Origin of the sequence: Roseovarius arcticus (assembly GCF_006125015.1) — a bacterium.
GTDB lineage: Bacteria > Pseudomonadota > Alphaproteobacteria > Rhodobacterales > Rhodobacteraceae > Roseovarius > Roseovarius arcticus.
Map to the genome: position 1 here is coordinate 56,962 of NZ_SZZN01000002.1, position 57,134 is coordinate 114,095.

52 protein-coding genes and 3 pseudogenes (1 of these 55 running past the window's edge) are annotated in these 57,134 nt (G+C 56.5%); 24 read left to right on the forward strand and 31 right to left on the reverse strand.

Annotation, left to right across the window (positions count from 1 at the left end):
- Positions 1–283: 283 nt before the first annotated feature.
- From MK6180000_RS19895 to MK6180000_RS19910, 4 genes and pseudogenes are all read left to right on the forward strand, one after another.
- On the forward strand, positions 284–1,228 hold the full coding sequence (locus tag MK6180000_RS19895; RefSeq protein WP_138936644.1) for a YihY/virulence factor BrkB family protein: 945 nt from the start codon (positions 284–286) through the stop codon (positions 1,226–1,228).
- 330 nt (positions 1,229–1,558) lie between these two features.
- Positions 1,559–2,542 (forward strand): annotated as a pseudogene (istA, locus tag MK6180000_RS19900) (IS21 family transposase); the annotation flags it as partial.
- Positions 2,543–3,322: 780 nt separating this feature from the next.
- On the forward strand, positions 3,323–4,882 hold the full coding sequence (locus MK6180000_RS19905; protein WP_138936645.1) for an ABC transporter substrate-binding protein: 1,560 nt from the start codon (positions 3,323–3,325) through the stop codon (positions 4,880–4,882).
- Between the two features lie 404 nt (positions 4,883–5,286).
- Positions 5,287–5,706 carry an MbcA/ParS/Xre antitoxin family protein gene (locus MK6180000_RS19910; protein ID WP_138936646.1) on the forward strand — a complete coding sequence of 140 codons (420 nt, stop codon included), beginning with the start codon at positions 5,287–5,289 and terminating at the stop codon, positions 5,704–5,706.
- A gap of 115 nt (positions 5,707–5,821) precedes the next feature.
- Here the strand turns inward: MK6180000_RS19910 and MK6180000_RS19915 are convergent, their stop codons facing one another.
- The 3 genes from MK6180000_RS19915 to MK6180000_RS19925 form a co-directional block, all read right to left on the reverse strand.
- On the reverse strand, positions 5,822–6,373 hold the full coding sequence (locus MK6180000_RS19915) for a LysR substrate-binding domain-containing protein (RefSeq protein WP_138936647.1): 552 nt from the start codon (positions 6,371–6,373) through the stop codon (positions 5,822–5,824).
- Positions 6,374–6,797: 424 nt separating this feature from the next.
- Positions 6,798–7,145 (reverse strand): hypothetical protein, encoded by a 348-nt coding sequence (locus MK6180000_RS19920; protein ID WP_138936648.1) that lies wholly within the window; start codon positions 7,143–7,145, stop codon positions 6,798–6,800.
- Between the two features lie 380 nt (positions 7,146–7,525).
- The gene (locus MK6180000_RS19925) at positions 7,526–8,212 is read right to left on the reverse strand and encodes an IS6 family transposase (protein ID WP_138936649.1); all 687 of its coding nucleotides are present in this window, start codon (positions 8,210–8,212) and stop codon (positions 7,526–7,528) included.
- Between the two features lie 299 nt (positions 8,213–8,511).
- Here MK6180000_RS19925 and MK6180000_RS19930 point away from each other — a divergent pair, with 299 nt between their 5' ends.
- From MK6180000_RS19930 to MK6180000_RS19935, 3 genes are all read left to right on the forward strand, one after another.
- Positions 8,512–8,904 carry a cupredoxin domain-containing protein gene (locus MK6180000_RS19930; protein ID WP_138936650.1) on the forward strand — a complete coding sequence of 131 codons (393 nt, stop codon included), beginning with the start codon at positions 8,512–8,514 and terminating at the stop codon, positions 8,902–8,904.
- 17 nt (positions 8,905–8,921) lie between these two features.
- Positions 8,922–9,188, forward strand: a complete 267-nt coding sequence (locus MK6180000_RS21110) for a sll1863 family stress response protein (protein WP_484335614.1) — start codon at positions 8,922–8,924, stop codon at positions 9,186–9,188.
- Positions 9,189–9,321: 133 nt separating this feature from the next.
- The gene (locus MK6180000_RS19935; protein ID WP_138936651.1) at positions 9,322–10,530 is read left to right on the forward strand and encodes an SAM-dependent methyltransferase; all 1,209 of its coding nucleotides are present in this window, start codon (positions 9,322–9,324) and stop codon (positions 10,528–10,530) included.
- A gap of 202 nt (positions 10,531–10,732) precedes the next feature.
- Here the strand turns inward: MK6180000_RS19935 and MK6180000_RS19940 are convergent, their stop codons facing one another.
- Positions 10,733–11,005 carry a hypothetical protein gene (locus MK6180000_RS19940; RefSeq protein WP_212751956.1) on the reverse strand — a complete coding sequence of 91 codons (273 nt, stop codon included), beginning with the start codon at positions 11,003–11,005 and terminating at the stop codon, positions 10,733–10,735.
- Positions 11,006–11,501: 496 nt separating this feature from the next.
- On the opposite strand from MK6180000_RS19940, the gene MK6180000_RS19945 reads away from it, so the two are divergent.
- Complete coding sequence (locus MK6180000_RS19945) at positions 11,502–11,894, forward strand: DUF3775 domain-containing protein (protein WP_138936652.1); 393 nt, start codon at positions 11,502–11,504, stop codon at positions 11,892–11,894.
- A gap of 306 nt (positions 11,895–12,200) precedes the next feature.
- Here the strand turns inward: MK6180000_RS19945 and MK6180000_RS19950 are convergent, their stop codons facing one another.
- The 9 genes from MK6180000_RS19950 to MK6180000_RS19990 all read right to left on the reverse strand — a co-directional run bounded on the left by MK6180000_RS19950 (position 12,201) and on the right by MK6180000_RS19990 (position 21,238).
- The gene (locus tag MK6180000_RS19950; protein ID WP_138936653.1) at positions 12,201–12,641 is read right to left on the reverse strand and encodes a CBS domain-containing protein; all 441 of its coding nucleotides are present in this window, start codon (positions 12,639–12,641) and stop codon (positions 12,201–12,203) included.
- A 114-nt stretch (positions 12,642–12,755) separates the two neighbouring features.
- Positions 12,756–13,532, reverse strand: a complete 777-nt coding sequence (locus MK6180000_RS19955) for a PRC-barrel domain-containing protein (protein WP_138936654.1) — start codon at positions 13,530–13,532, stop codon at positions 12,756–12,758.
- 141 nt (positions 13,533–13,673) lie between these two features.
- Positions 13,674–14,108 carry a bacterioferritin gene (locus MK6180000_RS19960; protein WP_246040635.1) on the reverse strand — a complete coding sequence of 145 codons (435 nt, stop codon included), beginning with the start codon at positions 14,106–14,108 and terminating at the stop codon, positions 13,674–13,676.
- A 102-nt stretch (positions 14,109–14,210) separates the two neighbouring features.
- On the reverse strand, positions 14,211–14,498 hold the full coding sequence (locus MK6180000_RS19965; protein ID WP_138936656.1) for a sll1863 family stress response protein: 288 nt from the start codon (positions 14,496–14,498) through the stop codon (positions 14,211–14,213).
- Between the two features lie 177 nt (positions 14,499–14,675).
- Positions 14,676–15,455, reverse strand: coding sequence for an acetoin reductase (locus MK6180000_RS19970; protein WP_138936657.1), 780 nt, complete (start codon positions 15,453–15,455; stop codon positions 14,676–14,678).
- A gap of 146 nt (positions 15,456–15,601) precedes the next feature.
- The gene (gene nhaA, locus MK6180000_RS19975; RefSeq protein ID WP_212751957.1) at positions 15,602–17,404 is read right to left on the reverse strand and encodes a Na+/H+ antiporter NhaA; all 1,803 of its coding nucleotides are present in this window, start codon (positions 17,402–17,404) and stop codon (positions 15,602–15,604) included.
- Between the two features lie 55 nt (positions 17,405–17,459).
- The gene (locus MK6180000_RS19980) at positions 17,460–18,806 is read right to left on the reverse strand and encodes a cytochrome c (RefSeq protein WP_246040636.1); all 1,347 of its coding nucleotides are present in this window, start codon (positions 18,804–18,806) and stop codon (positions 17,460–17,462) included.
- Positions 18,803–20,572: a GMC family oxidoreductase gene (locus MK6180000_RS19985; RefSeq protein WP_138936659.1), complete on the reverse strand. Its 1,770-nt coding sequence runs from the start codon at positions 20,570–20,572 to the stop codon at positions 18,803–18,805. Before MK6180000_RS19985 ends, MK6180000_RS19980 begins: the two co-directional genes overlap by 4 nt.
- 3 nt (positions 20,573–20,575) lie before the next feature.
- The gene (locus MK6180000_RS19990; RefSeq protein WP_246040637.1) at positions 20,576–21,238 is read right to left on the reverse strand and encodes a gluconate 2-dehydrogenase subunit 3 family protein; all 663 of its coding nucleotides are present in this window, start codon (positions 21,236–21,238) and stop codon (positions 20,576–20,578) included.
- Between the two features lie 417 nt (positions 21,239–21,655).
- On the opposite strand from MK6180000_RS19990, the gene MK6180000_RS19995 reads away from it, so the two are divergent.
- The gene (locus tag MK6180000_RS19995; protein WP_138936661.1) at positions 21,656–22,096 is read left to right on the forward strand and encodes a DUF6789 family protein; all 441 of its coding nucleotides are present in this window, start codon (positions 21,656–21,658) and stop codon (positions 22,094–22,096) included.
- Between the two features lie 82 nt (positions 22,097–22,178).
- On the opposite strand, the gene MK6180000_RS20480 is transcribed toward MK6180000_RS19995, so the two are convergent.
- Complete coding sequence (locus MK6180000_RS20480; RefSeq protein ID WP_171054740.1) at positions 22,179–22,349, reverse strand: hypothetical protein; 171 nt, start codon at positions 22,347–22,349, stop codon at positions 22,179–22,181.
- 12 nt (positions 22,350–22,361) lie between these two features.
- Between MK6180000_RS20480 and MK6180000_RS20000 the strand changes: the two genes are divergently transcribed.
- From MK6180000_RS20000 to MK6180000_RS20010, 3 genes are all read left to right on the forward strand, one after another.
- Complete coding sequence (locus tag MK6180000_RS20000; protein ID WP_138936662.1) at positions 22,362–22,751, forward strand: hypothetical protein; 390 nt, start codon at positions 22,362–22,364, stop codon at positions 22,749–22,751.
- Positions 22,752–23,271: 520 nt separating this feature from the next.
- Positions 23,272–24,336: an NADP-dependent oxidoreductase gene (locus MK6180000_RS20005; RefSeq protein ID WP_138936663.1), complete on the forward strand. Its 1,065-nt coding sequence runs from the start codon at positions 23,272–23,274 to the stop codon at positions 24,334–24,336.
- Positions 24,337–24,469: 133 nt separating this feature from the next.
- Positions 24,470–25,027 carry a methyltransferase family protein gene (locus MK6180000_RS20010; protein ID WP_138936664.1) on the forward strand — a complete coding sequence of 186 codons (558 nt, stop codon included), beginning with the start codon at positions 24,470–24,472 and terminating at the stop codon, positions 25,025–25,027.
- 73 nt (positions 25,028–25,100) lie between these two features.
- On the opposite strand, the gene MK6180000_RS20015 is transcribed toward MK6180000_RS20010, so the two are convergent.
- The 4 genes from MK6180000_RS20015 to MK6180000_RS20030 all read right to left on the reverse strand — a co-directional run bounded on the left by MK6180000_RS20015 (position 25,101) and on the right by MK6180000_RS20030 (position 28,712).
- Positions 25,101–25,742: a PEBP family protein gene (locus tag MK6180000_RS20015; RefSeq protein WP_212751958.1), complete on the reverse strand. Its 642-nt coding sequence runs from the start codon at positions 25,740–25,742 to the stop codon at positions 25,101–25,103.
- A gap of 35 nt (positions 25,743–25,777) precedes the next feature.
- Positions 25,778–26,377: a YbhB/YbcL family Raf kinase inhibitor-like protein gene (locus MK6180000_RS20020; RefSeq protein WP_138936665.1), complete on the reverse strand. Its 600-nt coding sequence runs from the start codon at positions 26,375–26,377 to the stop codon at positions 25,778–25,780.
- A complete protein-coding gene (locus MK6180000_RS20025; RefSeq protein WP_138936666.1) occupies positions 26,374–27,354 on the reverse strand; it encodes a YHYH protein in 981 nt (326 codons plus the stop codon). The genes MK6180000_RS20020 and MK6180000_RS20025 overlap by 4 nt, the downstream gene beginning before the upstream one ends.
- A 236-nt stretch (positions 27,355–27,590) precedes the next feature.
- On the reverse strand, positions 27,591–28,712 hold the full coding sequence (locus MK6180000_RS20030) for a zinc-dependent alcohol dehydrogenase family protein (protein WP_246040638.1): 1,122 nt from the start codon (positions 28,710–28,712) through the stop codon (positions 27,591–27,593).
- Positions 28,713–29,021: 309 nt separating this feature from the next.
- Between MK6180000_RS20030 and MK6180000_RS20035 the strand changes: the two genes are divergently transcribed.
- Positions 29,022–30,644, forward strand: coding sequence for a Na+/H+ antiporter (locus MK6180000_RS20035; protein ID WP_138936667.1), 1,623 nt, complete (start codon positions 29,022–29,024; stop codon positions 30,642–30,644).
- Positions 30,645–30,775: 131 nt separating this feature from the next.
- Here the strand turns inward: MK6180000_RS20035 and MK6180000_RS20040 are convergent, their stop codons facing one another.
- From MK6180000_RS20040 to MK6180000_RS20065, 6 genes are read right to left on the reverse strand one after another with little or no spacing between them, the layout of a single operon-like run.
- Positions 30,776–32,194 (reverse strand): NAD(P)H-hydrate dehydratase, encoded by a 1,419-nt coding sequence (locus MK6180000_RS20040; protein WP_138936668.1) that lies wholly within the window; start codon positions 32,192–32,194, stop codon positions 30,776–30,778.
- A 32-nt stretch (positions 32,195–32,226) separates the two neighbouring features.
- Entirely contained in the window at positions 32,227–33,312 is a 1,086-nt protein-coding gene (locus MK6180000_RS20045) for a zinc-dependent alcohol dehydrogenase (RefSeq protein WP_138936669.1), read from the reverse strand.
- A gap of 35 nt (positions 33,313–33,347) precedes the next feature.
- Positions 33,348–34,793 carry an NAD(P)(+) transhydrogenase (Re/Si-specific) subunit beta gene (locus MK6180000_RS20050; RefSeq protein ID WP_138936670.1) on the reverse strand — a complete coding sequence of 482 codons (1,446 nt, stop codon included), beginning with the start codon at positions 34,791–34,793 and terminating at the stop codon, positions 33,348–33,350.
- 4 nt (positions 34,794–34,797) lie between these two features.
- Positions 34,798–35,124: an NAD(P) transhydrogenase subunit alpha part 2 gene (locus MK6180000_RS20055; RefSeq protein WP_138936671.1), complete on the reverse strand. Its 327-nt coding sequence runs from the start codon at positions 35,122–35,124 to the stop codon at positions 34,798–34,800.
- A gap of 10 nt (positions 35,125–35,134) precedes the next feature.
- On the reverse strand, positions 35,135–36,277 hold the full coding sequence (locus tag MK6180000_RS20060; RefSeq protein WP_138936672.1) for an NAD(P) transhydrogenase subunit alpha: 1,143 nt from the start codon (positions 36,275–36,277) through the stop codon (positions 35,135–35,137).
- Between the two features lie 60 nt (positions 36,278–36,337).
- The gene (locus tag MK6180000_RS20065; RefSeq protein WP_342777741.1) at positions 36,338–37,735 is read right to left on the reverse strand and encodes an NAD-dependent succinate-semialdehyde dehydrogenase; all 1,398 of its coding nucleotides are present in this window, start codon (positions 37,733–37,735) and stop codon (positions 36,338–36,340) included.
- 388 nt (positions 37,736–38,123) lie between these two features.
- Between MK6180000_RS20065 and MK6180000_RS20070 the strand changes: the two genes are divergently transcribed.
- From MK6180000_RS20070 to MK6180000_RS21090, 3 genes and pseudogenes are all read left to right on the forward strand, one after another.
- Positions 38,124–38,381 carry a 3-ketoacyl-ACP reductase gene (locus MK6180000_RS20070; protein WP_138936674.1) on the forward strand — a complete coding sequence of 86 codons (258 nt, stop codon included), beginning with the start codon at positions 38,124–38,126 and terminating at the stop codon, positions 38,379–38,381.
- Positions 38,382–38,439: 58 nt separating this feature from the next.
- Entirely contained in the window at positions 38,440–39,078 is a 639-nt protein-coding gene (locus tag MK6180000_RS20075) for a SpoIIAA family protein (protein WP_138936675.1), read from the forward strand.
- A gap of 19 nt (positions 39,079–39,097) precedes the next feature.
- A pseudogene (locus MK6180000_RS21090) lies at positions 39,098–39,184 on the forward strand (SpoIIAA family protein); the annotation flags it as partial.
- Positions 39,185–39,225: 41 nt separating this feature from the next.
- Here MK6180000_RS21090 and MK6180000_RS20085 read toward each other — a convergent pair.
- The 3 genes from MK6180000_RS20085 to MK6180000_RS20095 are packed head-to-tail and all read right to left on the reverse strand — an operon-like array spanning position 39,226 to position 43,805.
- Positions 39,226–40,773, reverse strand: a complete 1,548-nt coding sequence (locus MK6180000_RS20085; RefSeq protein WP_138936676.1) for a phospholipase D-like domain-containing protein — start codon at positions 40,771–40,773, stop codon at positions 39,226–39,228.
- Positions 40,770–41,498, reverse strand: a complete 729-nt coding sequence (locus tag MK6180000_RS20090) for an endonuclease/exonuclease/phosphatase family protein (RefSeq protein ID WP_138936677.1) — start codon at positions 41,496–41,498, stop codon at positions 40,770–40,772. Before MK6180000_RS20090 ends, MK6180000_RS20085 begins: the two co-directional genes overlap by 4 nt.
- Positions 41,499–41,507: 9 nt before the next feature.
- Positions 41,508–43,805, reverse strand: a complete 2,298-nt coding sequence (locus MK6180000_RS20095; protein WP_246040639.1) for a heavy metal translocating P-type ATPase — start codon at positions 43,803–43,805, stop codon at positions 41,508–41,510.
- 841 nt (positions 43,806–44,646) lie between these two features.
- Here MK6180000_RS20095 and gad point away from each other — a divergent pair.
- From gad to MK6180000_RS20110, 3 genes are all read left to right on the forward strand, one after another.
- Positions 44,647–46,029, forward strand: coding sequence for a glutamate decarboxylase (gad, locus tag MK6180000_RS20100; protein WP_138936679.1), 1,383 nt, complete (start codon positions 44,647–44,649; stop codon positions 46,027–46,029).
- Positions 46,022–47,914 carry an aspartate:alanine exchanger family transporter gene (locus MK6180000_RS20105; RefSeq protein WP_138936680.1) on the forward strand — a complete coding sequence of 631 codons (1,893 nt, stop codon included), beginning with the start codon at positions 46,022–46,024 and terminating at the stop codon, positions 47,912–47,914. Before gad ends, MK6180000_RS20105 begins: the two co-directional genes overlap by 8 nt.
- A 76-nt stretch (positions 47,915–47,990) precedes the next feature.
- Positions 47,991–48,191, forward strand: a complete 201-nt coding sequence (locus tag MK6180000_RS20110; protein ID WP_138936681.1) for a hypothetical protein — start codon at positions 47,991–47,993, stop codon at positions 48,189–48,191.
- Positions 48,192–48,597: 406 nt separating this feature from the next.
- Here MK6180000_RS20110 and MK6180000_RS20935 read toward each other — a convergent pair whose 3' ends face one another.
- The gene (locus MK6180000_RS20935) at positions 48,598–48,729 is read right to left on the reverse strand and encodes a hypothetical protein (RefSeq protein ID WP_281284978.1); all 132 of its coding nucleotides are present in this window, start codon (positions 48,727–48,729) and stop codon (positions 48,598–48,600) included.
- A 161-nt stretch (positions 48,730–48,890) separates the two neighbouring features.
- Between MK6180000_RS20935 and MK6180000_RS20115 the strand changes: the two genes are divergently transcribed.
- Positions 48,891–50,765, forward strand: coding sequence for an SLC13 family permease (locus tag MK6180000_RS20115; RefSeq protein WP_138936682.1), 1,875 nt, complete (start codon positions 48,891–48,893; stop codon positions 50,763–50,765).
- An 84-nt stretch (positions 50,766–50,849) separates the two neighbouring features.
- Here the strand turns inward: MK6180000_RS20115 and MK6180000_RS20120 are convergent, their stop codons facing one another.
- On the reverse strand, positions 50,850–52,871 hold the full coding sequence (locus MK6180000_RS20120) for an oleate hydratase (protein ID WP_212751959.1): 2,022 nt from the start codon (positions 52,869–52,871) through the stop codon (positions 50,850–50,852).
- 20 nt (positions 52,872–52,891) lie between these two features.
- On the opposite strand from MK6180000_RS20120, the gene MK6180000_RS21095 reads away from it, so the two are divergent.
- Positions 52,892–53,185 carry a SpoIIAA family protein gene (locus MK6180000_RS21095; RefSeq protein ID WP_171054741.1) on the forward strand — a complete coding sequence of 98 codons (294 nt, stop codon included), beginning with the start codon at positions 52,892–52,894 and terminating at the stop codon, positions 53,183–53,185.
- A gap of 149 nt (positions 53,186–53,334) precedes the next feature.
- Here MK6180000_RS21095 and MK6180000_RS20130 read toward each other — a convergent pair whose 3' ends face one another.
- Entirely contained in the window at positions 53,335–54,063 is a 729-nt protein-coding gene (locus MK6180000_RS20130; protein ID WP_138936684.1) for a Crp/Fnr family transcriptional regulator, read from the reverse strand.
- 156 nt (positions 54,064–54,219) lie between these two features.
- Here MK6180000_RS20130 and MK6180000_RS20820 point away from each other — a divergent pair, with 156 nt between their 5' ends.
- Positions 54,220–54,456: a hypothetical protein gene (locus MK6180000_RS20820; protein ID WP_138936685.1), complete on the forward strand. Its 237-nt coding sequence runs from the start codon at positions 54,220–54,222 to the stop codon at positions 54,454–54,456.
- A 155-nt stretch (positions 54,457–54,611) separates the two neighbouring features.
- The gene (locus MK6180000_RS20140; protein WP_138936686.1) at positions 54,612–55,130 is read left to right on the forward strand and encodes a DUF1269 domain-containing protein; all 519 of its coding nucleotides are present in this window, start codon (positions 54,612–54,614) and stop codon (positions 55,128–55,130) included.
- Between the two features lie 524 nt (positions 55,131–55,654).
- On the opposite strand, the pseudogene MK6180000_RS20145 reads toward MK6180000_RS20140, so the two are convergent.
- Positions 55,655–56,502: pseudogene (locus MK6180000_RS20145) on the reverse strand (class I SAM-dependent methyltransferase); the annotation flags it as partial.
- Between MK6180000_RS20145 and MK6180000_RS20150 the strand changes: the two are divergent.
- A protein-coding gene (locus tag MK6180000_RS20150; protein WP_246040642.1) for an acetate/propionate family kinase crosses the window boundary here: on the forward strand, positions 56,489–57,134 show its 5' portion. Its footprint extends 50 nt past the window's final position; only the first 646 of its 696 coding nucleotides appear in the window; the start codon lies at positions 56,489–56,491; the stop codon falls past the right edge of the window. The pseudogene MK6180000_RS20145 and the gene MK6180000_RS20150 overlap by 14 nt on opposite strands.

Genomic DNA, 57,134 nt, shown 5'->3' on the forward strand with positions numbered 1-57,134 from the left:
GGGACATTAGCAATGAAGCGAAACTGCCGAGAGAGCGCGAGAACAGGCAGACGCTGACTGCGACATATGGCCGAAAAATTAACGAAAGGCGGCGCTTCAGATGGCCCTGGCAAAGCTGAGCATGGCCCCGGTACGAATCACTCACAGTTGAGTGCAGTTGGTGGTAAAACGCTCGACCAAAGACGTCAGACAATCGGCGGCGAGAAGAAATACAGCTAAGATATTGGGCGGCGCTGATAGTGGCTCCGCCCCAGCCCACCCAATCCGCCTTAGGAATGACCGTATGTCCCGTGGCCGCAACGCCGAAAAGCCAACCGATATTCCGGCAAAAGGCTGGCTGGATATCGCCCTGCGCGTCAAAAATGAAATGGCGAGCGATCATGTCGGCCTAATCGCGGCCGGTGTCGCGTTTTACACGCTTCTGGCGATCTTTCCCGCGCTTACCGCGCTTCTGGCAATTGGTGGCCTGCTGGTCGACCCGACGCAGATCGTGGACGAACTGCAGACCCTGACCAACATCATGCCCCAAGAGGTCGCAACCATCATTCTATCGCAGGCGCAGGATGTCGCAGGCTCGCGTCAAGGTGGCCTTGGTCTAGCGGCGGTTCTGGGTATCGTGCTGGCGCTTTACTCGGCGTCCAAGGGCGTCGGCAGCCTGATCGAAGGGCTAAACGTCGCCTATGACGAAGACGAAACGCGCGGTTTTATCTGGCTCAAAATCATCACCTTTGGGCTAACCGTCGCGCTGATCGCCGGCGCCGTTCTGGTGATGATACTGCTCATGGCCGTCCCCGCCGCGATGGCCTTTGTGAACCTCGGACCCGCGGTCGAAATCGCTGTGGCTGGCGCAAGCTGGCTGTTGATGCTGGCCCTGTTGGCGGTCGCGCTGTCCGCTCTCTACCGGTTTGGCCCAGACCGTGATCAGGCCGAATGGCGCTGGGTGTCTATCGGATCGATCGCCGCTTGCGTCGTCTGGCTGCTGGCCTCGGTCGGCTTTGCCCTCTACGCTTCGAACTTCGGCTCCTACAACGAAAGCTTTGGCTCCCTTGGCGGTGCAATCGTACTGCTGATGTGGCTTTGGATTTCGGCCTACATCGTACTAATGGGCGCCGAACTGAACGCCGAGATGGAAGCCCAGACCCGCTATGACACCACCGTCGGACATGATGAGCCGATGGGCGAGCGGGGTGCAGAAAAGGCGGATCGACTGGGTGAAAGCATGGAGTAATTGGCGCATTGTTTTCGATCTAGCGGTCACTGCTTAGCACAAAACTAGGACCAGATGTCAGTTTTTGGGAACTGGCCTTAGATTTGATGGTTTTCTAGGCAGTCAGCTTGGCAGAAACTGTCGAACGATGTCTTGAGCGATCCGTTGCGGCCGCCGGGTAACCGCATCGACGCAGCACCACGAACTAGGCACTTCGACTGCTATATCTTCACTGAGAACGGCGGTGACAAACTCGGCCGCGGGAGAGGCGGGATGAGCCTGCTGCGGTCGGCGTAAAAGTCGGCCACTCTTGTCCTTTCGGGTGACAGGGAGGGTTGGGGTATTTTCACCGTGGAACTTTACAGGAAGGTCCGTCTTGCTTGTCGAGACGGCATGAGCGCGCGGGCAGCGGCGCGGCATTTCGGGATTTCGCGCGATAGCGTCAGAAAGATGCTGAGTTTTTCGGTGCCACCGGGATACCGGCGCAAAGCTGAGATAAAACGGCCCAAGCTGGATGGGTTCACCGAGATCATTGATGCTTGGCTTGTGCAGTATCAGGGCCGGAACCGCAAGCAACGTCACACGGCGAAGCGGGTGCCGGAACGGCTTCGTGATGAGCACGGCTTCACCGGCGGCTACACCATCGTGAAGGATTACATCCGAGAGCGCGACCGGCGCGGTCGTGAGATGTTCGTGCCGCTGATCCACCCGCCGGGCCATGCACAGGCCGACTTTGGCGAAGCGATGGTCATCATCGACGGGGTCGAACAGAAGGCCCATTTCTTTGCCTTCGACCTGCCGCACAGCGATGCCTGTTACATCAGGGCGTATCCGGCTGCGATCTCCGGGGCCTGGGTCGATGGTCACGTTCATGCCTTTGAGTTCTTCGGCAGGGTGCCGGTATCGGTTATTTACGACAACGACCGCTGTCTGGTGGCGAGCATCCTGCCGGACGGCACACGCAAACGGGCAAAACTGTCCAGCGGCTTTCTGTCCCATTATCTGATCCGTGATCGCTACGGACGCCCGGGCAAGGGCAACGACAAGGGCGGCGTCGAAGGGCTGGTCGGTTATGCGCGTCGCAACTTCATGGTGCCGGTGCCGCACTTTGCATCCTGGGATGAGTTCAATATCTGGCTCGAAGAGCAATGCTGCAAGCGACCGGCGGATACTTTGCGCGGCCATACCGAGACGATCGGGCAGCGGCTGGAACGGGATCTGGAGGCAATGGCCGATCTGCCGGCGGCACCCTTTGACGCCTGTGACCAGACAAGTGGGCGGGTCAGTTCGCAGGCACTGGTGCGCTACAAGACCAGCAATTATTCGGTGCAGGTTGAAACTTTATGCCACCGACAGGACGAAAACATTCATGTTGGTAGGGTCGGTTTGGGTTAGAAAGCAGATCTTTGGCTCAAGCCTAGAGCGCGGTGCGCGCGCCCAGGCGGGGCACCGACCTTGGTGGCCTTGGCAGTCAGTCCTGTTGCCACGGGTTAATCACCTCGACACCCATATCCCGAAAAGGCCGGACGTCCCGCGTGGCGACAGCGAAGCCTTTGGAAAGCGCAATGGCCGCGAGGGCCGCAAAGAGCCGTGTGCTGGAAAGATCGAAGGCGGCAATGCTACCCGCGAACAACCCATCGACAAAGGCGTCGATCAGCTTTTCTAGAGCCGCGCGTTTCTTGCCGGTATCGAGCAGCGCCGCGCCATATAGCAGTTTGGCCGTAGAGCTGAGGCAACAGTGAACTAACGCATGACGGCGTCAGAGGTGAAGCCTTAACGAAAGCGGGTCGGTAGGTTTGCCCTTTCCGGTGTCGATCAGGCCTAAAATTAGATTCGTGGCGTTCGCGCTCTCGGTTGTATTGGCTCATAAATCAACCTATACAAAGCCCACCTTCACAGAACTAAGGCGCAAGCCCTTGGCCGTTGCAATCTGGCATTACGGCATAATAACCTCTGGGGCGCATCTCAGCCCGGCGGCTATTCTAGGCCGACGCAGAGGGCAGACCTTGACACCGCATTGCGCCCGGCTAACCGGGACAAAGGCGCCTCCGCCGAGACGCGTGCAGCGGGACGAGATCCAAGACCTTGAGAAAAATAATAAAAGGGAAGATACACATGTCGCTCATCACGAATGGTCGCCTCGACCGGCGCGGATTTCTGAAGACCACGGCTGCAAGCGGCATCGCCGCATCGCTGCCGCTGGGCGGCGCCATGGCCGCCACACCCAAACGCGGCGGGCATCTGCGCATCGGCAAAGGCCACGGCGCAACCACCGATACGCTGAACCCCGGCATGTTCGAAAACGGCTATACTATCGCGCTGACCTTCGCCAAAGATGGCCACCTGACCGAAGTGCTGGCCGACGGTTCGATCGGCCCCGAAATCGCCGAAAGCTGGGAGGCGTCCGAGGATGCCAAAATCTGGCGGTTCAAGATCCGCAAGGGCGTCACTTACCATTCGGGCAAGGCTGTAACTGTCCAAGACGTCGTCGCGTCGATCAACTTCCACCGCGCCGAAGGCACAACCTCGGCCGCCGGTCCGCTCATTGCCGCGATCCAAGATATCACCATCGAGGGCGACGATACCGTCATCTTTACGCTGGATGGTGGCGATGCAGACTTCCCATTTATCGTCAGCGATTACCACCTGTCCATCCTGCCTGCCACGGATGACGGCATCGACTGGAAATCCGGCGACGGCTGCGGCAGCTACAAGATCAAATCGTTCGACCCCGGCATATCGACATCGCTGGAGCGCAACGAAAACCATTGGCGCGACGACGTCGCATGGTTCGAAAGCATTGAACTGCTGGTCTTGACCGATCAGAACGCGCGCACCACGGCGCTGGTGTCGGGCGACGTCGACACTGTCGACAAGCTGGACCTCAAGACCATCGACCTGCTGTCGCGCTATCCCGACCTCGTCATCAGTTCGATCGCAGGGACGCAGCATTTTACCTTCGCCATGGATTCGCGACAGGATCCCTATGCCGACAACAACGTGCGCCTCGCGATGAAATACGCGATCAACCGCGAGGAACTGGTCGAAAAGATCCTGTTCGGCTACGGCTCGGTCGGGAATGACATTCCAGTTGGCCAGAATCAGCAATTTTACAACACCGAACTGGAGCAGAAGACATACGACCCCGATAAGGCCAAGTTCTACCTGAAGGAGGCGGGCCTGGAGTCGCTTGACGTCAGCCTGTCAGCCGCGGACGCCGCCTTCGCCGGTGCGGTCAACGCTGCAACGCTTTACCAAAACTCAGCTAAGGATGCGGGCATCAACATCAATGTCGTGCGCGAGCCGAACGATGGCTATTGGTCCGACGTCTGGATGAAAAAGCCATTCACAGCGGTCTATTGGGGCGGTCGCCCAGTTCAGGATCAGGCGTTTTCCATCGCCTTCACTTGCGGGGCGGAATGGAATGACGGCTTCTGGTGCAACGAGACGTTCGACGCATTGCTCAAAGAGGCCCGCGCCGAGCTGGATGAGGACAAGCGTCGTCAGCAGTATTTCGAGCTGCAGGAGATCGTCAGCACCCAAGGGTCCGTCGTCATCCCGATGTTCGCCAATTACGTCTATGCCACGACCAAAAAGATCGGGATGCCCAAAAAGGCTGCGTCGAACTGGGACATGGACGGCGAGCGTTGGGCCGAGCGCTGGTGGTTCGCTTGAGAAAAAACCGCTGAGCGCGCGGCTTACCGGCCGTGCGCCCGGTGCTTAAATGGAATGCTGCCGAATCCCAAGTTTGGCATCATTTTTTGGTACTTTACCCCTGAAGAATACCAAGAGGCTTGCGGCGGGCGCGATCTTTCTGGTGAAATTTGCAGACAGCACCTTGTCGAAGCGCATACGAGGGCCAGCCTCGCCAGAGGCACGTTTGCTCGACGGCCAAAAAAGGATCGCTCCACGACATCGCTCGACGGTTTCTGCCAAACTAAAACTAGTTCGTCCGTTTCGCGATTGAAGGAGCCATGCTGCAGGGATCAAAAACGCACGGGCCTTTCGTTTCAAATTAATCCAATCAGTTGTGACCCTTTGACATTGCTGTTAGCCGCTCAATCAAAAGGGAATTAACAATGGATGGCAAGCTCACACGAGCAACCGAGGTCGAACGAGTATCAGAACTCTTAGGACTACCTGAAGAAATCAATGATACAGATTCTCTGATCGCCCAGGTTACAACGGGTCTTCCCACCAAGTCCGTAGAGAAGATTTTAGAGGTAATGAACTCACAGCCAGTACTAAACCTCATTCCTGAACGGGCCTTCCGGCGAGCGAAGGCCGGAAAAATCCCCCTAAGTCCCGACAGGAGTAAGGTCCTATATGATTTTGCGCGCGCATACGTGGCCGCAGACAAAACTCACAGTGGCAACGGTGCCCTGGTGATGCGGTTTCTTGAGAAGCCTAATCCAGATCTTGGAGGCGCGGCTCCAATGGCACTAGCAATTTCGAGCCCTGCCGGTGCTGACGCAGTGATTGAACTACTTAGTAGATAAGCTAACCAGCCTCACGTCGACGCACGTCCTTAAGTGTATTTGTTGTTCTGAGCGGCAATCAGATTGCGGACATTATTTAAAGATGGGCTGATCCTGCGCTCACTTTACTGAACGCTCAGGCGGTGCCGGCCTGGTTCGCCTGCGTCCACAACCACTTGGCGAAGGCGCGCGAGGCGGCCGTCTGGCCCGTCTTTTCGGGAGGGATTAGGTAACATCCCTCCGCCAGCGGCGGCGCGTGATCAAACGGGCGCACTAATCGTCCCCCGGCGATCATGTCAACCACCAGTGTATCATGCACCATGGCGATCCCGGCCCCCTCCAGCGCCACGTTGACGGCAATGCCAAAGGTCGAGCCGCGATTGACCTCGGCCCAGCGATCAAAAGGGCGCGCCTGCGACTTGAACCATGCGTCCCAAGTGCCCGTGAGCCCGGAGCACTCGAATAGCGTCGCCGTCTCCAGATCGAACGCGCCGTCCTGATAATTGGGTCGGCAGACCGGATAGAAGCGATCCTGCGTTAGACGTTCTGCCCCATGAGGTACGTCGCCGTCGCGGGCGAAACGTATCTCGAGCGACGAGGACTCGGTATTGCGCTCCGGGTCCCAGATCGGCGTGACGATGTTCAGCGTGATGCCGGGGTGCGCCGCAGTGCCAAAATTGGCAGCCATGGCTCACCCTCACGAACACGATAGTTAGATACCATCCGGCGGGAAAGCTTTCAGTGCTCCGATAACGCAAGCGGGATGACACACACTGGACAGGTGCTGTAGCACTGACGTCTGTTCAAAAGCGCGAAGCCAGATCGCGTCGACAAGCAGGGACGCAGCTCAACGCCTAGCTTTACCCCGGTCGCCTCGCAGCCATTGAGGGAGCTTGCAGCGGATGTCCGCAGCACATGGGTGACAAGCTATCCGAAAAAACGGCGCTTCAGATAGCAATTGAAAAGCTGAACTAAGCGCGGCACAGGCCCACATCACCCGCAGCTAAGTGCATCTGGTGATAGGCTCTATCAAAGACGTCAAGCAGGCAGCTGTTCGCCACCTGCCTCTAAATGTATCCGAATTTATCCGTGCGGGTGAACCTGTTTCCAGCTCAATCTGTCGTCATGCCTTCCACCACTATCGATGCGCACGCCTTTGCGACCTCGTCACGGTATTTTTCGCTCACGTTATTGACCCAGCCGGCTTCAATGACAAAATCGTCGCGCTTATAGCGGCTCTCCTCCTTCAGGGCCGGAAGCTGTTCTGGCTGTTGCTCGGCCTTGGTAACACAGAGTGGCGTAAAGGCTTGGACGATAGCCGTCTCTGCGCTTGCCGTCTCCATCTTTCCAGCCGTTCCGCCCGTCACCCAGCCGCCCCAAACGAAACCGATGATCATTGCAGCGACCGCACCGCCGATAGCACCCCATACTCCGGGCTTTACCCATTCTGGTATAGTCATTGTAAGATCTCTCCTTTTTGCCTGCTCAGATGGAAGGGGTAGCACGCTATCCGCCGTCGTGACACCCCGCGCCAGGGCGCAGTGGAGTAAGAACGCTTTGAAGTGGATTGTTTTTTCACATTTTTTCATACTTAATAGGTGTTTAAACGGCATTTTCTGAGGCAAAGCGCGCGAGGTGTCGGCCGCCCTCAGCCACTCTCAACTGGAAAGGCCGTGGCAAAGACGGGCCGATCAGAAATCTTGTTGGACAAGACCAGCATTGTCCGCGATGCGGGCAATGGACATAATAGTTTCAGCGTGGCAGAAACCGTCGAACGATGTCGTGAGGGTTCTGTCGCAAGTATTTCTTCGGTCTGAATGGCAGTCATCGGTGGACGCAATTATATTGCGAGGGTTGCAAACTGACTGAATGGAGAGAGGCCTGTTTGGCCGAATTGGCCCTTGCGCATCATATGTGCAGTTTCAATTCCGGCCAGCGTTGCCGCAGCTGAATGGAAGGCCTTGAAGCCGAGCATAGGCCGCGTGATACGTTTAATGAAACGGTGGTCTTGCTCAACGATATTGTTGAGGTAATTCGACTGAAAAATCTTGATGGTTTTGGCTGCATTCGTAAACTTGAGAATGAGGTTTAGGCTCTGCAGCCCGGCTAAATTGGCACCGCTTTTGTCGATGGCAATCCGATCTGGAACGCCGTTGGTACCAACGGCACGCTTGAAGAAGCGTCTAGCCGCTGCGGTATCCCGCCTCTCAGACAGCATGAAATCAAGTGTTTGCCCATCACGATCGACGGTGCGGTAGTGATACACCCATTTCCCACGAACCTTGATATAGGTTTCGTCCATCCGCCAAGAAATCGCTATCAGTTGTTTTCTCGCTTGGGCGTTTGCTGAAATCAGCGGCGAGAATTTTACAACCCAGCGGTTCAATGTCGCATGGTCGACATCGACGCCACGTTCTGCCATGATTTCCTCAAGGTCGCGGTATGACACGCCGTAACGGACATAGAAAAACACGGCGTACAGGATGACGCTCTTGGGGTAGTGGCTTCCCTTGAAATCAATCGTCACGGTTAGTAGCTCGCCTTCAATTTCAAAGACTCGTTGCTAACACAGCTCTGCACAATACCCAAAACTTTGCGACAGAACCCCCATCTGTCTCCAGCGTCGATTGGCCGGAAACTGCCTTACTTGGAAACCTGGCGCTGTTGGGTTCGAACGGATTTCCCCCTACCCAAACTTCAGAAGTAACTTGGTATACGGCACTTTCAGTGTCCCAATTGCCGCCTAATGGGCCCCGGCATCGCTGGAGTGAACAGTGCGTATGTGGCTCCTTTACAGGACCGACACATTGTCCTGAATGTCCCGACATGTTTCGCGAACATGCCTATCAAGAATTTCAACCTTGGAAGATAATTTTGGCCAAGCAATTAAATCTCAACGGCCTGATGCAGATCAACGCAACATTGCAAAAAGACTGTCAAGATTACAACGGCACTCAGAATGAGTGCCTACTTTTTCTGAAAGGAAGCGTTATGAAAATAATGGCCACTAATTTTGGAGATCTTGCACTGGTTTCCACAAGTCCCGCCCTCGCCGAGGGCGACCTTAGCCGCGCCAATGTGATTGATGTTGTTATTGAAATGGGCAGTAACGATGGTGGGATGTACTTAAGCCCCAACAATTACGAGTTCGTGACGGGCCAAGCATACAAGCTGGTTTTAACCAACGTCGATGGGATCAAGCATGAGATTGCACCATGACTGAGAGAGAACAATAGATCGAGAAGGCCAAGGCGAAGCTGGATCAGTGGGACGCCGACATCGACAAGTTTAAGGCGAAAGTCGCCGAGTCCGACGCCGATGCGAAAATCAAATTTAGCAAGCAACTCGACGAGATGCGGGCACAGCGTGATGAAGCTGCGATGAAGCTGAAAGAACTGCGTGACGCGAGTAACGAGGCATGGGACGACATGAAGTCTGGCTTCGACACGGCCTGGATCAGCATTTCGGGCGCTTTCGACAGCGCCATGTCACGGTTCAAATGAGGAGCGTGCCGATGTCCATCTTAATGAACCTGCGGGTTGGCAGTGAAAGCCTGCTCCCCCCGACGCCGTGGAAAAACACCCTGCTGCGACACAGGTTTGTCCGGAAAGTCAGGCTCTTCTTGAGGAGGATATTATGACAGCTCTAACGAGTACTACAGATCAGATTGATTTGCCGAAATACTTCCCCCAGATTTTTAAGAAGTTTCAAAAAATCGAACGAGGAAAGATTATTATCACTCTGCCTGATGACCGTCAGTTTTGCATTAAGAGCAGCCAATCTGGCCCAATCGGACATCTCAACGTACGGCATGATCATTTGTTCACCCGTGTGGTGCGCAATGGTAATCTTGGCTTTGCGGAGGCCTATCTCGATGGCTGGTGGGATACGCCCGATTTGCAGGCATTCATGGATGTTCTTGTGGCCAATTTGGCACTGATCAGCCAGCCTGTTCCTGGCTCTAATCTCGTGCGCTGGTATGAGGTTTTTCGGCACCGGTTATTGCTGAACACTCAGAAACAAGCTCCAAAAAATCTGGCCAAACATTATGAGTTAGGCAATTCGTTTTATGGCGCATGGCTGGATAAAACCATGTCCTACTCGTCTGGAATTTTCGAAACCCCACACGAAGAATTAGAAACGGCTCAACGCCGCAAGATAAAACGCATGTGCGATACTATAAACCTCAAGGAAGATGACAGGTTTATGGATATCGGGTGCGGTTGGGGTGCGCTGGCCATTTATGCGGCCAAAGAACGGGGCGCCAAAGTCACCGCTTTGACCCTGTCAAAAGCACATTTTGAACATACGTCCGCACTTGTTCAAAAAGAGGGACTGTCGGAACGGGTTGAAGTGACCCTGCGGGACTATCGCGACGAAACCGGATCCTATGAGGGTATAGGATCCATTGAAATGATCGAACATGTCGGGGAAAAATACTGGCCGGTATATTTTAAGTCCATCCATGACCGGCTGAGTGACAATGGAATAGCAACCGTGCAGGCAATTACAATCGCCGACGACTTATATCCCACATATCGCACAACCCAGGATTTCATTCGCAAACATGTTTTTCCAGGTGGTATGCTGCCTTATGATAGAGGCATCCGCGACACAGCCAATGCATCAGGATTGAAAATCGTGGACTGCCTGTCTTTCCCAGACAGCTATTCCATCACCCTGCGCCGCTGGAACCAAGCTTTTGGTGACGCATGGAGCGAGATTGAGTCCATGTCTTTTGATCAAAGGTTTAAGCGTTTGTGGAACTATTACCTTACAATGTGTGCCGCTGGCCACGAATATGGGGCGACTTCAGTCACACAATACACCTTGGCTCGAGCCTGATCTCATAGGAGATGCAGTTTTGACGGATTAGCCTGGTTAGGTATCGGGGAGCTGATTTCAGATCAGCGGCGATCCACCAGACTTGAATTGAGACAAAGCCAGCGATGCAGATCTTAGCGATTACCAATGGGCTCGAAAGGGTGCGTAGCGGTCGTACGCACCTCCAAGTTCAGTCGGATCGTCGCAGGCGTGCATCGCACATTCAAGTTCGACAGTTGGATCCCTGCTCCATTCCTCCGATCGATTGCCAGACATTTTGTCCGGTCTCGATATCGTCGCGGGTGAACAGAACTTCGCCCGTCGTGGAAACCACGGCCGTCGGAATAGGAGGGGCCATCTGGTAAATCTGACGCCCCATGAACAGCAAAACACCAAAACTGAGGATCATCCCGACCGTCTGGATGATCCAAAGCCGTTTGATGCTAAAAAAAGAATGATATGGGTTCATTGTCCAACCTGTATAAGTGTCCGTCATTTACCCATGCGCAGCTGCTCGACGCTTCGCCGCAGTCTCGATCCAGATCATCTTTCTTGCGGATTTGTTCGGACATCGTACAATTATCTCGGTCGGGAGAATTGAGAGGTACAACTGACTGCGGAACAGACCCTCTGTCGTTTTTAACATCGAAGAAACGGACGCTCGCTAACTTGGATCAACCTTAGGATACAAACGGCATTGCATGTCGCGCTATTAAGATTGATTTCGGAGCACATTCTAAACTCGGTCGCACAAATCCAGCATGATCCCCTAATCACGGGGCACCCGCTTCACCCTTTCCACGGGTCCTCGCAGAGCCAATGCGAACAGTGGTCGGCGTCTGCACCGCCCCGTGTCCAATCGCCTCCCGAGATCCCGTGCCGATTTTTGCCTGAACACCACGCACACAGATAAGGGCATAGCATCATGATCGATATCAGTTAGGAACGCAGCTGACCTGTTAACATATTGATCAAATGAACAGGAGATTTCGATGGTTGCGCTTCCCTTTAACACTACTCGTATTGAGGAACTGGTTTTGCGGCTTAACGCTGTGATGGCGAAGGAAGGGGCGGTCATTTCCGACCTTGGCGGCAATGCTACGGACGACGAATTGGCAGTTACCATGCAGGAAACCAAGGGCGATCTAATCCGCGATGAAATCACGCAAGAGATCGAGAGCATGAATGACGAACAAAAGGACGGGTTGGTCGCCCTGTTCTGGATCGGCCGAGGGGACGTCGAACCTGCGGAATGGGAGCAGACAAAAGCCCTCGCGCGACAGCAGCATAAGGGGCTGGTAAGCCGCTATCTGCTGGGACAGCCGGAAATCGGAGAGTTTCTGACGGAAGGTCTGGAGAAGATGCTGGAGTTTGGCGTGGACTGAAGTGGAACTTAAGCGCGGTGATCAAATGTCTGTCGAGCGATCCCGCCCCGCAAGGGTGCATGAGTCCGGCAGGTTTGACCGGTGAACGGGACATCGGTGACACTTCAATCGAAGTGCTGATCTCGCTGGCGCCGGTAGTCGGAACCTAAGCGAAAGCCGCCAGACTTAGGCTAAGTGGCCCGCCTTGCTGCCGTCAGCGGAGAAATCCGAAATCCTTACCGCAATACATGCTGTCGTCATCTTTACCCTGATCGTTCAGAGGTTGAGCCTGCGTGCGTTGATCAAACGGATGGTCTTCTAATAAGATCAGCGATAGCCGACGTTCATCACATAGTTGAACAGCAGGTCCTCTTCCTGCTGGACCTCCTGCCATAGATTTTGAAGAATGTCGCGGGCGTTCAGCACCCCCAGCGGCTTGCGATCGGCATCAACGACCGGGATGTTTTTAAGCCCATGCTTTTTCATCGTCTCCCAGGCATCTTTTAGCAAACCCTCTGGTGTCAACGTAATGAGGTCCCGGGTCATCGCCTCATTCACCGGCACCATGCAACTGCTGCCGGTGCAGTTCCCTATTTGACGCACCGCATCGGTTTTGGTCAGGGCGCCGACCAAGCGGCCCTTTGCGTCGCGAACCAACAGCATGTCGTGGGCACGCTCCAGAAGCCGCGCGGCCTGTAGCAGAGCTGAATCCGCTTCGATGCAACACATCCGCTTTCGGGCCGTTGGTAGGAATTTTTCGATGAACATGTGGCGCTCCGTTCTACCTAGTCAACCCGGCAGTGGCTTTCGATTCTCTTGGCATCATTACTGAAATCAACCTCAGGGCGACGATGAAGTCGAAGCCGGATGTCGTGCTGTTCTTCAAAGCCTCGGCGCCAACTGATAGTAGGCCCGCAGCTTGTCCAGCCAGGCGCGATTGAGCATGTCGAAGTACTCGAGCGGCGGCGCTTCACTCAGAAGCTTCTCAGTCACGTCCATCACCACATGACTACCGCCCTTGGCCAGATGAAGCAGACGATCATATGGCACGACCATCTGCTGCGCAGCAATCACCCCTCCAGTGTCGATCACCAGATGCTGCAAGGACCCGGTCTTAGGTTCGAATAAGATATCAATCAGGGTACCGACTTCGCTGTCATGACCGAAGACCGGCAAGCCCAACCAGTCACTAAGGCGAGCAAATCCATCCACTCTCAAATTTCCGAGGGCCTCCGGATCATCATGTGCCTCATGTCGATCAAGATCGGCGAAACCAGCGAAGCCCCTGCCTAATCGACCAACCAAAATCTGTGGCATCGTCACTTTTTCGTTTTGTCTCAATATCTTAGGATCGGACCATTCCGGCGCGGCCATGATTGTTTCGGGACTTATTTCAACTGGCCATTCACGGTTGCTTTTGTCGGGATCGCTCATCAAATGCGTTGAAACAACCACCTCGATATCGTCGAACCATCCGCCTACGTCGAGAGCAACAAATCGCAAAATGCCCTGCCGGGGATCAAAGAAAATTTCCTTAAGTGGAAAACGCACGTCCTTGGCGGCAGCATGGTAACGCAGCATGTCGGTTAATGCGAATAGCACCGCAGACCCCGAGGCATCTGCAGCATTGTTTGCGGTTTTCGATACGAATTCAGCCATTTTTCTATTTCCTTCCTGCAGCAAACAAAGCGCACGTCCAAACCACTCACTGAAAAGATGGGACGTTTGGGTAATCTAGGTGAGGTCTTGGCCTCATATTACTCGTTTGTATTCCGCGCGGCATTGAAACGGATGTATTGCTCAAGACGCCTGCGGAGCTTCCATCTGGGAAAGCATGTAGGTCGGCGCGCCCATTTTCTCCAGCAAACTCATCTGGCGGGTCAGCCAATCAACGTGACCTTCTTCTTCGATCGCTATGTCCTCAAACAATCGATTTGTGCCTATGTCATTGTCTTTAGCCGCGTCCTGCGCTGCCTGCGTATAAAACTGCACTGAACCGCGCTCATCAACGAGGTCAGATTGAAACATCGCGTCGAGATCCTGTGCCTGAACCGGAGCTTTAGCGGCTTGCATCTTTGGCATTCCTTCAAGAAAAAGGATGCGATCAATAAATCGACCGGCATGGCCCAGTTCCTCGCCCATTTCGTCGCGCATCCGTCCGGCCAACAGATCAAGCCCCCAGTCGTCCAGAACATGGGTGTGCAGCAGATATTGCTGTATCGCTGTCAGTTCCATCGACAGCGCGGTTTGTAGGTTCTCGATGCTCTTGCTTGTATTGCTCGTAGTCATGGAATTCAGTCCTTTTTAGATTGATTGGTTTGGGCGGCTGGTGCCCGATCAGCCAAAACGACCCATCGCCTTGCCAACCGCAACCCCAAGATCTTGCCAAGTAGATTTCAGCCCATCCATCACATCGGGTGAGGTGTCCTTTTGCGCTTTGCGGGCCTCGTCATATTGTTTCTCGGATTTTGCAAATTTTTCCTTCAGTTCTTCAACATCGCGCAAATAGGCGGGTTTTGCTTCAACAGCAGCGCCGGCGGCTTTGGCTTCAAGCTTTGCGACTTGGGCCCTCCATTCGGCGAGTTGGCTTTCATACTTCTCAAATTGAACATCTGATGTAGTCATGTGCTTGTCTCCTTGGTGATATCGACCTAAGTGCCAATGCGGCCCATCCGAGCCTCCTAAGAGTAGGGATTTCTGAAAGTAACACGCCGATCAGACCCCGCACTGATGTCGATCAGGCCGCCAAAACCCTGACTTGGGTCTCACCACAAGGGTCATTGGAGACCATCCGCAGCGATGCTACCGATAAACAATCCCGCCGTCGGCAATGATTGCCTGCCCTGTCACGTAGTCAGAGTCCGGGCCCGCGAGGTAGGAAACCAATGCGGCGACATCGTCTGGTGTCTGCGCCCGCCCCAATGCAATGCCACCCACGTACTTTTCATAAGTCTCGCCAATCGGGGTGCCGGTCAATTCAGAGAAACGCTTGTCAATCTCGACCCACATATCCGTTCCCACAATGCCGGGGCAGTAGGCGTTCACCGTGATGCCTTCGCTGGCATATTCCTTCGCCGCAGCTTGCGTCAGCGCACGGACAGCAAACTTCGTCGCCGAATAGACACCAAGCATCTCAAAGCCATCGTGCCCTGCTATGGACGATGCATTGATAATTTTGCCTTTGTGACCCAAGGACTTGAACTTGGCAGCAGCAGCCTGAATACCCCAGAGAACGCCTTGGATGTTGATTTTCAGGATAAGGTCCACGTCTTCCGGTTTGACATCCGCAATCGGATCGACCTGCGCGATACCGGCGTTGTTAACCATGATGTCGAGCCCGCCAAGCGTTTTTTCGACATGCTCGACCGCGGCATAAACCTCGGCTCGGTCGCTGACATCCGCTTTGAAGGTTGCCACCTTGCGGCCAAGCCCTTCGATCTCATTAGCGACTTCGGCCATCTTTTCTTCATTGATATCGACAATCGCGATGTCGCCGCCGTCCTTTGCCAAACGTAAAGCAATGCCACGTCCGATCCCTTGGCCAGCGCCGGTCACAAGTGCCACTTTTCCCTTGATTGTCATTCTTGATTTCTCCTCTTAGCTTCACGCGTCTGAGCAGTCGAACCCGACTGTCACGTCTCCACCTAATCAGAAAAGAGGTCGCCTTGAGCTAACACCGATCAAGCCTTGGGTAACCACTGCCTTGCCTGAACTCAGACCCGTCTGAGTCAATCTGGTTCAGATGATCGCAGAATGAGCGCACCAATCGTCGCGGCTATGACCGACGCAATCAGCACTGCAAGCTTGACCGAGTTCACTGCCGCGCCGTCAAAGGCTGCTGTGGCGATGAAAATCGACATTGTGAAACCGATGCCTGCAAGGCAGCCGCCACCGATCATGTGCCGCCATGTCATGCCGGACGGGAGGTCCACGATGCCCGTTTTTACGGCCAACCAGCAAATAAAAACGATGCCAAGAGGTTTGCCGATGATCAGGCCCGCCATGACACCCAGAACTTCGGGTGTCGTCACATCAAATGATTTCCCGTAGAAAACGATCCCCGTGTTGAAGAACGCGAACAGCGGTAAGATCAGAAAGTTGGACCACCCTTCAAGCGCATGTTGCAGGTGATAGCCCGGCTCGCGCAGACGATCCAGCGCCTGTTGCAACAGGTGCAGAGACCGCGAAGAAACCGTCGCTGGAGACGTTTTTGCTACACGAAGCTCACGGTCAAACAAGGCGGATGTCTGTGCCGCCGCACCGGCGATATTTCCTGTGCGTCTGGACGGGATCGCGGCAGCAGTCAGTACACCGGCCAACGTCGCATGCAACCCGGACTCGTGCACGAAGAACCACAGCACCACACCCAAAATCAGATAGGGCGCACGCGCGTATACCTTGACCCTGTTCATGACAAGCATGGTTGCAAAGCCGCCACCGGCGATCAGCAATGGTTCGGCATTGATCCCCTCGCTATAGAAAACCGCGATCACAAGGATCGCGCCCAGATCATCTGCAATCGCAAGGGCCGTGATGAACACCTTGAGCGCCGGGGGAATACGGTCCCCAAGCAAGGCCAAAATCCCAAGTGTGAAGGCAATATCGGTGGCCATCGGCACGCCCCAGCCGTGCGCACTTGGATGATCCCAATTGAACGCCAGATAAATCAATGCCGGAGCTGCCATGCCACCTATCGCGCCCAGAAGGGGCAACGAGGCTTTGGAGAGTTCAGACAATTCACCGTCCACAAACTCGCGCTTGATCTCGATGCCAACCAACAGGAAAAACACAGCCATCAAGCCATCATTGACCCAAGCCTGCGCCGACAACGCAAACGTGGCTTCACCAATGCCTATGGAAATAATCAAGTCGCGCAGACGCTCATAGGCCGCGTCAAAGCCGACATTGACCATGATCAGTGCGGAAAAGGTCGCAAGGATCAATGCCATCCCTGCAGAGGCTGCCCAATTTTGGAATTCCGCGCCCGCCCGCATGATCCGGTGTCCCAGCGGCTTTTCAAGCGCTTCCATCAAAGACGCCTCGTCCCATGCCCCCTGATAAATGCGGCCATCAATGATCAGCCCACTATGATCCTCAAGACCCGCCTTCTTGGCAGCCGCCCGATCTTGCGTGACGCGATCCCATGTCTCGTCAGATCGAAAGTCGGCCCGGAAGCGTTTAACGTCGAGACCGATTTCCTGCGCCATACGCTCGACATCTTGCTTTTCGATCTCGCCGGAATGCTCAAGCAGCGCGCTATGCATGTCCAGGTAATTGCCTTGCCAGCCCGCAGCGACGGCCGCGCGCGCCGTGAGGTCCCGTTGGTCAGATTGGTTGGCGCAAGGGGCCTGACGGAATGCAACGACCGCCTGGTCTTGGTAAAGGTCTTGCGCAGCGGCCCGCATTATATCGCGCACCACGGATGTGTAGTTGAAAGTGTAGTCGACATACCAGACGAGTTTCGACCGGCCGTTCACGGAGCCGGCGGTGAAATCGCGACTGGGATCAATTGGACTATCCGTCCTGCGCATCATGGCATCCTGAAACTAATTTGGCTCAGCAGTAAGCAATTTCGAACCATTGGCCTTAGCGGATGATATCGCTATCCGAGGTCTTCTTGCGCACCCCGCCGACTGTCGCTGCAGCTATGGGAGCAGCATCATTTCCCCAAGCTTGCCGGACAAAGGTTGCCAATGCTGCCACTTCATCATCAGACAACCGATCACGGAACGGCGGCATCCGCAATCTGGACGGACGTGTCGCGGTCGACGGCAGCTGCGCCCCATTTAGGATCACATGCAGGAACCCGTCCGGTTCGTCCGCCAGCACGGTCGAATTGCCCACCAGTTCGGGGAACACCTCGTCAGCACCCATTCCGGTATTGAAGTGGCAGGCGTTGCAGTTGTCGAGATAGAGCCGCGCGCCGAGCTCCATATCCGGTGACGCCGCCAGCAGCATCGCGGCGGTCTCGGTGTCAGCCGGATCGGCAGAGGCCAAAGCGGGGGTATCCAACGCGTCATCGTCGGTCGCCACATGGCGCAGATACCTTGCCACAGCAGTGACGTCCGCATCGGTCATGTATTGCAGCGACTCATCGACGACGAGGGCCATTTCCCCAGCAACGCCGCTGTGAGCATTGCGCCCGGACTGAAGGAAAGCCACCATCTGTGCCTCGTCCCACATCGCAGACGCGCTTCCGGGGCCACGCAACGCAGGGACCGCCCAACCGTCGATTATACCGCCTGACAGGAATGCGCTGTCGTCGGGCGTATATCCCGATTGGACAAAAAGTGCAGTGCGCGGGCTGTGGCAGGCGCTGCAATGGCCCGGCCCTTCCACCAGATAGGCGCCCCTGTCGAGAACCGCATCGCCGTAGCGCGGCGCAAAGCCCGCGTCCTTATAAGCGACCCATTTCCATAGCCGCAGGCCCCAGCGCTGATTGAAAGGAAAGGAAAGCTCCGTCTCGGGCGGGTCGTTGGCGACCGGCTCCACGTCGTTCATCAGGTAGTCGTAAAGGCTGCCGATATCCGCCTCGCTCAGCTTGCGGTAGTTGGCCGAAGGCATGGCGGGATAAAGGTGGCGCCCTTCCTCGTCGATCCCGTCGTAAAGTGCTGCGCGAAAATCCGCCAAAGTCCAATCACCGATGCCATGCTCGGGATCAGGCGTGATGTTTGATGAATAGATCGTGCCAAGTGGACTTTCGATCGGATAGCCGCCCGCGAAAGGTTCGCGGTCCTTGGCAGTGTGGCACGCCGCGCAATCGGCCAGCCGCATCACGTATTCGCCCGAACCGGAAACGACGATGTCGTCTGCCGCCAGATGAACCTGCGCGGGCGTTCGTTGCACAGGGACGAAAATGATGGCGAAAAGGACGACCACCGCCACCACGACCAATGCGCCAACGCCGCGCAGGACCTTGCCCATAAGAGTCATACCAGTGGTCCCGGATTGGAGAGATATTTCGTGCGGATCGCATCGAGCGTCCAGTAGGCAAGTCCGCCGAGCAACCCGGTGGGATTGTACTGGATGTTCTGCGGGAACGACCCCGCCCCCAGCGCAAAGACGTTATGTGCGTCCCATGCCTGTTGATAGGGATTGAGCACCGACGTGGTCGGATCGTCCCCCATCGCCGTGCCGCCGACGTTGTGTGTCGACTGGTAGGGGCGCACGTCGTAATGCGATCCCGCTGCCTTATAGGACGATCTATAGGACGTGGGATTCATCGCCTCGACGATCGGTTCGATCTTAGATTTCATGAACTGGGTCATGCGGATGTCGTTGTCTTTCCAGTCGAAGGTCATCCGCATCAGGGGACGTCCGTGTTTGTCGGTATAGGTGGGATCAAGGTCGAGGTAGCAATCCCGATAGGCCATGTTCGACCCGTGCGATCCGACGCTCATCGCATGGCCGTACCAATCCTTGACTCCCTGCTTCCAACCCGCACCCCACGCGGGCACGCCTGCAGGCAACGACATGGACCGGATCGGCTGGCCGTTGGATTGCCCGGAATTGATATAGCTACCGCCGATGAAACCTTCGGCTGCAAAATCAATCTGGTTGGTCGCAAAATCGTCGATGACATATGCCGTCGATCCCGAGCCGATAAACGGATTGAATTCGACATCCTCAAAATACGCGCTGGTGCCACCGGTCATTTGATAGGAGTAGTTACGTCCTGTGACACCGGTCCCTGTCGCCGGATCGTAGGGCTCGCCGATCCCCGATAGCAGGCACAGGTGGGTATTGTGCAGCGAATAGGCCGCCATGATGACCAAGTCGGCGGGTTGAAAGACCTCTTCCTGCGCGGATTCATCAAAATAGGTCACGCCAGTCGCCGTCTTGCCATCCTCGGCCAATTCGACCTTCAGAACCTCGCAATGGGTGCGGTAGCTGAAATTCTCATAGCGCTTCAGCGCGTCGAGAATGCAAGTCTGCGGTGAGGATTTGGAATAGTTGAGGCAACCATAGCGCTCGCAGAAACCGCAGTAATTACAGGGACCAAGTTGCATTCCGTACTCGTTGACATAAGCCTCGCTGGCATTGGCGGCGGGCATCGGAAACGGATGTAACCCCATCGCCTCGGCCTGATCGCGGAACATGCGCGGCCCCAGTTGCATCTGGAGGGGCGGCATCGGGAAATCACGTGCGCGCGGTGCCTCAAACGGGTTGCCGCCTGGCACGATCGCGCCCTTGATATTCCCTGCCTGACCGGAAATTCCCAGCATATATTCAAAGCGGTCGAAATAGGGCTCGAGTTCGTCGTAGGTGACGCCCCAGTCCTGAATCGTCATGCCGTCGGGGATGATAGCGGCCCCGAACGTCTCAGAAACGTAGGATTTCAATCGCAATTCCTCGGCCAAGGGTCGCCAAGTGTTGCCGTTCCAATGAACACCTGCGCCCCCTACCCCATCGCCCGGCAAAAACGACCCCAAATGCCGCATTGGCAGGGCGGTATCTTGTGTGCCGTGCCGCAGGGTCAGCGTCGAATTGACAGGCTTTTGCATGAAGCCGTACCGCACTCCGTAGCGTAACTCGTCTGCCACGTTGGGGTATTGAAAGTCGGGCACCGTGTCCCGATCCGCGCCGCGTTCAAGTGCGAGAATTTCAAGGCCTTCCTTAGCCAGTTCGATGCCTGCCATCGACCCGGTCCATCCAAGCCCGATGATAACGACGTCTTTTTTGGGGTCTGTGCGTGCCATCGTTCAGGTCCTTTCGCCAGCGATCGACACGGGGCCGAGCGGGTAAGCGACATTGTCCATCGCGGGATCGTTCCATTCGAGAAAGCTGGCCCGCGCGCCTGGAAAGCCGATATGAACCCATCCCGACATGCCATGATTGCCGCCGTAACGCGGGTCGCTGAAATAGCCTTCTTTGGTGTTCTGAAGCAGAACATCAAAGAAATCGCGCAAGGCGTCCGGCAGATTAACTTCACCGCCGTCGAGCGCAGTCAGCGAAGCGTCCTGCGCAACTGGGTCCAGTTCGGCAAATGCCGCGCCCTTGTTCTCGCGGCACCAATCGTCGAACGCCTTGATGCCATCGCGATAGATCTGCGCGGGCGACAGCGACGATTGAAAGCCCAAAAGCGGATCCGCCCCTGGGTCGTGCGGACCCTTCATGTACCAGTCGGCAGCGGTGCCAAAATCATCGGCAAGCTGGCGGTCGATGAACACCGCAACACGTGCCTCGGCGGCACCCGGCCCTTCGCCTTCCGACGGGATAAGTCGCGATGTCGCGGCCTGTACAAATGCCCATTCTTCAGCTGAAAAAGCTGTTGGTATGTAATCGGTGAGCGCCGGAACCGTAGCTTGCCCAAAAACGGGCCGCGCCAGAGACACAAGTGCCGTACCGGCCAGGCCAGATGCCATGAACCCGCGTCTCGATGGAGTGAAATCCTGTGTCGACATTTATATACCACCTTCCGGTCGCGGCCCACCTCATGTCCATGAGAAGGAACTCTACATTTAATTGCTGCAACGGTTACGAGACCGAAGCGCTCCGACATATATTGGTGGCACCCTTCAAAGGTGCCTTGCTGCCCGCCGGATACAACCGCCGTGTCTCCATCAGATCATAAAAGGGGTCGCCATGGCCTAACCTCGATCAGTCTCCTGTTGTCAAACGTGTCGTAGACATAACCCAACCATGGCGATGCCTGACCATTGTCGCCGCTATTGCGGATTATAATCCCTTACGGGGAATGCAGCCGGATCAAGACGCCATGTCCCGACCTCACAATGGGAAACAAGAAACCGGGCTGATGCCCTTGAAAGAGGAAGACCAAAATGAAAAATGTCTCAGCAGGCCTTGTCGCCGGATTCGTTGCAACTGTCGTCCTGTCAGCGATGATGGTTGTCAAAGGTATGATGGGCGTGATGCCCGAACTGGATGTCGCCGCAATGATCGGCATGATGATGGGCGCGTCCGTCGCAGTCGGATGGATCATCCACTTCATGATCGGCACAATTGCATGGGGCGGCGGATTTGCCCTGCTTTACGATGTGATCCCCGGAGGCAGTGCTGTTGGTAAGGGCATTGTCTTTGGTGTGGCTGCATGGCTTGGCATGATGATCGTCGTGATGCCAATGGCGGGTGCCGGATTTTTCGGCATGAATTTGGGCGTGATGGCACCAATTATGACGTTATTGCTCCACATTGTGTACGGAGCCGTCTTGGGCGGCGTCTACGGCATGCTCCTGCAGCGCCGAACGCTCAACGCAGCATGACTTCGCCGCACTTTTTCTCATATCGGCCTGTCCAACGCGAATATTGATGCGTTGTAGTGTTTTACACTGGCGTTCTTGGTTTCTATGCAAAGGCATAGTCCAGACTGTCACCGACAGCATCTTCGCCATGGATGAGTTCGACCCCGCCTACGCGCATCTTGCGAAGGGACATGCCGTTGGCAAGGTCGTCATTGGAGCCGGAAACCGAGAGATGCGCGCCAAGATCAATAGGGCGTCTGGTCGCGTCAATCATCAGGGAGGACACATGTCAGATCAAGATTTTCAGGCTATCGGTGCCGCCCAACAGCGTGACCGAGCGCTGTCAAGATGGGCCAATGAGGGAGGCTCGGGTCAATGCGGTCGTGAAACCGATTTGGCATCCGGTCGTGTTCAAGCGGAAATGCCTTCGGTCGATAATGCCCAGATGGGCCTCCTTCATATCCGGGTGATTGCTCTGGAGAACCTGGTCATCGCCTTGTTGGCAACCGCATCAGGTCCGCAGTTAGAACTGGCACGCGACATGGCGCGTACCATTGAGCCCCGGATCGGTGCTAGCCCTCATCCTCTGACGATCCGCGCCGCATCCCACGTGAATGATCTTATCGAGCGATCTGCGCGGTTCCGCGCAACGACACCTATTGGAGCTGAGAACTGACCCGTTCCATGAGGGCGCTGCTCCGATCACCATCACACTGGGACGGATGCCCATAAGTTAAAGGCCCTAAACCCTTCGGCCTCTCCCCTTACAGGCATGATGAGACTGTTTACGCCACCTGCAAACAGCAAGAATGCTGATCCCATCAAAAGGGCTGTCAGTGGTAGAAAGCTTCTTATCATTGTCCAAGTTCTCCCTGTCACGACCATTGAATACGTGATCGGCGAGAGGAGTCTTTACCTTTGGAAATCGCTTTGATTTCCGTTCCGTGAAACCATGATACGACTACTGAGACTTCGTCAGACTTGTCTGCCAGCTATTTGCTATCGCTCTGTCGACACTGGATCAGAGAAATCGACACTGGGACCTAACATCGATCAGTCCCCCATCGTCCAACGTGATGTAGGGATCACGAAGATGTGGCGATGCCACTCCTTTATCACCGAACCAAAGACACATCGCTTCCCGCGCTCGGTCACCGGTCGCTTGGCCTTACATTACCGACAGGAGATCATTATTCATGTCCCAATCCCTGACAATTAACCGCCAACTCGTGCTGGCCGAACGGCCACAGGGCGAACCCAACAAAGACACCCTGCGCCTTGAAACGAGCACCGTACCTAAACCTGCGCCGGGCCAGATACTGTTGCGCACCGAATACCTGTCGCTTGATCCCTACATGCGCGGCCGGATGAGCGACGCGCCCTCTTACGCGGCACCTGTAGCTTTGGGCGCAGTGATGGAAGGTGGCACAGTCGCACAGGTCGTCGTCTCGCATCTGGAGGGGTTCAACCCAGGTGACTGGGTGCTGTGCGCGAATGGCTGGCAAGATTTCGCGGTTTCGGATGGAGAAGGTGTCACCGTCCTTGGCCCTGATCTTGCGCATCCATCATGGGCGCTAGGGATTATGGGAATGCCGGGATTTACAGCCTGGGCAGGCTTGACCCAGATCGGACTGCCAAAGCCGGACGAGACTGTTTGCGTGGCGGCGGCAACCGGGCCGGTTGGTGCCACGGTCGGGCAGATTGCCAAGCTGATGGGATGCACTGTCGTGGGCATCGCAGGCGGCGCAGAGAAGTGTGCTTTTGCCGTCAATGACTTGGGGTTTGACGCCTGTATCGACCATAAATCAGATGGGTTTGCCAACCAGCTGAAAGCTGCCACGCCCAAGGGCATCGACGTCTATTTCGAAAATGTTGGCGGTGCTGTGTTTGACGCTGTTCTGCCACTGCTTAACACTGCGGCCCGCATTCCGCTCTGTGGCCTCGTGTCGGGCTACAATGCCACTGCCTTACCGACCGGGCCGGACCGGATGGGCTGGCTTATGGGTCAAATCCTGCGAAAGCGCCTGACCATGCGAGGCTTCATCATCTTTCAGGATTTCGGGCATCTCTACCCTGAGTTTGCCACCGCGATGACCGACTGGCTTGCGGCCGGCAAGATTCACTACCGAGAAGAGGTGATCGAGGGTCTGGAAGCTGCGCCGCGTGCGTTCATCGGCCTGCTGCGTGGGGAGAGTTTTGGCAAACGGGTGATCCATGTGGGTCCCGAAAAAATGATCGAAAACAAGGAAGGCGTAATATGAATGTCCTGAAGGTTCTGACGTCGCACGATGCCTTTGGCGATACAGGCATGTAACCGGTTTCTGATTGGAAGAACTTGCGGAACCCTACTATGTTCTGAGTGACACCGACAGCAGATGACGCTGGAGGATTGGAATGAATTTGGCGGAAACCATGCTTTCATCTGTGGCGCTGTTGATTAGCGGTTTGACGCTGGCGGCTGTCCTTTGGTCAGTCATGAGGCCCGACAGTCGAATCTGGCCACCGCAAACATTCCGCGCTATTACAGCGTTCGTTGGCTGGGCCGGCACGTTGGCTTTTTTCGCGGCAGTCGTCGCTCTGGGGGTTCTCGGTTGGGGAGAAATTCAGGTGCCGTTCTGGCTACGCTACGTCGTGGGGCCACTCCTGATCTTAATCGGAAATGCGGGCGTCTGGTACGAGGTGATCGGTTTCGGCGCCAACCAGACGATGGGGGCGGCAGGTCAGCTCAAGACGGACGATCTCTATCGCTTTTCCCGAAACCCTCAATACGTTAGTGATATCGCGATCCTGATCGGTTGGGCCTTGTTGTGCGCAACCGTCACTGCGCTGCCGTCCATTGTCGCAGGGATTGCCGTGTTTTTGGCGTTCCCCTTTGCAGAGGAAAGCTGGCTGGAAGAGCAATACGGGGCGGCGTATCTCCAGTATAAGTCGCAGGTGCGACGGTTCTTGTAGCGCTCAACAAACTGAATTTGATACACGTCGCCCGATAGTTCCAAATCGGGCCGTAAATGACGGCCTTACAGAATTATTCGCCGATAGTTATGCGGCACAGCAAGGTGTTGTCCTGCTTGAGGCTTTCACCCCAGATCAACTCGGCCGAACTGTCCCAGGTGATCTCGTCATAGCCATCCTTCGGGCCGACGTCCGCTGCGCTATGGACGGTTGCCGCGGGCCAGTCGCTGTCATCGAAATCTACCGCTGTCCAATCATCAGGGATGTCTGTCTCGACGAACGCGCAGGCACCGATCCCCGCAACGGGATTGGCCTCATCCGCACAGGACAGATCGACAGGGGCGTAGTGCACAACCAGACATTTAGTGTCTGCGTCGGTTACAGCGACGAGCTCACCCGTCGTCGCATCCATAAATTGCGCAATCATACCGCCATCGCCCACCTGCTGGCGATCGGTGCCGATATATTCGAGACCGGTGTCGTTTTCCTTGAAATCTTTGGCCTCAATCGCGATCACCGCAGGCAAATCAACCGTAAAGGTGGCTGTCTCGGCGTTGAAAGACCGCTCTGTGGTGATCGAAACAGGATCCTCCATGACCATGTCGCCATTGGCGTAAACGGTAAACCAGTTGTCGACCCAGATCTCGGCAGTGATGTCTTCGGCATGCGCCGCTTGGGCGGCAAGGGCTGCGGTTACAGCAAGGATGAAACGCATTTTATTTCCTTTCACAGATGTCAATTGTCTTTGGTTTAGTTCGTGAAGGTGATCGACGCCGCGTTCAGCACATGTCCCTCAAGTGCGCCGATAACGTCGGGCCAACTGATTTCGATGCTGTCCTCGGACGGTAGTTCCGTTAGAGGCCCATCAAGTGCATAGACCCAGATGGTATATTCATGGGTTCTGCCACCAGCGGGTGAACAGGGCGGCGTGTACCCCGTATCGCGGATGTCTTTGTCGCTGCCTTCCACCCCGAGGCTATGTGGATTGCCCGTGTCCAACCCGTCCGCATCGGCTGGGATGTTCCAGACCAACCAGTAATGGCTGGGGTCATTGACGCTGGGATAGGTGCCATGCGGATAATGTTGCATTACAATGGCATAGCCGCCCGTCTCTCTGGGGGCGTTGGTCCAAGCCAGCGGCGGCGACAGACCACTGCCACCATCGCGGGTGCATTTCAGATCGTCGGGCATTGCAGCACCGTCAACGAAATCGGGGCTGGTCAATTCAAATGCAGGAGCATTGGGCCGCTCACCTGCCGATTCACCCTCTGGGGGCTGCTGTTGCGCGAAAGTAGGCAACGCCAGTGCACAGAACAGGCCAGCAATGGCCGGAGAAACAAAATGTCTCATTCGCGGCACAACTCTGCTTCGAACAGCTCGCCATTGTTGGTCACTGTGCGGGTTTCGAAGTCATAACAGTTCTCAGTCTCCGACTGCGTGTATTTGATATAATAATCGGCACCCTGATAGCTGTAGGTCATCAGACGCTCACCGGTCCCGGCGTCTTGCACAAACACAAGATCTTCAACACCGCCCCTCGGAGGGCGTCCTGCCTCTGCGCCGCGACCGCCTCCTTGCTGCGACAACGGTCTGACGCGTGGCAAACTATCCAAGTCAAGCGTTTCGCCCATCAGGCACTGGATGATATATGGTGCCTTTTCCGACGTGTGATAGCGATAACCAAAAACATCATCGACCTGCCCGTTACAAACGTCCAGCGTGCCATCTGCGATCTCGGACCCATCGGGATTGGTCTTGGTGTAGATCGGGAACCCGTCAAAGCCCCAACCGATGATCGCATCGGGTCCGGCGTTCGCCATCGCTTCGATCATGCAGGTCGGTTCGGCGTGGTAGTGATAATCATCGCCGCGCCCGGCATGCCCACCGCAGACATCAAGCTGACCCGTGGTCACCGTGTCAAGATCAGCTTGATAGGTGGCCAGATCGTCTTGCGACATCTCGCCACCGGCGGTGTAGTCGTAGATAGGTACGCCGTTAATTGCCACGCCCAGGGCCGCGTCCCTTGTGTGCGGCTCAGACCCTGTCACGGGGGCGAGCGGAATGGGTGAAAAGTAGCCTACAGCCGGGACAGGCACCTGTTCATTTGTACCGGTGATCCCCGTCATCAAATCATGGTCTGGATAGGTATCACCCGCAATCAAGGCCTGCCCATCCTCGCAGGTAACCGTGACGACATCGCCATATCCCGCGTCCTCTACAGACGCTGCGACAGCATCGCAATGCGCGGTTTCTTCGTGAGCCAGCGCTGAGGTGGCGCACAGGCAGGCCAATGTTACGATGCTAAGAGAGGAAGGCAAATGCGGCATTGAAAAATCCTTTATGAGAGGCGTTCGGTCGGTATGATGTTGTACGAACGTCGGGTCTTTTTTCGTCGGACAGAGTCCTTAGGCCGATAAAACAAATGTTGTTGCGGTCGCGGCAGTAGTTTGCATTGTTCATTTAGTGGCCATTCAAGCTAATGCACCACCAGCACGACACCATGTGTGACGTGCAGGAAATTCTTATGCGGGTGGGTTGGAACAATCCCACCTGCATTGAAAGCTCATGTTGTGATGATGACTTTGAGCGCCTTTGTTTCAGCTGCATTACCGAAGGTTTCGTAGGCTTTTTCGCCTTCGGCCATCGTGAAACGATGTGTGATGAGCTGCGTCGGATCGATCTTGTTCGCCGCAACTGTCTTGAACAACATCGGTATTGTCGCTGTATCCACCAGACGCGTAGTGATCGCGATGTTGCGGTCCCACAGAGCCTCAAGATGCAGGGTGGCAGGCTTGCCGTGGACGCCGATATTGGCGATGACGCCCCCCGCCGCGACCAGCTTCTCGCACAACTCGAAGGTTGCAGGGATGCCGACGGCCTCGATAACGGTATCGACCCCGGCCCCGCCCGTCATGACCATCACTTCGTCGAAGGCACTGCCATCCGTCGAGTTGATTGTGGCCGTCGCGCCAAACGTCTTGGCAATCTCCAGACGGTTATCGTCGAGGTCGATCATTATAATTTTCGCGGGTGAATAGAACTGCGCCGTCAGGAGTGCGGCCAGACCAATTGGCCCTGCCCCCACGATTGCGACTGAATTGCCCGGCTGAACCTTGCCGTTCAACACGCCACATTCAAGACCAGTAGGTAGGATATCACTGAGCATCACCAGCGCCTCCTCATCTGAACCTTCGGGGATGTGATAGAGGCTCATATCAGCATGGGGCGTGCGAACAAATTCTGCCTGACACCCGTCAATAGAATTCCCAAGGATCCAACCGCCGCTCGTACAATGGGAATACATCTGCTTGCGACAGAACTCACAGGTGCCGCAGGCGCTGACGCAGGAGATCAATACGTGGTCGCCGGGCTTGAACGAGGTTACGGCAGACCCCACGCTGTCAATCACGCCAACACCTTCGTGGCCGAGGATACGGCCCGGTGTCGCCGTGGCCACATCGCCTTTCAGAATATGTAAGTCAGTGCCGCAAATTGTGGTCTGGGTGACGCGCACGATTGCATCTCCTGGCTCCAAAATGGCTGGCTTGGGGCAGTCCTGAAGCTTGATCTTGTCTGGTCCGACAAAGACCATCGCCTTCATCCGGATCGCTTCATCTAGGCTGGCCGCCGACGTGGCTGTGGCGGAGCGGGAGACATTCGGGTTGGATTTCAATGTGGTAGTCATGTTGAATATCCATTTATCTGATTAATAAGGATGCGGTCCGGCTACTGATGCTAAGATGCGAAAATCGCGTTGTTGTATCGCGCGTCAGGATCAAAAACAGTGAGCATATAGTCGTGCATCTGAGGCCAGCATCGTCGGCCAAGATGGTCCGCGCACTGATCTACATTGGTGAGTCGACCGGAATTGTCTTCTATCCCTAAAGTTTGTCGCCCTCCGCGAGAGGTTTCGTCGCTTAATGGCTGGTCTGGTTACGTCAACGCTACACCGCTTGGTCAGATTTAGCCCGTCTGAGTATCTTGAGGAGTCCCATTGGACGCAATTTTTACATCCCTAACGCTGCTCACGATCGTCGTACTTAGTGGCATCGTCGGACGCATCACGGCCCTCCCTGTACCGCGACCGCTGGTACAAATTGCATTCGGTGCAATTGCGGGTCTGATACCACTGTTGGAGGTCGACCTAGAACCGGAAGTATTCTTCCTGCTGCTCGTGCCGCCACTCCTATTCATCGACGGATGGCGCATTTCGACTGATGAGCTTGTCCGCGATCGATGGCAAATCTTGCACATGGCGTTCGGGCTGGTCGTCGTGACCGTTCTGGTGATCGGCACGTTCATAGCCTGGCTTGTTCCAGCCTTGCCAGCCGGTGTTGCGTTCGCGTTGGCAGCGGCTTTGGCTCCGACGGACCCGATTAGCGTGACGTCCATCGCCCGCAGGGTGCCGATACCGCAGCGGATGATGAACCTACTACATGCCGAGTCGCTGTTGAACGACGCAACAGGCCTGATCTGTCTCAGCTTTGCGGTGGTATTCATACTCGCAGGCAGCTTCTCGATTGGCTCGGCCTCGGCTTCGTTTCTGTGGGTTGCAGGTGCCGGTCTCGCGATTGGGTTCGGCATCACTCTGGCCATCGTAAGAGCCAAAACATGGGTTGTAACGCGCATCGGTGAGGATCCCGGGACACAGATTGTCGTCAGTCTGCTGATTCCATTTATCGCTTATCTTTTAGCGGAGGCGGCGTCGGCATCGGGCCTGTTCGCCGCCGTCGCCGCAGGTGTTACCATGGCGCGGGCCGAGGCCACCGGACTGGCACTCGGAGCAACCCGCATCCAGCGAACTGCGGTCTGGGATTCGGTACAATTCGTCGCCAATGGCATCGTGTTCGTTCTTCTCGGTGAACAACTGCCAAAGATTGTTGCCAGCGCACAGGCTTCGGTGTCCCAAACCGGCCACCACAGCCTATGGTGGCCACTTCTGCTTATCACCGTCATCTATACTGCGATGCTGATACTGCGGGCGATTTGGGTCTGGATCAGCGTGATCTTGTCACGCCGTCATGCAAGCCAAAACACTATGCCAGTTTGGCGGCTTGTCGCCGCGACGACGATGGCCGGATCACGCGGTGCCATCACATTTGCTGGTATTCTGACTCTGCCCGTCCTCCTGTCTTCGGGAGAAGCGTTGGAAGACCGCGATCTGGTTATCCTGATCGCAATGGGCGTAATCGTGCTGTCGCTGGTTATGGCTGCAATCAGCCTGCCTCTTCTTTTACGGTCCGGACCGACTCTGCCGTCGCAGGACCTCACGGCTGACAGGATCGCCAGAACCGCGACAGCGACTGCCGCCCTCGCCGAAATCGGCCGGATTAGTGATCTACACGCGACACCCGATAGTGAGGCTGAAACTTATGTTGCTGCCGCCGCTCAGGTTTCGCGGCGATATTTGCAACGTCTAGAAACCATCGGGCAGCAAAGCGAAGAAGACCCCGTGAAGCTCTCAAACAACCAAATTCTGCAAGAGATTCAGCTTGCCGCCGTGCGCGCGGAACGCCAAGCGGTCTTCAAGATGCGCCGCAAGAAGACAGTCGGCGCAGTGATGGCGCGCAGAATGGTCCGGGAACTCGATCTGCTCGAAGCGCATTACGAGATCTGACTGACATCCGGAAAGGCAAGCCACAAACCTTAGGCTGCTATGCAGCTAGACAGGTAGTGGCCAAGTTTCTCTCCGTCGCTGGCAATTTTTAGCTAACGCCGGCAGACTGGTCCACCTCTGGTCGGATCTATTCAATCAATGAGGTCGCGGAGTACGCGCGGCAACAGATCTGGCAAATCCTCGGCAATTAATCCTGGCCCGAACAGTCGGGCCGCGTCGCCATGCAGCCAGACCGCGGCGGCGGCGGCCAGAAACGGCGTCATGCCTTGGGCAAGAAGCCCGAGAACGATGCCACTCAGCACATCGCCAGATCCTGCGGTCGCGAGCGTCGGTGGGGCATTCGCATTGATGATGGCACGGCCGTCGGGGGCGACGATCACTGTATCTGATCCTTTGAGAACAATGACAGCACCGGTGCGCCGTGCTGCCGCGCGACTGCGCTGCAACTTGTCGCCCTGCGGGTCGAACAGACGGGCGAACTCTCCATCATGGGGCGTCAGGACGCATGGCCCCGAAATCGCGTGATCCAGCACTTCGGGGGTGCCCTGAAACGAAGTGAGTGCATCCGCATCCAACACGGTCGCACGGCCCGTGCCAAGCATGGCAAGCGCCCTAGCGCGGGTGTCCTCCCCCACCCCTGCGCCCGGTCCGATCAGAAAGCCCAAGATCCGGTCGTCTGCAAGCAGCGCAGAAAAGTTGTCGGCATCCGCGACGGGATGCACAATGATGCTGGTCAGCGCGGTTGCATAGATATTCAGCGCTGCCTCTGGCACTGCGATGGTCGTCAGCCCTGCCCCGATCCTCGCGGCAGACCGCGCCGCCAGCCGCGCGGCACCGGTCATCGGGTAGCCACCCCAGGCCAACGCATGGCCGCGTGTGTATTTGTTGCCGCCGTCGCGTAGTTGTGGGAAAGCGTCCCGCCACAGCGAAGGATTGTTCTCGAATGTCATCGGCGCAATCTGGTCCAGAACCGAAGTCGGCGTGCCGATGTCGGTCACCACAACCTCGCCGCAAAAGGATCGACCGGGCAGCAACATATGGCCGGACTTTTTACGAAAGAACGTGACTGTCAGGGCAGCCGTAGCCGCTCCCAGAGCTTCGCCAGTGTCCCCCATGACGCCGCTCGGAATGTCGATGGCGACGATAGGGGCGGTCTTGGCGGCGACGGTCAGTACCTCTGCTACAGGTCCGTCGAGCGCCCGGGTCAACCCCGCACCGAATACGGCGTCGACAACGAGAGCTGCGTCCGCCAGCACGGCCGCCGACATCGGTTCGATCTCTCGAGTCCACAGGCGCGCGTGGTGCGCCGCTTCGCCCTTTAGAGCGTCTCGCGCACCCAGCAATGCCACGCGAACCTCCCAACCCGCAGTGACCAGATGGCGGGCGACGACAAAGCCATCGCCGCCGTTATTGCCCGGCCCACATAGAACTGCGACGCGGCGCGGCGACCAGCGGCAGGTGATCTCGCGGGCGACGGACGCGCCCGCGTTCTCCATCAGGACCACGCCCGACGTTCCCCCAGCGACGGTAAGCCGATCGGCCTCAGTCATCTGCGCGACGGTGAGCAGTGCCTGATGAGGGTTCAGGATGGCACTTTTTCCATCTGCTTATGGGACGCCTCATTCTTGGCACCAGAAGTCCCAGAAAAATCGAGCACCACACGGGAGGCGACCTTGCCGTGTTCCAGCCGGTCAAAGATATCGTTGATGGCGCTCAGGGGCTGCAATTCAATATCTGCCTTTACTTTGCCATCCGCCGCAAAGGCCAGCGCCTCGGCCATTTCCTCGCGATTGCCGACGAATGAGCCCCTAATGGTGATGCAGTTCGCCACAACGTCGAACAGCGGAACCGGGAAGTCGCCGGGCGGCAAACCAACGAGCGCGCAAGTGCCCCGCTTGCGGGTCATCGCGACACCTTGCTGGAATGCATTGAGGGACGGAGCGGTGATCAGCACACCATGTGCGCCGCCGTCAGTGCCCTTGCGGACAGCCTCGATCGCCCCCTTGTCCTTGGCATTCACTACCAGATCAGCACCCAGCTTGCTGGCATGGGCCAATTTGCCATCATCAATATCAACCGCACAGACATGTAGCCCCATCGCCTTGGCATACTGGATCGCCAGATGCCCCAGCCCCCCGGCACCCGAAATGACAACCCATTCACCGGGCCGCGCCTCGGTCACTTTGAGCCCCTTGTAGGTTGTAATCCCGGCGCAGATCAGAGGAGCTGCTTCTTGAGGGCTCATACCCGCCGGGATGTGGGCGACATAATTCGGATCGGCAATGATGTATTCGGCAAATCCGCCGTTCCGCGTATAGCCGCCAAATTCGGCCTCGGCGCAGACAGTTTCCCATGCCGATAGGCAATGTTCACAATGCCCGCAGGCGGAATAGAGCCAGGGCACACCGACCCGGTCACCTTCTTTGACGATTGTGACACCAGCGCCGAGGGCAACAACCTTACCGATGCCTTCATGGCCAGGAATAAACGGAGGGGTCGGTTTGAGCGGCCAATCGCCTTTGGCAGCGTGCAGATCTGTATGGCAGACGCCGCAGGCTTCGGTCTTGACCAGAATCTGACCCGGTCCGGGGCTCGGAATATCGACCTCTCGAAACTCCAGCGGTTTGCCGAAGGCGGTGACGAAGGCGGCATGCATCTTTTGGGTCATGTCAAAATCTTTCATGTTTAGAGAAAACGCGCGGGCTACGCTGCGGCTTTGCCGAGGCCGCGAACGGCCTCGATCATCTGGGTCAGGACGTCGGCTGCGTCGCCATAGACCATGTTGCAATTGTCTTTGTAGAACAGCGCGTTGACGATCCCGGCATAGCCTTTACCCTCGCCGCGCTTGATGACGTAAACCTGTTTGGCTTTGTCAGCATCAAGGATCGGCATTCCCCAGATCGGCGAGGATTTGTCGGTGCGCGCCGCCGGGTTCACCACGTCATTGGCTCCTATGACCAGCGCCACAGCCGCCGTTTCAAACTCCGGATTGATGTCTTCAAGCTGGAAGATCAGATCATAAGGCACACCCGCCTCGGCCAGCAGTACATCCATCTGGCCGGGCATCCGCCCCGCCACCGGATGGATCGCGAATTTAACGGTGACATCCGCCGCCTGAAGTAGCTTCACCAGCTCATAGAGCTTTTGCTGGCCCTGGGCCGCGGCGAGGCCATAGCCCGGAACAATAATGACCTCCTTGGCGTAGCGCATGAAAATGCCTGCATCGCCTGCGGCGGCTGGTTTCAACTCGCCCTCAATCTTACTTTGCTTGTGGGCCTTGGTGGCGCCAAAGTTGGTAAAGAGGATTTTCGAGACCGACCGGTTCATCGCCTTTGCCATCAGCAGCGTCAGCATCAGGCCTGCCGCACCTACGACCATACCCGCGATCATCAGCGCTGGATTCTGCAGGCTGTAACCTTCAAGCCCCACGGCAAGCCCGGTGAAGGCGTTGTAGACCGAGATCACCACGGGCATGTCGGCCCCACCAATCGGGAGGGTCATCAAGATGCCGAAAAGAAGTGATAGGCCAAAGAAAATCGCAATCAGCAAAGGCATCGCAAGCATCGGCACATTGCTGCTCAAGGTGATGAAACCAATGTAGCCGCCAACGGCCAATGTGGCGAGGAAGGCGAGACCGTTCACAATTTGCTGACCCTTGAACCGAAGGGGATGCTTTATCAATCGATCAAGCTTACCCCAAGCAATCAGCGACCCCGAGAATGAGATCGACCCGATCAGAGCACCTGCAAGCGTCACAACCAAAACCGCGGTGTCTGTGATACCCCCAAGCAAAACGATGGCTGCGATGGCCGCCGCCGCACCGCCGCCTGCGCCGTTCAGCAGGGCGACCATCTGCGGCATCGCCGTCAGCCCCGCCTTTTTCCCGCTGCGCCATGCCAGACCACCACCGACGGCAAGAGCCGCAACGGCCAACGCGGCATTCACCAAAAGGTAGGGTTCAGCTTCGGTTTCGACAGATAGGGCGTAAAGAAAGCTCGCCGCAACGGCCACAATCATACCAATACCGGCATAGGCAATGCCAGATGGCGCCGTTACCGGAGAGGACATCCGCTTAAGACCAAAAAGAAACAGAAAGGCCGCCGCGAGGTCGGCGATGACGATGGCGAGTTGGGGCAGAATGGTCAGCATTATCTCAGCCTTTCTTTTTGTGTTTGCGCGCGGGTTTGGCAGGCGCGGTTGTCTGGAACATCGCCAACATCCGCGCGGTCACGACGTATCCGCCCATTGCATTGGCGGCCCCGAGTGCGACGGCAAGCGTGCCGATCGCCTGTTCGGTCAGGCTGGTCGCGTTCAAGAGCGCATAGATGCCACCGACCACCACGATGCCGTGGACGAAGTTCGACCCTGACATCAGCGGCGTGTGCAAGATCGCCGGCACATGGCCGATGATCACCCAGCCGGCAAAACCCGCCAGAAGGAAAATATAGAGAGCCGCAAGTCCGGCGATGGAGATGTCCATGGGATACCTTTCAGGCCACTTCAGCGGCTGATTTAGAGGATTTCGGCGTGGCCGGAGCGGGAGCATTCAACCGCTTGCCGTCATGGCTGAGGACGGCCGCCGACAGGATCTCGTCCGTCACATCAACCGTCAGGATATTGTCGTGCAACATCAAACCGAGGAAATTGGCCAGGTTCTTGGCATAAAGCTTGCTCGCGTCTTCGGCGAGCATTGAGCCGACGTTCAGCGGCGCGAGAATCGTGACCGCACCAACCTTCAGGGTCTCGCCCGGCACCGAGTCTTCACAATTGCCACCTCCTTCGGCAGCCAGATCGACGATCACGGCCCCGGGTCTCATACCTGCGACTTGCTTCGTAGAGATCAATTTGGGCGAGGGTTTGCCGGGAATTGCGGCGGTTGTTATGATCAGGTCAGCCGACTGGATGTGCGTCGTCAGCGCATTGGCAACTTTAGCCTTTTCCTCGGTCGTCAAAGCGCGCGCATAACCGCCCTTGCCGGTGGCATCGACGCCAGTGTCAACGAAGGTGGACCCCAACGACAGGGCCTGCTCGCGCGTTTCAGGCCTAACGTCATAGCCTTCAGTTACGGCCCCAAGCCGGTGCGCCGTTGCCAACGCCTCAAGCCCTGCTACGCCAAGCCCCATCACCAGCACATGCGCAGGCCCGATTGTGCCCGCGGCGGTGGTCACTTTGGGCAGCACACGGGCAAGCGCCGCAGCCCCCAACATTACGGCGGAATACCCCGCCAGTGCCGCCTGAGAGGACAATGCATCCATGCTTTGGGCACGGGTGACACGCGGCAGTTTCTCAATGGCAAAACAGGTGATTTTGCGGTCGAGCAGGTGCTTAAGCAGGGGCAGATCGTTATTGACGTAACAGATTAACACCGCGCCGGGCTTCATCGCGTCGATCACCTCCAACGCAGGTGGTTGAACACAAAGCACGACATCAGCGTCCGCGACCAGAACAGAGCGATCAGAGATCACTACAACATCGGAAAAATCCGTATCGGCCAGACCGATGCCATCGGCCGCCCCAGATTCCATATGCAGTCGAGCACCCAATTTTATCAAGCCGGGCACAACATCGGGCACAAGGGCCACGCGATGTTCCCCAGGAGTGGTTTCTTTCAAAACGGCAATATTAACGTACATGGCGGCCTCCGGAAAAATGGGACGGACGGCGGGTCAAACCCGCCGCCCGATTGTTCTAACTCAGGCTGGTGCGTCGGCTTTGACGTAGCGCACCAGCTTTTTATTCACGAACTGCTGGATGCCCATGTCGCCCAATTCGCGGCCATAACCGGAATTCTTAATGCCGCCGAAAGGCAGATCTGCGTCCAGCCAGTTGATGTTGTTGATGAACATCATGCCAGTCTCCACCGCGCTCGCGACCCGCTTGCCGCGCTCGAGATCGCCGGTGAACACCGACCCGCCAAGGCCGAAGTCGCTGTCATTTGCCAGCGCGATCGCCGCAGCCTCGTCCTTAACCCGAAAAATCATCGCCACGGGGCCGAAGAACTCGTCACGGTAGGCTGGGTTGTCGGGCGTCACATCCGTCAGGATCGTCGGCTGCATGTAGCTGCCCGCACGGTTCAGCCGTTTGCCACCCATAACGACGGTGGCACCATGTTTCTCCGCAACATCGACCTGTTTGAGCAGATCGACCAGCGCCTGTTCAGTCGAGAGCGGACCAAGCGTGGTTTTCTCATCCAGCGGATCGCCCGCTTCGAGTGCTGCAAGACCCGCTTGGAACTTCTCGATGAACGCGTCGGCGACGCTTTCCACGATGATGAACCGCTTGGACGCGACACAGGTCTGCCCAGCGTTGTACATCCTGCCCCAGACGGCCCATTTCAGCGCGTGTTCCATGTCCGCGTCTTCCAGAACGATAAAGGCATCTGCGCCACCAAGCTCCATCGACGATGGCTTCAACGCCTGACCGGCACCCGCAGCAATACTGCGGCCCGCGGCAACACTACCTGTCAGCGCAACGCCCTTGATGCGGGGGTCAGCGACAACCTTGTCCGACTGATCGTGACTAATCATCAGGTTGGTATAAAGGCCTTCGGGTGCGCCTGCGTCGGTCAGAACCTTTTCAAACGCAATCGCGCATTGCGGCACAATGCCTGCGTGTTTGATGACGAGGACATTGCCGGCCATCAGGTGCGGACCAGCGACGCGGGCCAACTGATAATAGGGAAAGTTCCACGGCTCGACGCCAAAGACGACACCAATCGGGCTGCTTTCCATATGACCGTCGCCCAGTTCCGGGTTCAGCTCGGTATCGGCCAGAAAGCTTTCCGCATTCTTGGCGTAATAGGCCATAATATTGGCCGAGAATTCAACTTCGCCGCGGGCCTCGTCAATCCGTTTGCCCATTTCTAGGGTCATCGTCTTGGCCAATTCCTCGACTCGCTCGTGCAGCAGTTCACCTGCTTTGCCGATGATCTTGGCGCGCTCCGCAAAGGACGTCTTTTTCCATTGGGCGAAGCACTCGTTCGCCTTGGCCAGCTTGGTTTCCAACTGTGCGTCGGATAGTTCTTCGAACTTCTTCAACAGCTTGCCTGTTGCAGGATTGAAACTTTGGTAGGTCATTGTTGTCTCCTTGATAAAATCGCGGAACGATGGCCGTCGCTCGAATTAAAACGGGTTCGGGAACAATCTTGGGCATTTGCGCTCGCCTGAACCGGGCGTGATCATTCGCATAGAGTATTTCGGGCGCATTTTCTCAAGCACGGGAGCCATCGGGTCAGTCATATGACTGGCTGCGTACCCTATGGACCCCTTTGAGCGGGCTCATACTGACGTACATTAGCGCCGCCGAAAGAATTCATGTGTCTGATCAGATTGCCCGACGTCAGCACCATGGAATCCTATGAGTGGCGGACCAACGGGATCCGCTCGATCACACTAATCTGCGTAAGTGACGACGGCTGAAATCTGCCACAGTATGTACTCAAATGAACAACCGTAGCAGCTCAATCCGAGGCGACTGAAGATGATCAACACCGATATCCACGCCAGACTTGTAGCGCTCGACGCGCATCTCTCAAAAATCGAGGGCCAATTGCGGAGTAAGGCGAACGCCGACTCCGATCATTTGGCCACGAACCAAGAACTGCGTGACCGCTACGTCGCCCTTAGCGCACAGGTCGGGCGCGAAGAAACAGACGCCGAAAAAATGGGGCATCACGTCAGCGCCTTGGAGCATTCCGTGAGGATGTGGATGGACCGCCGGGGCACTGGCATCTCATGATCCGGTTCAAAAGTCAGGCCGTGAGAACCCTCAATCCAGACACAAAGGCATATTAGTCATGAAGCCCATCGTCATCACAAAGGACAAGAACGTCCTGAGAGTGCAGATTAACCAGTCCCTAAGCAAGGATATGGTTTCAACGCTGAGAGGAGAGATCGACGGGTTCATAAATGAACACGATCACATTCCGAACTTGGTTATTTCATGCATGACAGCGCCGCGTTGGGACAGTCTACGCGCGTTCGCGGATTACGTGGATATGGTTCATGATCACCATAAGCTGATCAAGAAAGTCGCGCTCGTCGGCGACAACGCGATGTTTTCGGTGCTTCCGAAACTTGTAGATCACTTTGTTGGTGCGAAACTCCGTCATTTTAAGAAAGAAGATCTCACCGGAGCGGTTGAATGGGCCAACGAGCCGGGCGACGCTGCGGGCGCAGCATTTCACTTACTTGACGGTTTTCCAAGCGATGTGATTGCGATGGAGGCTGTGGGCGAGATTTCCAGCCGCGATTACGACGTAGTGGTGGTCCCGCTGATCGAACAAAAACTAAAAGAACACGACAAGCTAAAGCTCTTTTTCAAACTCGGCACAGCATTTGAATCCTACAGTATGGGCGCAGCATGGGATGATCTGCGGCTCGGGCTAAAACACCCACTCAGCTTTTCAAAAATGCGCCCTCGTCACAGACGCTGATTGGTTACGCCGCGGATCAAAAGTCATGGGACCGCTCATGCCGATGGAACTCATGGTATTTCATCTCGGCGACGAAGACGCCGCCACAGCTTGGATCAAGACATAGAGCGGACCTTTTATCCACGGGAACCCTCCCAAAACTGTCTCTCACAGATATTTCTTTATCGGCAACTGCCCCACGATCCAGGATATCGCACGCCTTGACCAACCGGATTCTGGCTCAACCGTCATCACGCTCGGCAGCCCCGGACGCGTGATGTCCCAGTGCAAGGCATGGTCCGTTTGGGTAACTTGGTATGCTTGTTCAGGTGACGATAGCGTGTCGAACATGCCGCGCAGTTCAGCCAACAAAGGTGGCCCCTCGAACAGCAACCCTAGCTCAGTGTTGATATAGGCCGATCGCAAATCAAAGTTCAGCGACCCCACAATGCCTTGCTTTCCATCAATCATGAACACTTTGGAATGAACGACATCGCGTTCAAGGCCCGTCGATGCAGGTTTGGAGAATTCATAAACACTGGCCCCAGCAGCTAGCAACGGATCACGGAAATGGCGGTAAGCCCCGTAAACCGCAATCATGTCCGTTGTCGACAAAGCATTCGTGATCAAGGAAACCGTAACCCCGCGCGCCATCAATTCAGTGAGATTTGCAAGTCCGGAAGCACCTGGGACAAAGTACGGCGTGATCAATTGCACGTCGGATTTTGCGCTCTCCATTACCGAGGCGATCGCGGTATCCATCCAAGGGGTTGTATGCAGATCATACGCCTTGTCGGGTGGATCCGCGAGCAGTTGCACCTTGTCCGTCCAATATAGGCGGTCACTCAGAAAGCTACTCGAGGAATTTCCACTCTGGACCTTCGCAATAAATGCGCATGACGGAGTAGACCGAGTGTGTCGCGCCAGTCTCTTGCGAAAGGCACGGGGGTTCGGACTGAAGGCAGGCCAGAGTGACGCGATAGGTAAGGACAGGCCAAGATTCCAATAGCTGTCGAACACTTCTGACACCTCGGCCACTTTCGGGCCTACGAACATCACGTCTGCATCAACCGAACTGCGGGTTCGATTGTTCGCACTGAAATAAGTATCGCCAATATTGCGGCCACCAATAATCGCCAGCCGCCCATCGGCGATCCACATTTTACCGTGCATACGTCGGTTGAAGCGCGCCAAACCCAAGAGCATCTCAGCCATGCGGCGCAGCGCTCGGCCACGATTCCGCGTCGGGTTAAACAGGCGTACCTCGATCAGTGGATGCTGCGTCAGGGCAAGAAACGTGCGATCAAACCCCTGCACATTGACATCATCCAGCAGCAGACGGATGCGCACACCCCGTTCTGCAGCCATCACAAGCGCGTCGATCAGCAACCACCCTGCCGTGTCAGTGCTCCAGATGTAGTACATTAGATCGAGGCTGCGCCCTGCCTGCACCGCAGACTGAGCGCGGGCCGTAAACGCTTCCTTATTGTCCAATAGAAGCGTCAACCCGGATTTCCCCGGATGCTTGTGTTCCATCGGGCCAATTAGCGCATCGAGCGGCGTGGCTGGCACAACACAAGGTAGAGCACTTGAGGCAGGCCCACACGCTTTTTGCAAGAAGCGGCGATACGAGCGGTGTGCCAACCAGGACGCTACTGCCACCAGAACCACTGCGCCAGCGATCCAGAACAGAAAAATCAGGACATCGGATATCATCCTGTGCTGGCCAAATTTTCTGGATCAAAGCGCAGCCTGGCCTTGATCGGTAAGTGGTCAGATGCGCGGCGCGACAATGGACTATCATGCGCCGCAACGTCCAGCAACGCGCCATGTGGCGACATCATGATACGATCAAGCGCCAGCAGCGGATAGCGCGAGGGAAAGCTGGCCCGCGCTTGTGCAAACGTAAAATGTTTCTCCAATGTTTGAAACGCAGCCCCTGCCTCACGCCATTCATTCAGATCCCCCATAAGTAGGGTTGGACGCCCTTCCATACCTCCGATCTTGTCGAGCAGCGCCCGTACCTGCGCCCTTCGGGACGCTTGCAGCAACCCAAGATGTGCGTTCACAACCCGCAATGGTCGCCCTGCGACGACCAGATCGGTCACCAGCGCCCCGCGCGGCTCTAGTCCTGGCAAGATTAATTGATGCACCTCTTCGACCAGCGCATTGCGCACCAACAAAAGATTTCCATGCCAACCATGCGCATCCCCGACATCGTCCATTGGAACCGCAATCAGCCCTAGATCACGGCGAATTCTGTCCAAATCGAGCAACCCTTTGCGGCTGCCAAACCGTGTGTCCGCCTCTTGGACAGCCAAAATATCTGCGCCAATTTCCGCGATCACGGCCGCTGTGCGGGCCAGATCACGGCGCCGGTCAGTGCCAACACCTTTGTGGATGTTGTAAGATGCCACAGATAGGTCGAGCGACGCGGACATGGCAAGCGTCTAAAGCTGAACCCTGCGGAGCCGCAGGGCGTTGGTGATGACCGACACCGACGACAGGCTCATTGCCGCCGCAGCAATCATGGGTGACAGCAGGGTGCCAAAGAACGGGTACAGCACGCCTGCAGCAACTGGAATGCCGATGGCGTTGTAGGCAAAGGCGAAAAACAGGTTCTGTTTGATATTGCGCACGGTCGCAGCAGCCAGCGTGCGGGCACGCACGATGCCCATCAGATCGCCGCCGAGCAACGTCAGCCCCGCACTTTCTACAGCCACGTCAGCGCCAGTGCCCATCGCAATGCCCACGTCGGCAACTGCCAGCGCGGGCGCGTCGTTCACACCGTCACCTGCCATCGCGACCTTGCAGCCCTCGGCTTGCAGTTGTTCAACCAGTGCACGTTTATCGTCGGGCAGAACCCCAGCCCGCACCTCGTCAATTCCCAAAGCGTCGGCGACTGCCTTGGCGGTCCGTTCGTTATCCCCCGTGGCCATGATAATGCGCAGGCCTTGCGCGTGCAGCTCCTTGATCGCTGCCGCGGTGCTGTCACGCACCGGATCCGCAACCGCGACGATGCCGATAAGCTCGCCATCAGCTGCCACAAACATTGCAGTCTTTCCAGTGGCACGAAGGGCATCGGCCCGTTCCTCAGCCGTGTCGGTTTTCAGCCCCAAATCCTGCATCATCGCCGCGTTGCCCAACGCCACCTTGCGACCGCCGACTACGCCTTGAACGCCCTTGCCCGTCACTGACGCAAACTCTTTGATATCCCCAGCCTTAATCCCTTTCACCGATGCACCGGCGACAATCGCTTCGGCCAAAGGGTGCTCCGACCCTTTCTCAAGGGCTGCGGCCAGCGTCAGGATTCCGGCTTCATCTTCTTTCGCCAGGACCACCACATCAGTCAGCGCGGGCTTGCCCATGGTCAGCGTGCCGGTCTTGTCGACGATCAATGTATCGACGCCCGCCATCCGTTCCAGCGCCTCGGCGTCCTTGATCAACACGCCTGCTTGTGCGCCCCGCCCTGCCGCCGTGGTGATGGAGATCGGCGTCGCCAAACCCAAGGCGCAGGGGCATGCGACGATCAGGACAGATACTGCCGCCGTGATCGCATACGCAAGTGCTGGGGTAGGACCCCAGATCATCCAAACCACAAATGACGCCGCAGAAACCGCGAGGACCACCGGAACAAACACCGCAGCGATCTTGTCAGCAACGCCTTGGATCGGTGCGCGCGAGCGTTTGGCGTTCGACACCATGGTGACGATCTGCGCCAACACACTGTCGACCCCAACGCGGCCCGCCGCCATGACGAGCGATCCGTTTTTGTTGATCGTACCCCCTGTCACCGGATCACCAGCCGCCTTTTCCACTGGCATCGCCTCGCCTGTCATCAGGCTTTCATCAACCGAGGATGTGCCTTCGGTAATCACTCCATCTACGGGAACCGCATCACCGGGGCGAACGCGCAGTTTGTCGCCCTCAACGATATCGGCCAGCGGCACGTCAGTTTCGGTACCATCAGATGAGATGCGCCGCGCGGTCTTGGGCGCAAGGTCCATCAGCGCGCGGATCGCGTCGCCGGTACGTTCGCGCGCGCGCAATTCAAGCACTTGTCCAACAAAAACGAGGGCGACGATCACGACCGAGGCCTCAAAATAGGTCCCGACCCCCATACCCATTTGATATGCATCAGGGAACACCCCCGGCAAAAACGTGGCTACGACTGAGTAGCCATAGGCGGCTGCGACCCCGATTGAAATCAACGTCCACATGTTCGGGCTGCGGTTCATGATCGATGCCCCGCCGCGCTGGAAGAACGGCGCCGCCGCCCACAGCACAACGGGCGTGGCCAGTGCAAATTCTAGATAGCCTGCCAATTCATGCCCGATCCAGTCACGCACCGGCAGTCCGATGAGTGCGCCCATGGTCAGGATCATCAAAGGCACAGCGGCGGCAGCGGAAATCCACATTCGCCTAGTGAAGTTCGCCAGTTCAGGCGAGGCTTCGTCCGTCGCAACCACGGGTTCCAGCGTCATTCCACAAATCGGGCAGTTTCCGGACGTATCCTGCAGTATCTGTGAATGCATCGGGCACGTGTATTGCGCAGCCTCGGGCACAGCGTGATTATTGACCGGAACCTGATCGTCAGTATAAGCCGCTGGATCAGCCTTAAATTTGGCTTGGCAATTCTCCGAACAGAAGTAGAAATCTTTGCCTTCAAAAGCCGCAGTCCGGGTGTCCGGTTTCATTGTTACGGTCATCCCGCAGACGGGGTCAACTACCGAGGTCTCGGGCGTCATCGCAGGAACCCTATCCAAGACCGTCATTTCCGCAGATATTTCACAAGCGCTGCGATGGCCAAAAGGGCCAATACCAGCAAAACCCACATCCAAAGACCGCCGGACCCCATCTCATACCCATTCATCATATCATGACCTTTCAAAGTTACTCACTCACGACAAAGCCATCAGTCGTGCATCTTGTCGTTGATGCAGATCAGTGCATTGCCGGCGATCATGGCCGCGAGTCCAAAATGTGATTGGCGTTCACAACGGCTTTCCAGACTGACGTCAAATGGTAAGCCCCCCGAAAACTAGTAGCGTTCAAAAGTAGAATTTTCTCGGCAGAATGCCTGAGGAGATTTCTTGGTGAAACGGCACGATATAGCGACTCACAGTCCCCGGCAGAGAGTGCTGGCGGCGGAGACTGATCCGAGGCCTTTTGTAAGACGGAATGTCCTGACTTCGGCGAGCCATCAATACTCCAAAACTGCATTGCAAGATCTCCGCTTTAACGGTCAGGCGGCGTCCAATCTTTCTCCACTCCCGCATTTTGGTGACGCAATCGCAAAGCAAGACCGATCGATCGATCGAAACACCGATGGCTATCGGCAGGTCAGCCGTTTTGGGACCCCGACATGGGCCGATTGTAAACATCGCGGAACGAGACGTTCCTCCTGGCTGGATTACTGTGTCCTGACCCTTGGAACATACCCAAATCACTCGTTTCGTGTAGCAAGGATCATCCGAGGCTAACATCCATCAGTATCTGATCAAAGAACGCACTGTAGAGATGTTTCCAATATGTCAGCCTACGCACTTTTTTCGCCAACGGCACCCCGTCGTTCAAAGGACCAAGAACATGCCCATTCATCACGTCGATCTTAGCGATCAGTCCAGCCTGCTGGACATCTATGCAACTAAAGCCTCTCAGGACAGCCTTCCAAAATACAAATTGCCGAAAGGCCGCACAGAACCACGCGCTGCCTATGCTCTGGTCCGGGACGAGCTGATGCTCGACGGCAACTCGCGCCAGAACCTAGCGACTTTCTGCACGACTTGGGTAGAGGATGAGGTGAAGCAGCTGATGGCGGATGCGGTCGACAAAAACATGATCGACAAGGACGAATACCCCCAGACCGCCGAGATCGAAAACCGCTGCGTTCATATTCTCGCTGACCTCTGGAATGCCGAGAAATCGCGCGAAACAGTGGGCTGCTCGACCACCGGCTCAAGTGAGGCGGCAATGCTTGGCGGATTGGCGTTCAAGTGGCAGTGGCGCAAGCGCCGGGAGGCAGAGGGTAAGGATGCGAGCAAGCCGAACATCGTGACCGGTCCGGTGCAGATCTGCTGGAAAAAGTTTGCCCGCTATTTCGATGTCGAGATCCGTGAAGTGCCGCTTGAAGGCGATGCTTTAGGGATCACGCCAGAAGATCTGCGCGCGCATTGTGACGAGAACACGATCGGTGTTGTCGCGACGCTGGGTGTGACCTTTACTGGGATCTACGAACCCGTCGAGGCGCTGGCGAAAGAACTGGATGCGATCCAGAAGGATCTCGGGTTCGATATTCCGATCCACGTGGACGCCGCTTCTGGTGGTTTCATCGCGCCGTTCATCCAACGCGACCTCGTCTGGGATTTCAGAATCAAACGGGTCCGGTCGATCAACGCTTCGGGTCACAAGTATGGTCTCGCACCGCTCGGCGTCGGCTGGGTAATCTGGTCTTCAAAAGAAGACCTGCCGGAAGACTTGATCTTCCATGTCGACTACCTAGGCGGCGACATGCCAACCTTCGCGCTGAACTTCTCCCGGCCTGGCGGTGAGATCATAGCACAATATTACAACTTCCTGCGGCTCGGACATGACGGCTACACAGCCGTCCAGCAAGCCTGTTCTGATACGGCAAAATGGCTGGGCGTGGAATTGGCAAAGCTTGGTCCCTTCGAGATGGTCTACGATGGCATCGGCGGCCTGCCCGCTGTCGCCTACAAGCTAACGGACACTGATCATGGTTTCACGCTTTATGATCTGTCCGAACGCGTGCGGATGCGGGGCTGGCAGATCGCGTCCTATCCGCTGCCGTCGAACCGACAGGATACCGTGGTCCAGCGTATATTAATCCGTCACGGGGTCAGTCGCGATCTGGCAGAGCTTCTCCTCGATGACATCATACGTGCGATCGACCATCTTAAAAAGAACCCGGTTCCAAACTCTGTCGCAAAGCCTAGCTTCCATCATGCGTGATACATCGCAGAACGACAAAACGCTACGGGCCGTCGCCGTTTCTGGCGCGGGCCTGCTCCTTTCCGCTGAGCAGGCGGTGGCACAGACAGACGTGACCCACGATGCGGATGGAGTGATCGGGCAGGTCTTCGATACGATAAAGCCCGTTACCGAGGCAGGGTTTCACGGCTTTTTCCAGCTTCTGGACAATCAACCCATCGCGTTCATCCTGCTCGCGCTGGCGCTGGGAACGCTAATCGGGAAGTTCAGCTTCAAGACCATCTCGCTTGGCTCCACGGCAGGCACACTGCTGGTCGGGGTTTTGCTTTCGATGATAGCCGAGGCGGCCTATGGCATCACCTATTCCATCCCGGGCATCCTGTCGTCTTTCATGCTCTTGTTGTTTATGTATGCACTTGGTCTGAAGGTTGGCCCACAGTTCTTTTCCGGCCTTCGAAAGGGCGGTTTGGCGTTTCTCGCAATCGGTTTCATCGTGTTCAGCCTCAACTGGGCCATCTGTTTCTTCGGGGCGATGCTTGTCGGACTTGCGCCGGGCTATGCGACCGGCCTGATTTCGGGCAGCTACACGATCACGGCGATCCTCGGGGTTGGTCAGGGTGCGCTGGCCAGCGGTGCTTACGTTCCGCCCGTTGGCACATCCGTCGAGCAGGTCGGTGCCAACATGGCCGCTGCCTATGCGATCAGCTATGTCCTGTCGACTGTGTTGACTATTCTGCTTATCCGGTATCTGCCGCGCATCTTCGGTTATGACGCTGTAGCCGAGGCAAAACTGGCTGAAGCAGATTTCAGCGGTGGGGCGAATGATCCGGTGCCCGGTGCTCCGGGTGCATTGACCATGGGTTTTACGACTGTTGGCGTCCGCGCGTTTGCCGTCACTCACAAAAGCTTTATTGGCCGGACCCTGTCGCAACTCGTCGAAGATTTTCCCGAAGTGCCGATTTTGCGCGTGGTGCGCGACGGCAAGATAATGGAGATGGCGAAAGAGCTTGTTGTGCAAAAGGACGACATTGTCACTGTGCGAGCAGATGTGCACGATTTGATCGAGAAAGAAGGCAAACTGATCGGTCCGGAATCTGATAGCCCGCTGGCGCGAAACGTCCCCGTAGAGGTCGCCGATGTGCATATCGGGTCGCATAAGATATCCGGAAAAAGCCTGTCAGATCTCGGTGCGGCGCTGGCTGGTGGCGTAACCGTACAGGCGCTATTCAGGGCGGGTAATGAGCTGCCTCTCGGTCCGGATACGGATGTAAGATTTGGCGATGTGGTGCGCCTGAACGGGCCGGATGCCGCCATTCAAAGGGCGGCTACGCTGCTGGGCGGGACGCCTGTTTTGTTCACGATGAAGTCAGAGGTTCTCTACCTCGCTCTCGCCATGTTGGTCGGGTATCTCGTGGGTGTCATTACTGTCACAATTTCGGGCATCCCCTTTGCGTTCGGAACATCCGCAGGGGTGATCATGGCGGGCGTTGGCGTCAGCTATTTTCGCAGCCGCAATCCTAATTTCGGCGGTCCCGTGAACGAGGGGGCGCGTAGTTTCCTGCAGGACTTTGGCCTGAATGCCTTTGTCGCAGTCTTATCGGCCAATGTCGGCCCCAAGGTCATTTCTGCCCTTGGCGGCGATACGATCCTGTGGCTTGCGCTGATAGGTATTGCAGGGGCGCTCATACCGCCACTGGTCGCCTTCTGGGTCGGGATAAAGGTCTTCGGTCTCAACGCGATCATCTCCGATGGTGCCGCAACAGGCGGGCGTAACAGCACACCAAGTCTGAACGCAATCATGGAAGAGTCCAAGAGTTCGGTCGCCGCTGTACCTTATCCGGTAGCCTATGCGTTCACGACAGTTCTGGCGCTGATCGGGGGGTATTTCTCGATGATCTTGTCCTGACGATCCAGCGCGCCGACCTCCTCAAACGGGGCTCGGGTGATTTCATTCCGTAACATGAGAAAATAGAGGTGATGACATGACCCAAGATAGAACACCAAAACCCGACAACTCCGACCACGCCCTTGGTGCCAAAGGTACCATATCGCAAGCCGGACGTTCAGGTGGGCGTTTGCCGCGCGACATCGGCACGCAGGATGAACTGAAGCGGGCCAACGAACGCCCCGCCGGCAAAACCCGCGTCAAGAAATCTGACGAAAACGGCGGGCACTCGGGGTAACTGCAAAGGCGGAAGACGTGGTGAATACAACTTGCAGGATGCGGGCATACCACTTTCGAACGCGGCGCCCATGTGCGCCAGCGCCGCTTCTCCGTCAAAGCATGAGGTAGGCGAACAGGTCGATGTCCGAGTGGTGCCAGGTGTGTCCCGTGGCGACATGGGGTAGTGACAAGTGGATGTCATCTGAAACGTATCGACGACGTCATCGGCCCGCACACCTGAAGGGATGCAACGACGACATTTTGAGAACCCTGATGTGGGTCAATTAGAGCGCCACCCGCCCACGGTGTCAGCGATAGACAATCCCGCTGACGGTGTTGATCTCTTGCCCTGTTATGTAAGCAGAACCCGGTCCAGCTACGTAAGAAACTAGTGCGGCAACTTCGTCCGGTGTCTGTGCGGGTCCTTAGGCTATTTCGCCCAGGTAATTGTCGTGGGTCTCGCCGATGGGCGCACCGGTCACTTCAGAAAACCGCTTGTCGATCTCGACCAACATGTCTGTCCCGACGATGCCGGGGCAGTAGCGCCAATTTTCCATTGAGTGTAATTGGAGAATTCATTTTCTTTTGCTAACTGAGCGAGTGAGCCGTGGTCGCCTAACGCTAATTGATCGGAAAAGAGGCTCCTTGGGGCTAACGCGGTTCAGCAGCCGATCGCGGAGCTTACTTTAAGCGAAGACCCAGAACGAAAGCTGTTTCCTTGACCAACCCGCAGATCCTGATTTTCGCAATTCTCGCTGCCATGATGGGGCTGTTCCTGTGGGGGCGGCTTCGCCATGACGTGGTCGCGTTAGCGGCCCTTATGGCCTGCGTCATATTAGGGTTGGTTCCGTCAGGCGCGGCTTTTGCAGGCTTCGGCCATCCGGCGGTGATTACAGTGGCCTGTGTGCTGGTGCTCAGTCAGGGGTTGCGCAACACCGGCGCCGTAGATTGGCTGGCGCGCAGCATCCTGCCGCGCGATGCCGGACGGATCACGACCATGCTCGCGCTAATAGGGCTGGGTGCAGCACTGTCGGGTTTTATGAACAACGTCGGCGCGATGGCGCTTTTGATGCCAATCGCAGTGCAGTTGTCGGACCGGCTGGATCTGACGCCCGGACAGATTTTGATGCCGCTCGCCTTCGGGACTATTCTGGGGGGCATGACCACGCTCGTTGGCACGCCACCGAACCTGATCGTTTCGGGCTTTCGGGAAGAGGCGGGGCTTGGGCAATTCGCCATGTTCGATTTTGCCCCTGTGGGATTTGCGGTTGCAACCTTGGGCGTTCTTTTCGTCGCACTCATTGGTTGGCGTCTGGTGCCTGCACGCAAATCTGCCGCTGGCGCCAGTTTTGACACTGGCACCTATCTGACCGAGGTGCGCGTTCCTGCGAAGGGAAAGGCTGTCGGCCTGACCATGCGCGGCTTTGAAGCCGAGATCGAGGACAGCGGCGCACAGATCGTCGGTCTGGTGCGTAACGAGGTGCGTATGACCGCGCCGCATGGCGCGCGCCGCATCCACGCCGGTGATGTTCTGGTGCTGCAGGCCGATGTCGACGCCTTGACCGAAGCGCTGTCAGTCTTCGGCATCGAGCTTGAGGCGCAGAAAGCAGCCTCGGCTAGTAAAGACGAAACGGCAGATGATGCGTCCGAAAAGACATCGAAAGCGGCCAAAGCGGAAGCCGCCATCAAAGAGGCTGACAAGGTCGAGGACATCGACGAGAGCGATGAGCGTGACGAGGATATCATCCTGCGAGAACTCGCCATTCTGCCAGGTGCTACCATCGTCGGGCGTTCGGCGAGCGATCTGCGGTTGCGCACGCGCTACGGGCTCAATCTGCTTGCCGTATCGCGCGAAGGACGCCAACCACAAGCGCGGCTTCGCAAGCTAAAGCTGAAATCCGGCGATCTGCTGCTGATGCAGGGTCCGGCCGAGATGATGGCCGAATTCATCAACGATACGGGCTGCGTGCCGCTGGGTGAGCGCGAGCTGCGCATCCCCGACAAGCGCATGGCGATTATTGCGGGGGCGATCATGCTGGGGGCTATCGGTATTGTAACGCTGGGCCTGCTGCCTGCACCCGTGGGCTTTGCGCTTGGGGTACTGGCCTCGATGCTCTTGCGCACGGTCCCTCTAAGGAAAATCTATACGGCGATTGACTGGCCGATTATCGTTCTGCTGGCGGCACTGATCCCGGTTGCGGGCGCGATGCAGACGACCGGGGCTGCCGATCTGCTGGCGCGGTTTCTGGTTGAGACCATCGCGCAAGGTAACCCTATCGCCGCGTTGGCTGTCATTCTGATCACCACAATGTTCCTGTCAGACGTGATGAACAACGCCGCCACCGCCGCCATCCTGTGCCCCATCGCCCTCGGCATTGCCGCCACACTTGGCGTCAATCCGGACAGTTTCCTGATGGCCGTCGCGATTGGCGCGTCGTGCGCCTTTCTCACGCCAATCGGACATCAGAACAACACCTTGATCCTTGGCCCCGGTGGGTTCCAGTTCGGTGACTACTGGCGGTTGGGACTTCTGGTCGAGGTCATCGTGGTCGCCGTCAGTCTGCCACTTTTGTTGATCGTCTGGCCATTGTAAATCTGCATGGGTAAATCCGCAGGGACACGCCTCACACGATCAATTGACCGATGACAGCAAGATCCGGCAGGTCCAAGCCGGTCCTCACCGCCGCCCTCGCAGGTTGTCTATCACACCCTGCGCCCATGTCTTTGCGCTTTCCAATGTGTGGCTTTCTTCGATCATGCCCCGCAGAGCGCTAATTTGCTGATCGAACAACCCATTTTTGCGCAAATCAGCGGTGTCTTCATCTGGCCCAAGCGGCAGGATATTCTCAAGGTAGGTTCCCCCCAGAAGGCGGCGGAGGAGTCCTTCGCCCAAAAACGCCTCATCGTTGTTCAGTGTCCGCGTTGCCCTTAACAGACGGCGGATATCATACTGGCCCGGATGGATATCGGGTACCTGCTTCTTGAGACCAAGCAGGCTGTAGACGCCGATGCGCGCTGTGCGTACCGAGCTTTCCAGAGTGAACACCACATCGTTGTGGGTTTCCACAAACTGACCGAGACAGGCAAGGTTGGTGGACCCTTCCGGCACGGCCCATGGACGGTCGCCGCGGGCCCGTGGCATGAATTGTGCGGTGATATATGGCATCAGCGCGGTGCGAACTTTAGTGGCCGCGATCACCTCGTCTACCTGATCAATAAGGCCAAGGTGGAAACACAGCTCGGTCAGTATTTCGCTGCCGGTGCAGTCCGGCATCGGCTTTCTGACGTAGTCGCCGGGCTGATCCATAAGCAACGCATAGACCCAGGGTACTATGACATCATCTGGCTGATCCAGGAAATGCGGTTGGCGGTTGATCGTAAAGCTCATCAACCAGGCGGAATCGGTGATTGTGACAATGCCACCCGTGACCGTTTTGCCGGAATAGGGATCGTTGACCGACAGCTCTTTCAGCTTGTCCATCAGCGGTGATGGCTTGCAGGTCAGCGTGGCAGATTCCCAAGTTGACCTCGGCACATCACCACAGAATTTATCTGGCCGTCCAAAGGCGGGCGATTTCCGGGCGAGGTTTTTCCACAACCGCCAGCTTGCGCCAACACCCGGGTCCGGCACGTTCACTCTAAGCTTCGGGGCCGTATCATTATCCCCAAAGGCCGTGTCCTCTACGATGGACCCGATGGTCACGAAGACCAGATCCTTCGCACCAACTGTTATCGTCTTTTCGCCGCTGCCCGTGTGGCACTGAATTGCCGTTGTGGTCCGGGTTTCAACGTCGCTGTCCATCTCGACGTCAGACACGACCGTGTCGTATTGGATCTTCACGCCCCGGTCCTTCAGCCACGCCATCAAGGGCACGATAAAGCTGTCGTATTGATTGTATTTGGGAAAGACGAGCGCGGTCATGTCGTTCAGCCCATCCATCAGATGCAGGAACCGATGCATGTACAGCTTCATTTCCAGCACGGAGTGCCATTTTTGAAAAGCAAACATCGTGCACCAGAACATGTAGAAGTTGCTGTTCAAAAAGCCTTCACTAAACCAGTCTTCAACGGTGACGTCGTCAAGGTCTTCCTTTCGGGCAAGGAAAAGCCGCACCAGTTCAAGCTGCTGCAACTTGCTCAGGCCCATGATCGAGGAATCCCTGATCTGGCCCTGTTTTTCCAAAAGTCGGGCCTTCGACAAGTTCTTGTCGGCATCATTCACGATCCGGAATTCGTCGAGCACCGTGAAAGGCTTGGGAAGCTCCAAAGCCGGTATCTCCGAGAAAACATCCCAGAAGTTCTGATAGGTCATCTCCATCTCGCGACCGCCGCGCACGACATAGCCATCCTCGGCATTGCCAGCCCCATCAAGCGCACCGCCTTCGATCTGCTGGGATTCAAGGATGGTGATGTTCTCGCCGGGCATATGTCCGTCACGGATCAGGAAGAAGGCGGCAGTCAGCCCTCCGATTCCGCTGCCGACAATGTAGGCATGGCGGTCCGCGATGCCTTTCGTCGGAAGCGGGCGATTATTGGTATAACTCCCGTGCAGGTCAGCGGGTGGCAGCAGCGTATCGAGGCCGTTGTGTAAATGCCGGGACGATGCGTCAGGAGCGACTTCCACTGCTTGCGCAGCCATAAGATCGATATGTGTCCGGAGGCGAGAGCTGGCTGTAATTGGAATATCAGGGTGATCCATGGTGGTCTCCTCGTTTAGAAATGAACCGGACCGTTACGTCCAGACGCAGCGGCGATTGCGACCCCGCTTTCGGGCTGACCACATCAAATCGAAATAGACCGGAGCGCACACTGATCTGGATCACTCTGTGCGCCGCCTGGGATGATCTGCGGCTTGGCTTAAAGCACCCGCTCAGTTTCTCAAAATGTGCCCTCGTCACAGACGTTGAATGGTTACGGCGCGGATCGAAAGTCATGGGACCGCTCATGCCGGTGGAACTTATGGTATTTCATCTCAGCGACGAAGACGCCGCCACGGCCTGGATCAAAACCTAGGTGTGCGCAGCATCAAAAAGGTCAACCGCTTAGCGTGGTCACAGTCCCATATGACACCCCTAAACAACGGAAGGCTGTAAGGATTTCAGCAGTCGCAACTTCTTGCTCATACTGCCCCCACTTCAGTGCAACTCAATCTGGCCGCGACTTCACGCCAATAACGGCCCGATCTGGTCCAGATAGGTCTGCTCGAAATCCGCAAATTCAACCAGACGATCATAGTCATCAAACGTTACGAAACCAGCGCGGAACGTCACCATTCCAGCTTCGCGCAACTTTCTCAGGACCCGATTGACGTGAACAGAGCTTAGTCCCAGTGCATCGGCCATTAGATACTGTGTCAGAGGACAAGCATAGCCCGCCTTGCTGCCCAAGCCGACGAGGGCAAGTCTCGCACCAAACTCTAACAAAAAATGCGCCACACGGACCTCCGCTTCGCGACGTCCTATATTGATCAAATGCTCGACAACCATTGCCTCGTCACGTGACGCAGCCCAAAGCACGGCAGTTGCGAGCCGGGGTGTTTTCGAGAACACCTGTATAAGGTCGGAGACATGCACTTCAGTCACTTCGATGTCAGTGACAGGCTCAACGCTGTGATCCGAGATGTGCAACACGACGCTCCGCAAACCCAGGAAGTCGCCAGGGATCTGGAAATCGACAATCTGCCGTTGGCCATCCTCCAAAAGCTTATAGGAACAGGCCCAGCCGGAAATGAGGATGTACGCAGCCTGATCCGATTGCCCTTGATGCACCAGATCGCGTCCTGCGACAAAGCTACGCCGCCGCTTGTGCAGGCCTTCCAGCACGGACAGTTCAGCCTCTGACAAGGCGACAAAAGCGCCCAGTTTGCGCGCGAGTGGCGTAATCTGCATCATGGGCCCCTTTCCACAAATCGTGTTGGTCACTTATCCAAGCGAAACCGACCGCGACTGATGTCGATCAGCCCAAAGGTACAGGATCTTTGAAAGACTGCGTGTACCGCTGCGCAGGCCCACTGCGCGCGCGCAATAATTCTGAAAGGCAAAAACAATATGTCTAACCATAGCACGACTTCTGGTGTGGCCGCCTTATCAATCTGCGAAGCGCTGCTCCTTGCGCTGAACGATGCGAAGGTCCTGCCAGAAAACGAGATCATGGGCGTTCTCAAAGATGCAGCCGCCTCGCATGAAAAAGCAGGGGGTTCTGACATTGAGATCGAGGAACATAAGGCAGTCGCCATACTGATCAATAAGATCATCGCCGGCGGAAATTCTGTCCGTAGACCCTGATTGAGGCGTTTCACCATTTGCGACAGTTTGGCAGCCCAAGCGGAATTGCGTCGTCATAGCACGGACCCTGACCACAGCCGCACTGACCCAACAATCACGCATCTTCAGCCACAGTTAGAAACTGAAATGATGGCCCCTACACAAAGGAATATCGAATGTCGGAACTTATTGTCGTTGCATATGACACGCCCGCCAAAGCCGAGGCCGCGCGAAAAGAACTCTTTGGAATGGCAAAGGAATATCTTGTCGAGATTGCCGATGCCGTTATCGCGACGACGGACAAGGACCGGAACATCAAGCTGGACCAAATGGTCAATATGTGGACCGTAGGTGCCACCGGTGGCGCGTTTTGGGGCCTTCTGGCAGGTCTAATCTTCTTCAATCCCCTGTTGGGGCTGGCCGTTGGGGCCGGTGCAGGTGCAATTTCAGGCGGTCTTTCTGACTACGGCATCGACGACGACTTCATGAAAGACGTTTCAGGTGCTCTGCAACCGGGTCAAGCCGCGCTGTTCATGATGATGCGGACCGAAGCGTCGGACCGCGTCATTGAGCGCCTGAGCAAGAAGGGCGGACGCATTCTGCGCACGAACCTCGACGCGGATGCCGAAAACCATCTGCGCAACCATTTCGACACCAAACACGCCAAGATGGCCGAGAAACTCTCAAGGGAATAATGCGCAAACAAGGCGGGCACCAATTTTGCCAAGTGAACTACCCACGCTTTGATCGAAAGCCCAATGGCATGACTTTTCGATCGACCCACAAATCGACTATCAGATGGCTCGCGAATGCTTCTTGTCGCGTCCTTGTTCGTGCTTCTGGCGACCTTCGCCTTGCATGTCAGTTGACGGCTTGTGTCCGTTCCGAGACGTACGCGCTCAATTTTCGCCTAGAACCGCTTAATTGGTCTTATGTTGATTTATTTGCCGCAGCCTTTGCGCTGCAACTTAGTCTCGAGATGCACATGTTTTGCACATAGGTGCCCGTTGTCATCATTAAAGCTATGGCGAAACTGTCCACTCCTCCACGGGGAGCTTCTCTTGTCGAACCTTTTCTGCTTCCTAAGGCACTGAAAAATATATGTTCACAAGATTTCAAAGTACATGTCGTATCTGATGTCCACTTTCCTTTCGTGTAGAACAGCCTTGCGCTGCTGCAGCGAGAGAGGAAACCGGACATGCACCGTCTCCGCCTGTTTTCAGGCGGCGGGCCGAGTGATGGTGATCTGGGTCACATCGCAGTGACCGCCCTCGAACGCCCCGGCGGAAGAGGTCAGGTACAGATTCCACATCCGCCGGAATCGGTCGTCGAAACCCAGCCGCTTAATTTCGTCCCAGCGTCCGTTGAAGCTGTCATGCCAGCGCCGCAGTGTCTGGCTGTAGCTGTCGCCGAACTCAATCGAGTGCTGGACCTGCAATCCGGCGCGGTGCACCTCGTCGCGCAGCACGCCGGGGGACGGCAACATGCCGCCGGGGAAAATGTGTTTCTGGATGAAATCCACGCGCTTGCGGTAGATCTCGAACCGCGCGTCCTGCACCGTGATGATCTGCAAGGTGGCGTTGCGGCCCGGCTTCAGGCGGTCGCGAACGACCTGAAAGTAGGTAGGCCAGTATTTCTGGCCGACTGCCTCGAACATCTCGATGCTAGCGATGCCGTCGTAAAGTCCCTGATTGTCGCGATAGTCCTGCATCCTGATCTCGACGCGATCCTGCAACACCCTGGCCCGGATCCGTTCCACCGCGTAGTCGTGCTGCTCTTGAGAGAGCGTCAGCCCAGTTACGCGCAACCCACGCTCCGCTGCGGCATATTCCGCGAAGCCGCCCCAGCCCCAGCCGATTTCGAGCACATGATCGCCGGGCTGCGCCCCCACCTGGTCCACCATGCTTTCGTATTTCTGGTGTTGTGCCTGTTCCAACGGCTCCCGGCCGCTGCGAAAGAGGGCCGAGGAATAGGTCATCGTCTCATCCAGCCAGAGCCGGTAAAATTCGTTGCAATTTCGTAATGCGCCGCAATGTTCTTCCGCGCCTGCCGCATGGAGTTGCCCCGTTCGCTGACCGATGAGGGTATCCTGCGCTATGGCTTTCACGGGCTGTCATATGAATACATCGCCAGCACATTGCCCCAGCATCTTGGCGACCGCGCCGATGGGCGCGTGATTGTCGCCCATTTGGGCAGCGGGGCCAGCATGTGCGCCATGAAAGATCGGCGCAGCGTCGCAACCAGCATGGGTCTCACCGCGCTGGACGGGCTTGTGATGGGGCGCCGCTGCGGGTCGCTCGACCCTGGAGTCGTGCTCTACTTACTGGAGGAAAAAGGGCTAACGTCCGAGCAAATCACATCTTTGCTCTACTCGAAATCCGGTCTTCTCGGCGTGTCTGGCATCAGCAATGACATGGCGGTCTTGGAAGCAGACTCCTCCGCGCAAGCGCAAGAGGCAATAGAACTATTTTGCTATCGCGCCGCGCGTGAATTGACAGCACTTGCGACAGATATGGCCGGGATCGACGCCATCGTATTCACAGCAGGGATAGGAAAAAATTCTGCACTGGTGCGACGTCTGATTTGCCAACGCCTTGCATGGTTGGGAGTGGATCTGGACGTGACTGCAAATGAGCGGGGCATCGCACATATCCAATCGACGGCTTCGGATGTCAGCGTCATAGTTATTCCAACAGACG

Bases quoted from the DNA above. Each gene is read 5' to 3' on its own strand.
- MK6180000_RS19895 (WP_138936644.1), top strand. From the start codon at position 284: ATGTCCCGTGGCCGCAACGCCGAAAAGCCAACCGATATTCCGGCAAAA.
- MK6180000_RS19905 (WP_138936645.1), top strand. From the start codon at position 3,323: ATGTCGCTCATCACGAATGGTCGCCTCGACCGGCGCGGATTTCTGAAG.
- MK6180000_RS19910 (WP_138936646.1), top strand. From the start codon at position 5,287: ATGGATGGCAAGCTCACACGAGCAACCGAGGTCGAACGAGTATCAGAA.
- MK6180000_RS19915 (WP_138936647.1), bottom strand. From the start codon at position 6,373: ATGGCTGCCAATTTTGGCACTGCGGCGCACCCCGGCATCACGCTGAAC.
- MK6180000_RS19920 (WP_138936648.1), bottom strand. From the start codon at position 7,145: ATGACTATACCAGAATGGGTAAAGCCCGGAGTATGGGGTGCTATCGGC.
- MK6180000_RS19930 (WP_138936650.1), top strand. From the start codon at position 8,512: ATGTTTCGCGAACATGCCTATCAAGAATTTCAACCTTGGAAGATAATT.
- MK6180000_RS19935 (WP_138936651.1), top strand. From the start codon at position 9,322: ATGACAGCTCTAACGAGTACTACAGATCAGATTGATTTGCCGAAATAC.
- MK6180000_RS19940 (WP_212751956.1), bottom strand. From the start codon at position 11,005: ATGACGGACACTTATACAGGTTGGACAATGAACCCATATCATTCTTTT.
- MK6180000_RS19945 (WP_138936652.1), top strand. From the start codon at position 11,502: ATGGTTGCGCTTCCCTTTAACACTACTCGTATTGAGGAACTGGTTTTG.
- MK6180000_RS19950 (WP_138936653.1), bottom strand. From the start codon at position 12,641: ATGTTCATCGAAAAATTCCTACCAACGGCCCGAAAGCGGATGTGTTGC.
- MK6180000_RS19955 (WP_138936654.1), bottom strand. From the start codon at position 13,532: ATGGCTGAATTCGTATCGAAAACCGCAAACAATGCTGCAGATGCCTCG.
- MK6180000_RS19960 (WP_246040635.1), bottom strand. From the start codon at position 14,108: ATGGAACTGACAGCGATACAGCAATATCTGCTGCACACCCATGTTCTG.
- MK6180000_RS19965 (WP_138936656.1), bottom strand. From the start codon at position 14,498: ATGACTACATCAGATGTTCAATTTGAGAAGTATGAAAGCCAACTCGCC.
- MK6180000_RS19970 (WP_138936657.1), bottom strand. From the start codon at position 15,455: ATGACAATCAAGGGAAAAGTGGCACTTGTGACCGGCGCTGGCCAAGGG.
- nhaA (WP_212751957.1), bottom strand. From the start codon at position 17,404: ATGCGCAGGACGGATAGTCCAATTGATCCCAGTCGCGATTTCACCGCC.
- MK6180000_RS19980 (WP_246040636.1), bottom strand. From the start codon at position 18,806: ATGACTCTTATGGGCAAGGTCCTGCGCGGCGTTGGCGCATTGGTCGTG.
- MK6180000_RS19985 (WP_138936659.1), bottom strand. From the start codon at position 20,572: ATGGCACGCACAGACCCCAAAAAAGACGTCGTTATCATCGGGCTTGGA.
- MK6180000_RS19990 (WP_246040637.1), bottom strand. From the start codon at position 21,238: ATGGCATCTGGCCTGGCCGGTACGGCACTTGTGTCTCTGGCGCGGCCC.
- MK6180000_RS19995 (WP_138936661.1), top strand. From the start codon at position 21,656: ATGAAAAATGTCTCAGCAGGCCTTGTCGCCGGATTCGTTGCAACTGTC.
- MK6180000_RS20480 (WP_171054740.1), bottom strand. From the start codon at position 22,349: ATGATTGACGCGACCAGACGCCCTATTGATCTTGGCGCGCATCTCTCG.
- MK6180000_RS20000 (WP_138936662.1), top strand. From the start codon at position 22,362: ATGTCAGATCAAGATTTTCAGGCTATCGGTGCCGCCCAACAGCGTGAC.
- MK6180000_RS20005 (WP_138936663.1), top strand. From the start codon at position 23,272: ATGTCCCAATCCCTGACAATTAACCGCCAACTCGTGCTGGCCGAACGG.
- MK6180000_RS20010 (WP_138936664.1), top strand. From the start codon at position 24,470: ATGAATTTGGCGGAAACCATGCTTTCATCTGTGGCGCTGTTGATTAGC.
- MK6180000_RS20015 (WP_212751958.1), bottom strand. From the start codon at position 25,742: ATGCGTTTCATCCTTGCTGTAACCGCAGCCCTTGCCGCCCAAGCGGCG.
- MK6180000_RS20020 (WP_138936665.1), bottom strand. From the start codon at position 26,377: ATGAGACATTTTGTTTCTCCGGCCATTGCTGGCCTGTTCTGTGCACTG.
- MK6180000_RS20025 (WP_138936666.1), bottom strand. From the start codon at position 27,354: ATGCCGCATTTGCCTTCCTCTCTTAGCATCGTAACATTGGCCTGCCTG.
- MK6180000_RS20030 (WP_246040638.1), bottom strand. From the start codon at position 28,712: ATGACTACCACATTGAAATCCAACCCGAATGTCTCCCGCTCCGCCACA.
- MK6180000_RS20040 (WP_138936668.1), bottom strand. From the start codon at position 32,194: ATGACTGAGGCCGATCGGCTTACCGTCGCTGGGGGAACGTCGGGCGTG.
- MK6180000_RS20045 (WP_138936669.1), bottom strand. From the start codon at position 33,312: ATGACCCAAAAGATGCATGCCGCCTTCGTCACCGCCTTCGGCAAACCG.
- MK6180000_RS20050 (WP_138936670.1), bottom strand. From the start codon at position 34,793: ATGCTGACCATTCTGCCCCAACTCGCCATCGTCATCGCCGACCTCGCG.
- MK6180000_RS20055 (WP_138936671.1), bottom strand. From the start codon at position 35,124: ATGGACATCTCCATCGCCGGACTTGCGGCTCTCTATATTTTCCTTCTG.
- MK6180000_RS20060 (WP_138936672.1), bottom strand. From the start codon at position 36,277: ATGTACGTTAATATTGCCGTTTTGAAAGAAACCACTCCTGGGGAACAT.
- MK6180000_RS20070 (WP_138936674.1), top strand. From the start codon at position 38,124: ATGATCAACACCGATATCCACGCCAGACTTGTAGCGCTCGACGCGCAT.
- MK6180000_RS20075 (WP_138936675.1), top strand. From the start codon at position 38,440: ATGAAGCCCATCGTCATCACAAAGGACAAGAACGTCCTGAGAGTGCAG.
- MK6180000_RS20085 (WP_138936676.1), bottom strand. From the start codon at position 40,773: ATGATATCCGATGTCCTGATTTTTCTGTTCTGGATCGCTGGCGCAGTG.
- MK6180000_RS20090 (WP_138936677.1), bottom strand. From the start codon at position 41,498: ATGTCCGCGTCGCTCGACCTATCTGTGGCATCTTACAACATCCACAAA.
- MK6180000_RS20095 (WP_246040639.1), bottom strand. From the start codon at position 43,805: ATGACGCCCGAGACCTCGGTAGTTGACCCCGTCTGCGGGATGACCGTA.
- gad (WP_138936679.1), top strand. From the start codon at position 44,647: ATGCCCATTCATCACGTCGATCTTAGCGATCAGTCCAGCCTGCTGGAC.
- MK6180000_RS20105 (WP_138936680.1), top strand. From the start codon at position 46,022: ATGCGTGATACATCGCAGAACGACAAAACGCTACGGGCCGTCGCCGTT.
- MK6180000_RS20110 (WP_138936681.1), top strand. From the start codon at position 47,991: ATGACCCAAGATAGAACACCAAAACCCGACAACTCCGACCACGCCCTT.
- MK6180000_RS20935 (WP_281284978.1), bottom strand. From the start codon at position 48,729: ATGGAAAATTGGCGCTACTGCCCCGGCATCGTCGGGACAGACATGTTG.
- MK6180000_RS20120 (WP_212751959.1), bottom strand. From the start codon at position 52,871: ATGGATCACCCTGATATTCCAATTACAGCCAGCTCTCGCCTCCGGACA.
- MK6180000_RS21095 (WP_171054741.1), top strand. From the start codon at position 52,892: ATGAACCGGACCGTTACGTCCAGACGCAGCGGCGATTGCGACCCCGCT.
- MK6180000_RS20130 (WP_138936684.1), bottom strand. From the start codon at position 54,063: ATGATGCAGATTACGCCACTCGCGCGCAAACTGGGCGCTTTTGTCGCC.
- MK6180000_RS20820 (WP_138936685.1), top strand. From the start codon at position 54,220: ATGTCTAACCATAGCACGACTTCTGGTGTGGCCGCCTTATCAATCTGC.
- MK6180000_RS20140 (WP_138936686.1), top strand. From the start codon at position 54,612: ATGTCGGAACTTATTGTCGTTGCATATGACACGCCCGCCAAAGCCGAG.